The sequence below is a fragment of the Gordonia sp. ABKF26 genome (assembly GCF_041103195.1).
Taxonomy (GTDB): domain Bacteria; phylum Actinomycetota; class Actinomycetes; order Mycobacteriales; family Mycobacteriaceae; genus Gordonia; species Gordonia terrae.
The window spans coordinates 1-55630 of the sequence record NZ_JBGCVZ010000001.1; the positions used below are offsets into that span (position 1 = coordinate 1).

At 66.8% G+C, this 55630-nt stretch carries 66 protein-coding genes (1 of these 66 cut by a window edge); 41 read left to right on the forward strand and 25 right to left on the reverse strand.

Features of this window, described 5'->3' with window-relative positions; genetic code table 11:
* A partial coding sequence (locus AB4Z55_RS00005; RefSeq protein WP_369518811.1) for an ATP-dependent DNA ligase occupies positions 1-875 on the forward strand: 875 nt, incomplete at its 5' end.
* A gap of 30 nt (positions 876-905) precedes the next feature.
* Here AB4Z55_RS00005 and AB4Z55_RS00010 read toward each other — a convergent pair.
* The 16 genes from AB4Z55_RS00010 to AB4Z55_RS00085 form a co-directional block, all read right to left on the reverse strand.
* Entirely contained in the window at positions 906-1115 is a 210-nt protein-coding gene (locus AB4Z55_RS00010; RefSeq protein WP_369518812.1) for a hypothetical protein, read from the reverse strand.
* Between the two features lie 64 nt (positions 1116-1179).
* Positions 1180-1581 carry a WhiB family transcriptional regulator gene (locus AB4Z55_RS00015; RefSeq protein ID WP_369518813.1) on the reverse strand — a complete coding sequence of 134 codons (402 nt, stop codon included), beginning with the start codon at positions 1579-1581 and terminating at the stop codon, positions 1180-1182.
* Positions 1578-3548, reverse strand: a complete 1971-nt coding sequence (locus tag AB4Z55_RS00020; protein WP_369518814.1) for an RNB domain-containing ribonuclease — start codon at positions 3546-3548, stop codon at positions 1578-1580. The genes AB4Z55_RS00015 and AB4Z55_RS00020 overlap by 4 nt, the downstream gene beginning before the upstream one ends.
* A gap of 15 nt (positions 3549-3563) precedes the next feature.
* A complete protein-coding gene (locus AB4Z55_RS00025; RefSeq protein WP_369518815.1) occupies positions 3564-4121 on the reverse strand; it encodes a MerR family transcriptional regulator in 558 nt (185 codons plus the stop codon).
* Positions 4122-4251: 130 nt separating this feature from the next.
* Positions 4252-4506: a hypothetical protein gene (locus AB4Z55_RS00030; protein WP_369518816.1), complete on the reverse strand. Its 255-nt coding sequence runs from the start codon at positions 4504-4506 to the stop codon at positions 4252-4254.
* The gene (locus AB4Z55_RS00035; protein ID WP_369518817.1) at positions 4506-4805 is read right to left on the reverse strand and encodes a hypothetical protein; all 300 of its coding nucleotides are present in this window, start codon (positions 4803-4805) and stop codon (positions 4506-4508) included. Before AB4Z55_RS00035 ends, AB4Z55_RS00030 begins: the two co-directional genes overlap by 1 nt.
* Positions 4802-5017, reverse strand: a complete 216-nt coding sequence (locus AB4Z55_RS00040) for a hypothetical protein (RefSeq protein ID WP_369518818.1) — start codon at positions 5015-5017, stop codon at positions 4802-4804. Before AB4Z55_RS00040 ends, AB4Z55_RS00035 begins: the two co-directional genes overlap by 4 nt.
* Positions 5018-5128: 111 nt before the next feature.
* Positions 5129-5869: a hypothetical protein gene (locus AB4Z55_RS00045; RefSeq protein ID WP_369518819.1), complete on the reverse strand. Its 741-nt coding sequence runs from the start codon at positions 5867-5869 to the stop codon at positions 5129-5131.
* Entirely contained in the window at positions 5866-6891 is a 1026-nt protein-coding gene (locus AB4Z55_RS00050) for a DUF5131 family protein (RefSeq protein WP_369518820.1), read from the reverse strand. Before AB4Z55_RS00050 ends, AB4Z55_RS00045 begins: the two co-directional genes overlap by 4 nt.
* On the reverse strand, positions 6888-7106 hold the full coding sequence (locus tag AB4Z55_RS00055) for a hypothetical protein (protein WP_369518821.1): 219 nt from the start codon (positions 7104-7106) through the stop codon (positions 6888-6890). The genes AB4Z55_RS00050 and AB4Z55_RS00055 overlap by 4 nt, the downstream gene beginning before the upstream one ends.
* A gap of 2 nt (positions 7107-7108) precedes the next feature.
* Positions 7109-7510 (reverse strand): hypothetical protein, encoded by a 402-nt coding sequence (locus AB4Z55_RS00060; RefSeq protein WP_369518822.1) that lies wholly within the window; start codon positions 7508-7510, stop codon positions 7109-7111.
* Positions 7507-7695 carry a hypothetical protein gene (locus tag AB4Z55_RS00065; protein ID WP_369518823.1) on the reverse strand — a complete coding sequence of 63 codons (189 nt, stop codon included), beginning with the start codon at positions 7693-7695 and terminating at the stop codon, positions 7507-7509. The genes AB4Z55_RS00060 and AB4Z55_RS00065 overlap by 4 nt, the downstream gene beginning before the upstream one ends.
* Positions 7696-7704: 9 nt before the next feature.
* Positions 7705-7980, reverse strand: a complete 276-nt coding sequence (locus tag AB4Z55_RS00070; RefSeq protein ID WP_369518824.1) for a hypothetical protein — start codon at positions 7978-7980, stop codon at positions 7705-7707.
* Between the two features lie 29 nt (positions 7981-8009).
* The gene (locus AB4Z55_RS00075) at positions 8010-8846 is read right to left on the reverse strand and encodes a hypothetical protein (protein WP_369518825.1); all 837 of its coding nucleotides are present in this window, start codon (positions 8844-8846) and stop codon (positions 8010-8012) included.
* Positions 8843-9466, reverse strand: a complete 624-nt coding sequence (locus tag AB4Z55_RS00080; protein WP_369518826.1) for a hypothetical protein — start codon at positions 9464-9466, stop codon at positions 8843-8845. The genes AB4Z55_RS00075 and AB4Z55_RS00080 overlap by 4 nt, the downstream gene beginning before the upstream one ends.
* Before the next feature lie 26 nt (positions 9467-9492).
* Positions 9493-9867, reverse strand: coding sequence for a hypothetical protein (locus AB4Z55_RS00085; protein WP_369518827.1), 375 nt, complete (start codon positions 9865-9867; stop codon positions 9493-9495).
* Between the two features lie 133 nt (positions 9868-10000).
* Between AB4Z55_RS00085 and AB4Z55_RS00090 the strand changes: the two genes are divergently transcribed.
* Positions 10001-10183: a hypothetical protein gene (locus AB4Z55_RS00090; protein WP_165631008.1), complete on the forward strand. Its 183-nt coding sequence runs from the start codon at positions 10001-10003 to the stop codon at positions 10181-10183.
* Positions 10184-10239: 56 nt separating this feature from the next.
* On the opposite strand, the gene AB4Z55_RS00095 is transcribed toward AB4Z55_RS00090, so the two are convergent.
* From AB4Z55_RS00095 to AB4Z55_RS00130, 8 genes are all read right to left on the reverse strand, one after another.
* Complete coding sequence (locus tag AB4Z55_RS00095) at positions 10240-10977, reverse strand: hypothetical protein (RefSeq protein WP_369518828.1); 738 nt, start codon at positions 10975-10977, stop codon at positions 10240-10242.
* A 27-nt stretch (positions 10978-11004) separates the two neighbouring features.
* A complete protein-coding gene (locus tag AB4Z55_RS00100) occupies positions 11005-11490 on the reverse strand; it encodes a hypothetical protein (protein ID WP_369518829.1) in 486 nt (161 codons plus the stop codon).
* Entirely contained in the window at positions 11487-11699 is a 213-nt protein-coding gene (locus tag AB4Z55_RS00105; protein ID WP_369518830.1) for a hypothetical protein, read from the reverse strand. Before AB4Z55_RS00105 ends, AB4Z55_RS00100 begins: the two co-directional genes overlap by 4 nt.
* 5 nt (positions 11700-11704) lie before the next feature.
* A complete protein-coding gene (locus AB4Z55_RS00110) occupies positions 11705-12220 on the reverse strand; it encodes a hypothetical protein (protein WP_369518831.1) in 516 nt (171 codons plus the stop codon).
* A 132-nt stretch (positions 12221-12352) separates the two neighbouring features.
* Complete coding sequence (locus tag AB4Z55_RS00115) at positions 12353-13696, reverse strand: hypothetical protein (RefSeq protein ID WP_369518832.1); 1344 nt, start codon at positions 13694-13696, stop codon at positions 12353-12355.
* Between the two features lie 44 nt (positions 13697-13740).
* Entirely contained in the window at positions 13741-15054 is a 1314-nt protein-coding gene (locus AB4Z55_RS00120) for a hypothetical protein (RefSeq protein ID WP_369518833.1), read from the reverse strand.
* A 47-nt stretch (positions 15055-15101) separates the two neighbouring features.
* Complete coding sequence (locus tag AB4Z55_RS00125; RefSeq protein ID WP_165631003.1) at positions 15102-15488, reverse strand: hypothetical protein; 387 nt, start codon at positions 15486-15488, stop codon at positions 15102-15104.
* 57 nt (positions 15489-15545) lie between these two features.
* Complete coding sequence (locus tag AB4Z55_RS00130) at positions 15546-17627, reverse strand: FtsK/SpoIIIE domain-containing protein (protein ID WP_369518834.1); 2082 nt, start codon at positions 17625-17627, stop codon at positions 15546-15548.
* Positions 17628-18015: 388 nt separating this feature from the next.
* Between AB4Z55_RS00130 and AB4Z55_RS00135 the strand changes: the two genes are divergently transcribed.
* From AB4Z55_RS00135 to AB4Z55_RS00195, 13 genes are all read left to right on the forward strand, one after another.
* Complete coding sequence (locus AB4Z55_RS00135) at positions 18016-18360, forward strand: hypothetical protein (RefSeq protein WP_369518835.1); 345 nt, start codon at positions 18016-18018, stop codon at positions 18358-18360.
* Between the two features lie 15 nt (positions 18361-18375).
* Entirely contained in the window at positions 18376-18792 is a 417-nt protein-coding gene (locus AB4Z55_RS00140) for a hypothetical protein (protein ID WP_369518836.1), read from the forward strand.
* Positions 18789-22058, forward strand: a complete 3270-nt coding sequence (locus AB4Z55_RS00145) for an ATP-binding protein (protein WP_369518837.1) — start codon at positions 18789-18791, stop codon at positions 22056-22058. Before AB4Z55_RS00140 ends, AB4Z55_RS00145 begins: the two co-directional genes overlap by 4 nt.
* 389 nt (positions 22059-22447) lie before the next feature.
* Positions 22448-24268 (forward strand): hypothetical protein, encoded by a 1821-nt coding sequence (locus AB4Z55_RS00150; RefSeq protein WP_369518838.1) that lies wholly within the window; start codon positions 22448-22450, stop codon positions 24266-24268.
* Positions 24261-25052, forward strand: a complete 792-nt coding sequence (locus tag AB4Z55_RS00155; RefSeq protein WP_369518839.1) for a hypothetical protein — start codon at positions 24261-24263, stop codon at positions 25050-25052. The genes AB4Z55_RS00150 and AB4Z55_RS00155 overlap by 8 nt, the downstream gene beginning before the upstream one ends.
* 28 nt (positions 25053-25080) lie before the next feature.
* Complete coding sequence (locus tag AB4Z55_RS00160) at positions 25081-25629, forward strand: transglycosylase SLT domain-containing protein (protein WP_369518840.1); 549 nt, start codon at positions 25081-25083, stop codon at positions 25627-25629.
* Positions 25626-26717: an NlpC/P60 family protein gene (locus tag AB4Z55_RS00165; protein ID WP_369518841.1), complete on the forward strand. Its 1092-nt coding sequence runs from the start codon at positions 25626-25628 to the stop codon at positions 26715-26717. Before AB4Z55_RS00160 ends, AB4Z55_RS00165 begins: the two co-directional genes overlap by 4 nt.
* Before the next feature lie 16 nt (positions 26718-26733).
* A complete protein-coding gene (locus tag AB4Z55_RS00170) occupies positions 26734-27357 on the forward strand; it encodes a hypothetical protein (protein WP_369518842.1) in 624 nt (207 codons plus the stop codon).
* A gap of 283 nt (positions 27358-27640) precedes the next feature.
* Positions 27641-28000, forward strand: coding sequence for a hypothetical protein (locus AB4Z55_RS00175; protein ID WP_369518843.1), 360 nt, complete (start codon positions 27641-27643; stop codon positions 27998-28000).
* A 279-nt stretch (positions 28001-28279) separates the two neighbouring features.
* The gene (locus AB4Z55_RS00180) at positions 28280-28678 is read left to right on the forward strand and encodes a hypothetical protein (RefSeq protein WP_280362268.1); all 399 of its coding nucleotides are present in this window, start codon (positions 28280-28282) and stop codon (positions 28676-28678) included.
* Between the two features lie 448 nt (positions 28679-29126).
* Positions 29127-29459 carry a hypothetical protein gene (locus AB4Z55_RS00185; protein WP_369518844.1) on the forward strand — a complete coding sequence of 111 codons (333 nt, stop codon included), beginning with the start codon at positions 29127-29129 and terminating at the stop codon, positions 29457-29459.
* Between the two features lie 123 nt (positions 29460-29582).
* Positions 29583-30338 carry an MBL fold metallo-hydrolase gene (locus AB4Z55_RS00190; protein WP_369518845.1) on the forward strand — a complete coding sequence of 252 codons (756 nt, stop codon included), beginning with the start codon at positions 29583-29585 and terminating at the stop codon, positions 30336-30338.
* An 80-nt stretch (positions 30339-30418) separates the two neighbouring features.
* Complete coding sequence (locus AB4Z55_RS00195; RefSeq protein WP_369518846.1) at positions 30419-31483, forward strand: GAF domain-containing protein; 1065 nt, start codon at positions 30419-30421, stop codon at positions 31481-31483.
* A gap of 345 nt (positions 31484-31828) precedes the next feature.
* Here AB4Z55_RS00195 and AB4Z55_RS00200 read toward each other — a convergent pair whose 3' ends face one another.
* Positions 31829-32278 (reverse strand): helix-turn-helix domain-containing protein, encoded by a 450-nt coding sequence (locus tag AB4Z55_RS00200; RefSeq protein WP_369518847.1) that lies wholly within the window; start codon positions 32276-32278, stop codon positions 31829-31831.
* A gap of 590 nt (positions 32279-32868) precedes the next feature.
* On the opposite strand from AB4Z55_RS00200, the gene AB4Z55_RS00205 reads away from it, so the two are divergent.
* From AB4Z55_RS00205 to AB4Z55_RS00330, 26 genes are all read left to right on the forward strand, one after another.
* Entirely contained in the window at positions 32869-33018 is a 150-nt protein-coding gene (locus AB4Z55_RS00205) for a WhiB family transcriptional regulator (protein WP_369518848.1), read from the forward strand.
* A 149-nt stretch (positions 33019-33167) separates the two neighbouring features.
* Complete coding sequence (gene istA, locus AB4Z55_RS00210; protein ID WP_119699221.1) at positions 33168-34679, forward strand: IS21 family transposase; 1512 nt, start codon at positions 33168-33170, stop codon at positions 34677-34679.
* On the forward strand, positions 34676-35464 hold the full coding sequence (istB, locus tag AB4Z55_RS00215) for an IS21-like element helper ATPase IstB (RefSeq protein ID WP_062394395.1): 789 nt from the start codon (positions 34676-34678) through the stop codon (positions 35462-35464). Before istA ends, istB begins: the two co-directional genes overlap by 4 nt.
* 999 nt (positions 35465-36463) lie before the next feature.
* Positions 36464-36613 (forward strand): hypothetical protein, encoded by a 150-nt coding sequence (locus tag AB4Z55_RS00220; RefSeq protein ID WP_369518849.1) that lies wholly within the window; start codon positions 36464-36466, stop codon positions 36611-36613.
* Positions 36610-37947 carry a hypothetical protein gene (locus AB4Z55_RS00225; RefSeq protein ID WP_369518850.1) on the forward strand — a complete coding sequence of 446 codons (1338 nt, stop codon included), beginning with the start codon at positions 36610-36612 and terminating at the stop codon, positions 37945-37947. Before AB4Z55_RS00220 ends, AB4Z55_RS00225 begins: the two co-directional genes overlap by 4 nt.
* A 62-nt stretch (positions 37948-38009) precedes the next feature.
* Positions 38010-38261 (forward strand): glutaredoxin-like protein NrdH, encoded by a 252-nt coding sequence (gene nrdH, locus AB4Z55_RS00230; protein WP_369518851.1) that lies wholly within the window; start codon positions 38010-38012, stop codon positions 38259-38261.
* Between the two features lie 141 nt (positions 38262-38402).
* A complete protein-coding gene (locus AB4Z55_RS00235; protein ID WP_369518852.1) occupies positions 38403-39089 on the forward strand; it encodes an HAD family hydrolase in 687 nt (228 codons plus the stop codon).
* 568 nt (positions 39090-39657) lie between these two features.
* On the forward strand, positions 39658-40359 hold the full coding sequence (locus tag AB4Z55_RS00240; protein ID WP_369518853.1) for a ParA family protein: 702 nt from the start codon (positions 39658-39660) through the stop codon (positions 40357-40359).
* Positions 40359-41225: a ParB/RepB/Spo0J family partition protein gene (locus AB4Z55_RS00245; RefSeq protein ID WP_369518854.1), complete on the forward strand. Its 867-nt coding sequence runs from the start codon at positions 40359-40361 to the stop codon at positions 41223-41225. The genes AB4Z55_RS00240 and AB4Z55_RS00245 overlap by 1 nt, the downstream gene beginning before the upstream one ends.
* Before the next feature lie 91 nt (positions 41226-41316).
* A complete protein-coding gene (locus AB4Z55_RS00250) occupies positions 41317-43002 on the forward strand; it encodes a hypothetical protein (RefSeq protein WP_369518855.1) in 1686 nt (561 codons plus the stop codon).
* Positions 43002-43778 (forward strand): hypothetical protein, encoded by a 777-nt coding sequence (locus AB4Z55_RS00255; protein WP_369518856.1) that lies wholly within the window; start codon positions 43002-43004, stop codon positions 43776-43778. The genes AB4Z55_RS00250 and AB4Z55_RS00255 overlap by 1 nt, the downstream gene beginning before the upstream one ends.
* Positions 43779-44007: 229 nt before the next feature.
* Positions 44008-45924 carry a cutinase family protein gene (locus tag AB4Z55_RS00260; RefSeq protein WP_369518857.1) on the forward strand — a complete coding sequence of 639 codons (1917 nt, stop codon included), beginning with the start codon at positions 44008-44010 and terminating at the stop codon, positions 45922-45924.
* 19 nt (positions 45925-45943) lie between these two features.
* The gene (locus tag AB4Z55_RS00265; protein ID WP_369518858.1) at positions 45944-46618 is read left to right on the forward strand and encodes a hypothetical protein; all 675 of its coding nucleotides are present in this window, start codon (positions 45944-45946) and stop codon (positions 46616-46618) included.
* A gap of 39 nt (positions 46619-46657) precedes the next feature.
* Entirely contained in the window at positions 46658-47050 is a 393-nt protein-coding gene (locus AB4Z55_RS00270; RefSeq protein ID WP_369518859.1) for a hypothetical protein, read from the forward strand.
* Positions 47047-47841, forward strand: coding sequence for an HNH endonuclease family protein (locus AB4Z55_RS00275; protein ID WP_369518860.1), 795 nt, complete (start codon positions 47047-47049; stop codon positions 47839-47841). The genes AB4Z55_RS00270 and AB4Z55_RS00275 overlap by 4 nt, the downstream gene beginning before the upstream one ends.
* A 43-nt stretch (positions 47842-47884) precedes the next feature.
* Complete coding sequence (locus AB4Z55_RS00280; protein ID WP_369518861.1) at positions 47885-48178, forward strand: hypothetical protein; 294 nt, start codon at positions 47885-47887, stop codon at positions 48176-48178.
* Positions 48179-48410: 232 nt separating this feature from the next.
* Positions 48411-48578 carry a hypothetical protein gene (locus AB4Z55_RS00285; RefSeq protein WP_369518862.1) on the forward strand — a complete coding sequence of 56 codons (168 nt, stop codon included), beginning with the start codon at positions 48411-48413 and terminating at the stop codon, positions 48576-48578.
* On the forward strand, positions 48575-49246 hold the full coding sequence (locus AB4Z55_RS00290) for a hypothetical protein (RefSeq protein ID WP_369518863.1): 672 nt from the start codon (positions 48575-48577) through the stop codon (positions 49244-49246). Before AB4Z55_RS00285 ends, AB4Z55_RS00290 begins: the two co-directional genes overlap by 4 nt.
* On the forward strand, positions 49243-49554 hold the full coding sequence (locus tag AB4Z55_RS00295; protein WP_369518864.1) for a hypothetical protein: 312 nt from the start codon (positions 49243-49245) through the stop codon (positions 49552-49554). Before AB4Z55_RS00290 ends, AB4Z55_RS00295 begins: the two co-directional genes overlap by 4 nt.
* Before the next feature lie 44 nt (positions 49555-49598).
* Positions 49599-50480, forward strand: coding sequence for a hypothetical protein (locus AB4Z55_RS00300; protein WP_369518865.1), 882 nt, complete (start codon positions 49599-49601; stop codon positions 50478-50480).
* Positions 50481-50945: 465 nt separating this feature from the next.
* On the forward strand, positions 50946-51512 hold the full coding sequence (locus AB4Z55_RS00305) for a hypothetical protein (protein WP_369518866.1): 567 nt from the start codon (positions 50946-50948) through the stop codon (positions 51510-51512).
* A 32-nt stretch (positions 51513-51544) separates the two neighbouring features.
* A complete protein-coding gene (locus AB4Z55_RS00310) occupies positions 51545-51958 on the forward strand; it encodes a hypothetical protein (RefSeq protein ID WP_369518878.1) in 414 nt (137 codons plus the stop codon).
* Entirely contained in the window at positions 51958-52821 is an 864-nt protein-coding gene (locus AB4Z55_RS00315) for an RAMP superfamily CRISPR-associated protein (RefSeq protein ID WP_369518867.1), read from the forward strand. Before AB4Z55_RS00310 ends, AB4Z55_RS00315 begins: the two co-directional genes overlap by 1 nt.
* A gap of 94 nt (positions 52822-52915) precedes the next feature.
* Positions 52916-53662 carry a hypothetical protein gene (locus tag AB4Z55_RS00320; protein ID WP_369518868.1) on the forward strand — a complete coding sequence of 249 codons (747 nt, stop codon included), beginning with the start codon at positions 52916-52918 and terminating at the stop codon, positions 53660-53662.
* Positions 53663-53785: 123 nt separating this feature from the next.
* Positions 53786-54847, forward strand: a complete 1062-nt coding sequence (locus AB4Z55_RS00325) for a hypothetical protein (RefSeq protein ID WP_369518869.1) — start codon at positions 53786-53788, stop codon at positions 54845-54847.
* A gap of 80 nt (positions 54848-54927) precedes the next feature.
* A protein-coding gene (locus AB4Z55_RS00330) for a hypothetical protein (protein WP_369518870.1) crosses the window boundary here: on the forward strand, positions 54928-55630 show its 5' portion. The gene runs 32 nt beyond the window's last position; the window shows 703 of its 735 coding nt (coding positions 1-703); its start codon is at positions 54928-54930; its stop codon lies beyond the right edge, outside the window.

Genomic DNA, 55630 nt, shown 5'->3' on the forward strand with positions numbered 1-55630 from the left:
GTGGGCAACGCGGTGTCGCGCGCACTGTTGATGCCGAGGTGCTGATCCTCAGCCGCAACCTCAGTCCGATCAGCTCGACCTACCCCGAGATCGTCGCGGCCCTACGCACCGCGACCGGTGGGCGTGATGTCGTTGTCGACGGCGAGATCGTGGCCCTCGACGGCGGGAGGCCGTCGTTTGCGCGGCTGCAACGGCGCATGCACACCCCGCGGCCCCGACGTCCGTTGTTGGCCGAGGTGCCGGCGGCGTTCTATGTGTTCGATCTGCTCGAGGTCGACGGCCACGACACCGCCGCGCTGACCTACCTCGAGCGGCGGCAGTTACTGGGCGAGGTCGTCAACAGCGCCGGTGCGGTACAGGTGACCCCGTACTGGCCGGGCGCGGACCCGGCGGCGATGGTCGCGATGGCCGCCGAGTTCGGTCTGGAAGGTGTGGTCGCCAAGCGCAGCTCCTCGGTCTACCGGCGGGGCCTACGCTCCCCGTCGTGGATCAAGGTCCCGCTACGGGCCAGCGCGGAGGTCATCGTGTGCGGCTGGACCGGCAGCCCGACCACGGTGCGCTCGCTGCTCCTGGGCGCCCTGAGCCCGTCGGGCGAGCTGGTCTATCTCGGTGATGTCGGCACCGGCTTCACCCAGCGCCAGCGACGCGAGGCGGCGGTGATGCTCACCGAGATCGCGGCCGCCGACCACCCGTTCACCGCCGGCACCACCCCGCACAGGACCGGCAGTGCCCACCTGCGGTGGGTGACACCGATGCTGGTGGGCACCATCGAGTACCGCGAGTTCCATCGCCGTGTGCGCCATCCCTCGTGGAAGGGCTTCCGCAACGACAAGACCCCCGGCGAGGTGGTGTGGCCAGAACTCGACGCCTTGTGATGCTGTCGCACACCCGATTGCGCGCGGCGATCAGCGGGGGAAGGGTCGGCCGTGTTCGTCGAGATGAGGGGTCAGGGTCACCCAGATCATCGGATTGTCGGAGTCTGGTAGCAACGGTGTCGCCACCGCGGTGATGGTGACAAGGTCTGCTCCGCACCGTTCGCAGAGTTGGTGCTCGTCGGAGGCAACGATGACCGCGCAGGTGTGGCAATACCGGGCTGGCACTTCATAGTCGGCCATCTCAGTACCTCCCTCGATTTCTGGCGCGTAGACCGGCCACGAGCCGCGCGAGAGTCGTCATTGCTTACCGGTCGCTGGCCGGGTGGGCGATGGCGCGGAGCTGCTCGATCGCGGCTTCACGGACGGCTTTCTGGCTAGCCGAACCGGGTGGGGAGATGTAGATCCCGGCCCAGATGCCGGTGAGGTGGGCGGTGTCGTCCAGGGCGACGCGTGCGCACGCTTGCCTGATTGGACAGCGCCGGCAGGCGGCCATCTCCGCGTGCCCGGCACCCGCCCGGGCGGTCGACAGCCGATCGGGGAACCAGGCGTCGGGGTTGCGGGCACACGCCGGGATGGCGTCGGCGGGTAGGTGGCGGGCTGGGGACTCGACCAGCGCCCAGGTGGGGCCTTGGGTGGCCGCGCGCCGGTTGCGGCTGGGATACAGCGGCGCAGTGTGGATATCGCCGGGGATGACGGGTGTGCTCATGCCCCGCCATCGTGGTCCGAAGCGGTGGCGGCCACCGCTGGCAGGTTGTCGAACAGGCCGGTGACCGCGGCGTGGGCGGCAGCGGTCTTGGCCGCCTTGATACTTGACGCGGCGGCGGTACCGCGGGCGGGTCCGGCGGTGAGCGTGACGGTGAAGGTTCGTTGATGGGGTGGGCCCTCAGGGTGGGTGTCGACGTGCAGTTCGCCGGCGCCGATGGTGGGCGCGAGGGTGGTCAGCCAGCCGACCGGGTTTTTCAGGGCGTTGGCGCGGCGGCGCGCGCGCCGGGTGTCGTCGTCGCCGCCGAGCGCGGCGTGCAGCGCGAACGCATCCCAGGCCCTTGCTGGCGTGGGGGTCCTCGGGGCCACCGGGGGCGGGGTGTGGTTGGCAGGTGTGCACGCCGGCGCCACCGCCGGTGTCGGCTCGGGCTCGGATGGGGCGGGTGGTGGTGTGGCGGGGTTCGCCGAGGGTGCGTGGCTGCCGATGATATCGAGCAGGTCCCACAGGGCAGCGTGCTCGGTGGCCTTCTTGACCGGTCCGGTGTGCCAGCGGGTGGTCATGTCCTCGAGGTGGGCCCGGGTGGCGAAGGTGCGTTGATGGGGTGGGCCGGTGATGTCGATGTCGAGGGCGGGGGTGACGATCTGTCCGCCGTCGATCTGCTGGAGTGCCGAGATCGCTGACGGCGCCAGGTACGCGTGCTCGGCACGTAGTTGTGCAGTGAGGTTGCCGCGCAGTGTCTTCCAGTCGGGGTGATCGGTGGTGTAGAGCACCGCGAGGTGACCGGCGTGCAACCGCCCAGCTGTGGCCCGTTCGGTCAGTTCGGCGGCCACCGACTCCGGCGGTGCGGCCTGGGTACCCAGGCGCAGCATGCGCAGGAACTCGCGGTCGTTCATGTGCGACAGGTCGCCAGCGGCGATCGCCGCTTCGTTCGCTCGGCGGGTACGGGCTTTCTGCGCTGCCTCAGACTCGGCGTTACGTTCGGCGGTGATCGCGGCCAGGGCGTGGGCGATGGTGGCCAATTGCTCCGCGGTGTAGGGCAACCCGGTGCCGTCGAGGTGGGCCAGGAGTTGGCGTTGGGTGACCAGGTCGGCGTAGCGCCGCAACGGCGAGGTCGCGTGCGTGTAGGCCGGGACCTGCAACCCGATGTGCCCGCGGACGGTCGCGCCGTAGGTGGCTTTGGAGATCGCGGTGTTGAGCTGTCCTTGCAACGCGGCCAGCTCGGCGGTGGTGGTGACCGTGGACAGCGCAGCGGCCAAATCAGCGAGCCGGTCGACGTCAGCGGGCGCGACGGGGTTGCGCAGGTGGTTGCGGAACAGGATCGGTAGCTCAGCGTCGATGGTGTACTGCGCCACAACAGAATTCGCCGCGATCATCATCTCCTGGACGATCACATACGCCGCAGCGTTGTGCCCCTCGGGCAGTGCCAGCAGGCGGCCGTCTTCACCCGAGACCAACCCGCGGGTGAGGTCGTAGACCACAAACGCCCCGGCTGCGCGCCGCCGGCCGGTCAACACCTGCGCCAACTGCGCGGCCGCCGACAACTGAGCGTGATGGGCGTGGTCCGGGTCCTCGAGGACCGCGGTGACTTGATCGTGGGTGATCGCCACACACGACCCCGCCGGCAACACTTCACGGTCGAGGCCGGCCAGAGCCACGTCGCCGGCAGCGCTCACCCGGAGGCGGATGGCCAGGGCCTCCCGATCCTGGGTGGCCGACAGGGTCGCGGCCTGCTCGAGCTGCGCCCCGAGCATCGGCACCGTGCCTGTGGTGCGGTAGCGGGTTTCCACCCGGGTCGCTGCCGTGCGATCGGCTGACGACCCGGCAGGTACCAGATCGGCGACGTTGGCCACGAACACCGCGACGTCCCATCCCGTGGTGGTGGGGGTGATAGTCAGCGCGTCATCACGGTCCCGGGTGGTGGACGCGTCGATCATCAACGCGGACTGCGTCACCGGTCGATCAGCGGCCATCTCGGGCGGGCGTCCTCAGGCGCTGCGACGCGCACGTCGCTGCGCGAGGTCGTCGGCGGCCGCCGCTGCGGTGGGGGTGGCGTCTTCGGCGGGGAACTGGTGCACGGCGCCGGCCAGGTCGGTCAGGGTGTGGCCGACGGCGATGGCGAACACGCCTTGCCCGCCGTGGAGCAGGTCGATGATCTCGGCATCGGAGGTCGCTTCGTAGACGGTGGTGCCGTCGCTGACCAAGGTCGTTTGCGCGAGGTCGGTGGTGCCGCGTTCAGCGAGGAACTCGACCGCAGTGCGGATGTTGCGCAACGAGATCCCGGCGTCGAGGAGTCGTTTGACGATCTTGAGCGCGAGGATGTCGCGGAAGCTGTAGAGGCGCTGCGACCCCGACCCGGCGGCGGCTTGCACGCTGGGTTCGACCAGTCCGGTGCGCGCCCAGTAGTCGAGCTGGCGGTAGGTGACGCCGACGATCTCCAGCACCGCCGGCACCCGGTAGCCGGTCGTGGGGGTGTCGACCGTGGCCACGGTGAACAGCTCGGGGGCCAGCTCGTCGAACGAGCCCTGGCCTGCATCGTGTGCCATCGGCTGGTGTCCCTTCGGTGTGGTGATCGTGGATCTCGGGTTGATGTCAGCGTATCGGGCCTCAGACAGCCGCGGCGGCTCCGCGGGCTCAGTTGCCCGACCGCGTCCTGTTCGGCTGCCTGTGTCCCGTTCAGGGCGCGGGAGCGGCGCGGTGGGTGCGGAAGCGTGCCGCGAGGTCAGGGTTGGTGGTGGCCAGGATCGCGCAGAACCGGTCGACGTCGACACCGAGGGTGTAGCTGGCGGTGGGCAGGCTCAATGAGCCGGCGGCGTGGAAGGCGGCTTTGACCGCGGAGGACTCCCCGATCGCCAGGGCCTCGCCCCGGGCGTGTTCGACCCGGTCGACAAGCTCCACGAGGCCGTCGAGGTTCAACAGATCAGCGGTCATCAGTCGGGGAGCTCCCCGACGTCGAAGAACTGCGGCCACTGGAAGAACCCGCCCGATGGGGAGGGCTCCCACGTGTAGGCCTGCGACAGCCGGTAAGTCCACACCCGGTCCTGGTGGGTGATGTCGATGTAGGTGACGCCGTCGACGGTGCGCCGGCGGATGTGTCCGTCGTCGGTGCGCCACTTGGAGAACGCCGCCAACCGCGGCGGAGCCTCGTCGGCTTCCATCGTCAGCGGAAAGTCGGTGAACACGCCCTTCTCACACTCGTAGTGGCCGAGGTCGTGGACGGTGACGTTCACGTGTCGCTCCCAGACAGCCCCTCGTACGACGTGGATGCTTCGTCGAGCGCGCGAGTGGCTTCGCGGTCCCATCCGCTGCCGAAGCCGAGTTCGATGCGGTAGCGCATCTGGTTCACCCACGCTTGACGTTCTGCCGGAGCCAGGCGACGAAGCTGCCACATCACGTAGCCGTATCCCGATCGTGGCCCGACATCCAATGGCGCATTCACCATCCGGTGATCTCCGTTCTTTGCTGATGCCCATTCTGAACCCGTCCTGCCGACCCGCGTTACGTGCCTCGGAGGCCAGGCAGCACAGGCGTAGGTTCTCGGCGGGCCCGCCGTTCACTGTATTTCGGCGAACAGGTCGAGTTGTTGCCCGGCGTATCCGTAGGTGTGGCAGGCGCATTCGCACATGTAGTGGTCGGCAGGGGCGACGATGCGGGCTGAGGTGTTCTCGGTGTAGCGCGACCATCCCGGCCGGAAGGTGGCGACGTATCCGCGGGGACCGTGGCGCCGTCGGGAGGCGTCGTGGCGGACGCTGACGTAGCTCGGCCGAGCGCGGCCGTGCCAGCAGCCCACGTGGCCGGCCTCGGCGCAGTGCGGTGAGAGTGCCGGCGGTTGGGTGCAGGGCAGGGTAGTGAACCATTCGGCGCGGGCGGCCTCGAGTTCGGCCTGGGTGTGCAGGTCGATGGCTTCCAGCGCGATCGCGGTGAGGGCGGTCAGGTTGCGGCTGCGGGTGGCCCAGGCGTGGTGTGCGCGCTCGCGTAGCTCGGCGGGTAGCGCCTCGGCCCACCGGCGCAGACGCGCCAGGGTGATCGACACTTCGCGGTGCGGTGGCTCGAACCGCAGGCGTGAGGGTTGTCCGGCGTGGGGGCCGGTGGTGAATCGGTCGGTCACCTCGTAGTGCGCCCAGGTGCCGGTGAACCGTTGGCCGGTCACCTCGTAGTTGCGGCCGAACCCTCCCCCGCTTCTGCGTGACTCGCGGAGCCGGCGGCACTCCTCACCCGGGTTGGTGATGACCGGGGCGATGATGTGGACCCACTCGCGCAACAGGTCTCGTTCATCGGCTGAGAGGGCAGTCATCGAGTACTCCTGGCCGCTGCTGGTCGGGGGTGAAGGGCCGCCGCGGGGTATTGGTCCCAGAGACGGCCGTCGAGCTCGCGGCCGGCGGCCTTCTTTCCGACGCGGAAGGTGGTGTGCAGGTGCGCGCGGTTGTGCCCGGCGCGCAGCGCTTCGCCGTAGCGGGGCCCGTCGGGGTAGGCCAGATCCCCGGGAGCGTAGAGGGTGCCGTCGTCGGCGATCGTGTGGGCGTTGCGGTAGTCGGCTCGGCCGGCGGCGTCGAGGGGCGCTGCTGGTGACCACTGCCCGTGTTGTTTGAACAGGAACGGCACCCCGGCGGCGACGCACTGGTCGCGCAGTCCGCGCGCCCAGTTCAGGTGCATCGGCCGCGCCCTCGGTCCGGACTCGCCGCCGACGATCACCCAGTCGAGGTGCGCGTGGTCGGCGTGCAGCGGGCAGCCACGATTATCCAACCCTGTGCAGGCACAGAGGTTGATCCCGCCGAGAAGTGGTTCGGCGCTGATGAATCTGACGGCGGCGGGGGTGTCGAGGAGTGCGGGGATGCGGATGCCGGCCCACTGGTGGTTCTCGGTTGAGACGCCGAGCCAGACGTTCGGCAGCGGCCATGCCGCGGTGGGAACGTCTGGATACTTGACGATCCCGATTCGTTCCCACAGCTCGGAGGAGAAGCCTGGGTCGGACAGCAGTGATCGCATCCGGCCGTGGCGTTTGGTGAGGACTTGGAAGGTGTGCCGGCGAGCCATCGCCATGACGGCGAACACGTCGATGATGTAGTCGTCCGGGACGTCGTGGTGGAACAGGTCGCTCATGCTGTTGACGAACACCATCCGGGGGCGTGTCCACCGCAGCGGCTGTTCGAGGCGTTCGGGGCGCAGGGTGACCTTGAATCCGTCGGGGTAGGCCGTGGTGCCGGCGAAGCGGTGGGCGATCGTCTCGGCATAGCAGTGGTCACAGCCTGGTGAGACTTTGCTGCACCCGGACAACGGATTCCACGTCTCGTCGGTCCATTCGATGGAGGTGCTCACCGGTGGACCCCGCTGGTAGGGGTGGTGGCCTGTGGATCGTCGTCACTGATCGCGGCGGCCGGGTTGATCGCGGTGTCGGCGTCGAAGCCAGACACGGTGCGGTCGTGGTCTTTCCCGGCCGGGCAGGTGGCCATGTGCAGACGTCGGCCGGTGTCGGGCAGGACACGGTCGACGAAGCATCGGTGGTCGCAGTAGCGGCAGTAGGCACCGGGCATGGTCAGTCACTCCTTGTGGTGGGTGTCGGGCCTGTGGTCGGTTCCCAGGAGCCGGCGTCTTGGTAGTCGCTGTCGTCGAGGTCCCACCATTGGCCGGTGTGGGGGTCGAAGACGGTGTCGTGGCGGCAGTCCGGGCAGCGGTGCACGACCAGCCGGGCGTGAATGTGGCGGTCGTGTAGGCGGCCCCGGCCGATGGGGATGACGTTGGGGCCGTATGCGATGGTGCGGGTGCCGTGGCAGGTGAGCGGCCTGGTCGCCGAACCACAGTTGTCGCATCCCTGTGTGCGTGGTGGCGGACAGAGGGTCACGGCGGGCATCGGTTGCCAGGGTGACCAGTCGACCGGGTCGCCGTCCCAGCGTGGCGGCAAGTCGTGAGCGCGCAGGTTCAGGCTCAACTGGGTCACCGTCGATCACCGCCCCGCACCGTGTGGCTGTGGCGGCTCAGCTCGAGGTAGTAGGCGCAGTCCTCGCAGAACCCGGTGTCGGGGTCGAGGCAGCAGCGTTCGCAGTGCTGGTTCTCCTGGTGGCAGTCGCAGTCGCAATCGGCGCGTATTCCTGTTGTCGCAGTGTCGGTTAGGGCCGTGCTCATGACCTCTCCCTACTCGTGGACGGAGGTGTCGTCGTCGGTGTGGGGGTCGGGTCCGAAAGCCAGCCAGAAGCCCAGTATCAGGGTGAGGACGGCGACGACGACCGCGGTGAGCGAGGCCCACACCGTATCCAGGAGCATCGCGCACACGTAGGCGATCACAACCGCGATCACCGATTGGAAGTAGCTTGTCAGCCGGTCGCGCAGGCGCCAGATGTCGTAGAGGAATGCCATCTGCAGGACGACGGCGCCGGGCGCGAGGATGACGATGTAGGTGTAGTAGTCCATCTCGGCTGCTCCTGAGGTTGGTGGTCGGGTTATCCGCGGGGGTGGTAGGTGAAGTCGGCCAGGGCGGGGTCGGCCATGTTGACGACGCCGACGCATGCGAGGTCGGGCAGGACGAGGGTGCCCGCGGTGGTGGTGACCTGAATTTGGGCGGTGGCCCCGAGGCGGGCGACTTGGATGACGCGGGCGGCGCGGTCATGGGTGATTGCCGCGGCCACCGGCTGGGCATGAGGGCCGGACCACAGGTGATCGCCGGTCGGTGCAGGGGGTCGCACGATCCAGTCCCCGGCCAGCAGGTAACTGACCAGGGTGATCCTTGGCGCACCGGTGATGAGCGTGAATCGGCGGTGGTGGCGGGCTCGGACCCGGTCGTGGGTGAGGGCGCCGGCCACAGCGGCGGCGCACAGGGCAGCCAGGGCGGGCACGATCATCGGTCCGACCGGCAGAAGCCCGACGAAGTAGCCGACGATGACCAGTGCGGCGAAAGCTGCACCGAAACTGGCCACTTGCGCCGAGCGCGGATCGGCGTTGCGTTCGTGCACGGCGACGGTGCCGGTGGTGTGGTCGGTGCCCGGGGTGGTCGGGAGTGCGAACAGGCGGGTGTCGGGGCGTAGCTGCGCGGTCTGGGCGGCGGTGGTGAAGGTCTGGGTGGCGCCGAGGGTCATACGGGCTTCATCGTCGAGCACCGGTGTGACGTAGCCGCATTCGGTGCAGATCCACATCGGGTGTCCGGCGGATTCGTGGGTGCCGGCGACCATGGGTTCCGGGGTGCGGTGAAGTGGGCAGCTCACCGGGTGTGTTTGGGCGACGTTCCACCGTGACAGTTCGATGAAGGTCAGCGGGTAGGAGTCACCGGTCGGAGTGGTCACTGCACGGCCTCCTGCGGATCGAGGACGAGTGTGGGTGCGACGGCGCCGGTCAGCAGCAGCCGCGCGCCGTAGAGGTGGCCGCGGATCGCGGGGTGGGCGGTGGCGCGGATCTGCTGGTTGATCGAGGCGGCGATGAGGTCGCGGACCTCGACGTCGGGCAGCCCGTCGACGCCGCCGTAGTTGCGGGGGTCGCAGTAGTTGAGGTGGCGGGCGACCGCGGCGTGCACGGTGCGCTGTTCGGCGTCGACGTCGCGATTGGATGCCAGGACGCGCCGCTGGTGTTGGGCGATGAGCATGCGCAGCTCGGCCCGTGCGGTAGGCACGTACTCGAAGTCGTCTTCGCTGGGGTGCGTGTCGACGGCGAGCTCGCGGGAACCGACCTCTCGCGCGGCGGTGGCGGCCAGGTGGCGGATCGCGGCGGCGAAAAGCCCGCAGGGTGCTGGGATCTGGTTGACGGCGGCGATTTCGTCGCAGGCCAGGGAGAACTCGATCGACTCGAACACCCGCGGGTTCAAGTGCCCGAGGACGGTGAAGGTGGTGCGCACTGCTGGGTGCTCGGCGAGCTGAGCCACCGTCCAGGTGGCCGGGTCGCCGGCGGGGTGTGCGGAGTGAGTGCTCATCGGCTCGTCCTCAAGGTGGTGGGGGGTTATCCGGCGGTGCGGTAGCCGGTGTAGATCTCGGCGATGATGCGGTTCAGGGCGGCGCAGTCGTGTGGGGAGAGTGCGGCGAGGATGCCCGAGTCGGTGTGCGCGGTGAGAACCGCGGTGCCGATCACCGCCCGCGGTTTGCCGACTCCGGCTGTGGCGATCTGGGTGGCCACATCGTTGTAACCGATTCCACCGACAGTCACCGTGGATAGGGGTTCGAACAGTGTCCACAGGTCCAGGTGATCCGCGAGGTGGGTCAGCGGCAGCGGATTGAGCGGCCCGCCAACGACTTCGCGCAATGCCTGCTCGGGATCGTTCGCCGGAAGCTCGACGTACTCGGTGTCACCGCGATCGGTGAGAACCAGCGCTTTCATCCTTGCCTACCTTCCGTGGTGTCGATCGCCGTCGTCGGCGAAATTACCGCAACAGGTGAACCGAACTGTACATGCACCGTTTTGTACATACAAGAGGGTTTCTGTACCGGAGGGGACATGTACACTCCGGTACATGTCTGTCGATCGTGAGGCCGCCGAGGAGGCGTTGCGTGAGTGGAAGCGGGCCGTCGACGTCCGCGATCGACTGATTCGTGACGCGTTGGCGGCCGGGGTGACGATCAACCGGATCCACACCCTGACCGGAATCAGTCGCACCACGATCTACCGGCTGCTCGATGGCGTTGAGGATCGCTGAGTATCCAGTCGGCGCAGCCTTATTCACACCCGCGATTGCGGGCACTCCTCCGGCGATCATGCGATGTCCAGCCGCGGCGCCGAGACGATCCCCGTGCCGGCGTGGTGGGTGCGGGCGTGTGTTTCGCCGGCGACGTTTTCGCTGATGTGCCACCGCGCGCGGGGTCCTATCGCGCGGGTGGCGGTTTGGGCGTGCCGTGTGAGGGTGCGTTCATCGGTGTGGGTGGTGACCTCGATCGCGCCGTCGTCGGGGTCGATGACGACGAGCACCCACACCGCGGTGTCGGTATGGGCGCGGCCCAGGCGGGCGTTGACCTCGACCGGTCCGCCGGGGGTGGCGCCGAGATGGTCGGCGGCCTCGACGACGCCCTGGGCCAGGCCGAGGGCGATCAGGCGGTTGACGACTTGCTGTTCGGTCGCGCCGACCAGCGAGCCGAGTTGGGCCAGGGTGGGCCAGCCCGCCGCCCAGGCGGCGCGGAGCTTTTGATCGGCGCGGTTGTCCCACAGGGGGATTCCCTCACTGTGGCAGTAGGTGTGTACCGCGGCGCGGAACTGCTCGACGCTCAGGCGTTTGGTTTTGCGCATCCCGGGCAGACCGCCGCCGGCAAAGCAGCTGCCGACGGCGGTCACCTCCCGGGCCCGTTTGCGCACCGCCTTGACTGATCGGCCTAGACGCTCGGCGAGTTGTTCGTCGGTGGTCTTGGTCGCTCCAGTACCCCAGAGGGCCTGCCACATCGGAAGGTAGTCGCCTTCCCATGTCCAGGTGCCGTGACTACGAGTGCCGGGCTCAGTCATGGTGCGCTCTCTGCTCGTGTGTGGGTTCTAGGGGACGAGGAGGTAGTAGGACACCGGTTTGTGGGGGAAGGCGGTGCCGAAGCCCATGCCCTGCAACCCCGATCCGGTGCGCAGGACCTGGGTGACGGCTTTGCCGCCGCGGGGTCCGGCGACGATCCGCGCGAAGGGGCGCAGGGTGGCGGGGAAGGTCCAGTTCGCGCGGACTCGCATGGTGCACACCGGGTTGCGGTGCCATCCGGGGCCGTCGCCGGTGAATCGTCCGGGCCGGTAGGTGATGAACACGGTGCCGGGCTGGCGGGGGTCGGTCTTGGCGCTGACGCGGATGGGGCCGCGGCAGTTGTCGTGGTTGCCCACGGTCCAGATGTCGTCGCCGGCGATCGCCAGGCGCGGCGCTTCGGCCGGGCGCGCTGATGCGGTGCCGGCGCCGAGTCCGGCGGCAGCGGCGAGCACGGCCAGCAGTAGTGCAGTGGCCGCCAGTACGGGGCGGGCCAGGGGGCGTGTGGTGGTTGTCATGATGTGCCTTTCCTCGGTGGGTGTTGTGCTGGTGTGCTTGAACATTCGGTGTTGTCGTCGGGTGCGCGGATGGTGTCGGCGAGGTGATCGGTGACGTAGTCGAGGCTTCCGGTCCATTCCATCCACCACTGCCCGTCGAGATAGACCGACGCGCGGTGCTGCACACCCAGGCGGGGGTCGCGGTAGGTGGTCAGGGTGTGGGTGAACATGGGGCTCAGGCGCAGTCGATGTGTGCCGACAGGTGGAATTGCTGTCCGGGCCCGTAGGGCGAGGTCCAGGTGTCGGGGACGATGGCGTGGGCGGCGATGTCGACCTGGTTGGGTTGGGACCAGTCGATTTGTGGTGTGGGGGTGGGGATCTTCGCTGCGTCGAGGTCGGCTTCAAGACCGCGGTCGGCGTTTTCCACGCGCATCTGCTGAGAACCGTGGGCCAGCAGGATCTTCCAGCCGTTGGTGTCGGTGATCTTGACTTTGAGTTGGTCGTCGCGGCCGGTGCAGGTCACCTCGAGGTCGTCGGGTGCGGGATGGGTGATCTCGTTCGGGTCGAGTCTCTGGCCCCAGCCGAGCACGATTGCGTCCAGATCGGCCTCGGCCGAGGGCACTGTCGACGGACTGATCGCCTTGGCGCTGCGGCTGTCTGGCGCGTCGTCGCCGCATCCAGCGACCAGCACCATCGCCGCGGCGGCCGCTGCTGTGATGATGGCGGCAGGTAGTCGCCTCTTGGTTGGCACGTCGTGGTCCTTTCGGTGGGCACACCCTCTGGGATGTGCGGTCTTTCGTTTGGGGAACGCATGGATGCCGGGGCCCGGGCCGCACGGTGGCGGCTCGGTTCCCCGGCATCCGTGGTGCGCCCGCACCCCTCGTTATCGGCGGGCGTGTCTGGGGCCGGGGTTGGCCGGCTGCTTCTTCTCCTGGGGCCAGGCGACGTCGATGCCGGGCACGACCTGCTTGAGCTGGTCGCTGGCCTGGCGGGTCCACTGGTTGACCGTCTTTTCGGCCTGGTCCTTCGCCGCACCGAGCGCGGCATACGGGGCGCGGGCCTGCTCACCGCTCCAGTTCGCTTCCAGGTTGCGGCCGCCGACGTTGACCTGCGCGTTGACATCTCCGCGCATGTTGACCTGGTAGTGCACGGCCGGCAGACCGGCCTTGGCCGCCTGGTCGGCGGGTAGGTGCACCTCGAACTGGTTGGCGCCGGGGTTGTCGATCACGACCTGCTGCTGCGGCTTGCGCGGCTGCGGGCGGACCGGTTCGGGTTCCCCGGGCAGCCGGGGGCGGTCCGGGCGTGCGCCGGGGTCACCAGCGCCCAGGGCGTGAGCGATCGCGCCACCGGCGACACCTCCGACCACGCCACCGGCGATCGCTGCGGGGATGCCCAACAGCGCGGCACCGGCCGCGGCGCCGATACCGGCACCGACCGCGGTGGTGTAGCCGGTCTGCGGACCGGGCACCGGGAAGGACCCGACACCGAAACCGATGCCGGCGCCGATCGCCGCACCGCCGAGACCGCCGACGACCGCAGCCGGGATGCCCGCAGCTGCCGCACCGGCGGTACCGCCGAGGGCAACGCCGATGATGGTGGCTGCGGCCTGGCGGGAGGCCTCGTCCTCGGGCACACCCACGCTGATGAGGCCCTGGGCGATCTTGGCTTCGCCGTAGGCAGACCACTCGTTGATCGAGTTGCGCTGGCGGTCGGTCAGCCACGGTGCGTCGCGCTTGAGCTGGTCTTCCTCGACGACGAAGTTGCCCACGCGCAGCGTCTTGGGCGGCGGGGCGATCGGGCGGACCGGCGCGACCGGGCGCGGCAGGGTGTAGGCCCGCGGCGGGGCCGGGTTGTAGGCCTGGTCATAGGTCGGCTCGTTGTAGACCTGCGGCTCGACGTAGGGCTGGTACGGCGCTTCCTGCGGGGGTGCGGGGATCACACCCGGCCCCGGGTCGTAGCTGGGCGGGGCTTGCGGCGGAGCCACCGGGGGCGGTGCGACCGGCGGCGCTTCGGGGGTGACCCCACCCTGATCGGGGGTGGATTCCGGGATCACGCCGCCCTGTTCGGGATCGGCCAGCGCCGGCGCGGCCGAAAGCACCGCACCGGCCAGCGATGCGGCGACTGCGGTCGAAGCGATCGTGGCGCGCAGTGCCCGTCGCGCGGCCCGCGGCGGGGGTGCTGCGTGGGCGCGCGCCGCGGCGCGGTCCTCGGTCAGGGTGTTCATCATCGGTGGGGTTCCTTTCGCGGAAGTGGTGTGTCTGCGGGGTGGTTTCAGGGCTTGGGGGTGTCTTTTTCGATGGCGGCGATCCAGTACTTGCCGCCGATCTCGGTGGTGGTGATCTTCTGGTTGATCACCCGTGGCTCCCCGATGGGCGGGATTTCGGTGAGTTCGACGCCGTAGACACCGCGGCCGCGGTCGGTGATGGACAGGCAGTAGCGCAGGTCCTGGTCGAGGACGTCGATCGCGGACTGGATCTGGATGGCGGGGGCGACTTTGCCGTTGGAGGACACCATTGCTCGTGCGGCGGTGCCCGAGCGCCAGGTGTAGTAGGCGTAGTCGAAGGCCTTGATGACGTTGGCCCCGGAGGTTTGATCGCCGGGGTCGCGGCCGGTGGTGGTGGCGCCCTCGGTGCGGGTGGGGCATTCCACGGCATCGGAGGTGGGGTCGGGGGTGGCCATCGCCTCGACCGGATCGGCCGGGCCCTGGGAGTCGCCGCCGGAGAACAGGCCACCAGCCAGTAGCCCTGCGGCCACGGCGAGAGCGATCACCGCGCCGGTGATCACCAGGATCGGTCGGCGGTGGTTGGCCCACACCTGACCCAGCCGGCCGCCAGGCTGCTCGCCGACGTCGTGTGCGGCGGGGGTGGGTCGGGGCGGGCGGGGTACGTGCGGGCCCACCCCGCGCTTACCGGTGGGCATGGGGCGCGCCGGTCGGGGGGCCCGTGTGGGTTCGGGACGGGCCTGCGGCGCGTCGAGCCCGTGCCCGCCGGGAGCCTCTGCGGCGCCGCCGGTGGGCACCTGTACCGGCCCGGTTGGGGCGGCGGTGGGCCGGGGGCGTGGCGGCGTCGGAGGAGCCGGCGGCGGTGCGACCGGCTCTGCGGCAATGGGTTGGGTGGGGATGGGCTCGGTGGGTGCGGGGTCGTTCACGGTGAAGTCGGCAGTCTGGGTGACCTCGTCGTGGGCAACCTCGTTGTCGATGGCGTCGCTGTGAGTGGCGTCGTCGACCACGTCCTCGAGCAGCGTTTCGACGTCGTCGACGACCGGTTCTCCGGTCTCGGTCACGAAGCCGTCCTCGCGCAGGTTGGTGGCCGGCACGGCGGTGCCGTCGTCGGCGAGGACCATCTCGGTGGCTTGCCGGTCGCCATCGACGAGCAGCAGACTGCCGGCCGCGCCGTCGCCGCGGCTGGTACGCACCAACACAGGCGTCTCGAACAGACGCGCTTGCTCGGCGACGTAATCACCGACCGCTGCGCCGAGATCGCCGTCGGTGGTGACGGTCAACTTCTTCACCACGCGGCCTTGCGGAGTAAGCACATCGGCGCTCAGATCGTCGCGGATGACGACATCGATCGTGGGGGTGGTCATCGCCTACGTGCCTCCTTTCCGTGGTCGTTGTCTGTGCCAGGCGCCGGTCAGACGGTGACGCCGTTGTGCTGGTGGTGTTCGCCGGCCTGGTGCGCACCGCGCTCGCCGGGGCCGAAGTTCAACTCCGCGAGGAGCTTCTTGGCGGCGTCGGCGGCCTCGGTCGCCGCGGCGTGGGCCTTGTTGCGGTGCTCCCCTTCGGGCAGATGGTCGAGGGTGTCGGCCTTGGCCTCGGCGGCGTCGATGATCTCCTGGAGGCGGTCGGCGGCGATCCCGCCACCGTCGCGGGCTTTGCCGATCCAGGCCGGACCCGCGTAGAGCACCTCGCGTAGCTCGGAGATCAGCGGGTCTTTGGCGCCCTGGCGGCGGAACGGGGTCTCCATGGCCTCCCACTCCTGCTCGGTGGGGTTGATGGTGAGGTTCAGACGCTCAGACATTCACGTGCCTTTCTCTAGGGGTATTGGTTGGACGGAAAGCGGTGGATAGCTCGGCAGCTATGCGGGGACGGTGGTGGTGGTGTCGGCGGCGGCGAGGAACGCGGGTTCGTGTGGGCGGTAGCGTTCGGTCACGGTCTGGCGGGTGCCGGCGATCTGGGCGCGGATTTCGGTGGCGCCGTTGTCGGTGGTGGCCACGGTCAGCACGGTGGCTTCGGTGAGCTGGCCATCGATGTCGACGAGGATCGCGGTTCCCTCGGTGAGCTGGTTGGCCGGTAGCGCATCGGGCAGATCGTCGGGCGTGGTGTCCAGCGAGCGGCCGCCGATCAGCATCGGTTCCGGTGCGAACTCTTTCTGCATCGACATCTGTTGCTCGTCGCGCAGCAGTTCGGCGAGTTCGCTGGAGTAGCAGGTGACCGAGGGGCCTTCGTCGGGGGTGAGGCTGGTGATGAGCGCCTGGTCTTTCGCGCTCATGCGGTTCCACTTGTTGGGGTGGCGGTCAAGGTTGGGCGTCCACCACACCTGCGCGTCCATCGGGTTGCCGTCGAGTTTTGTGGCGGTCGCTCGACCGGGAACCGAGGCGTCGACGTTGCGGCCGATCTGCGCGTCGCCCCACAGCATCATCGCGCCGTCTTGGGACAGCGAAGCCAACGAGGCGCGGGTCTTGAAGTTGTCGCGCACCGAACCGGAGTTGGCGCCGAAGATCTGGGCGTCGGGACGCTGCACCCCGACGAGCATGCGGATACCCGAGGAGCGTGAAAGTGCACCCAGTTCGGCGATCGCCCCCAGCGGGTCGAGGCTCTTGAGGAGGTCTTTGGTGTCCTCGTCGCCGGACTTAAGCATCCGTTGCCAGGCTGCGGACAGGATGAAGAACTCGTCGAGGACCACCACGAGCATCGGTAGCTCTTTGGCTTCCATCTTGTTGATGCGCACGTAGTCCATGCGTGCGTGCATCTCGGTGCACAACGCCCGCACCAGCATCGCCGCCCGGACCGGGTTGATGATGACCGCGGCGACGCCGGGATGGTCATGGATGCCGTCGAGTTCGATCTTCTTCGGATCGACCCCGATGACGGGCACGTTGCGGCGGACGAGTTCGGTGATGACCGACAGGATCAGGGTGGTCTTACCGCCACCGGTCGGGCCGATGACGAGCATGTGCGGGGCCGAGGACGAGGTGGAGATGTTCCACACCGCCAGCTGGCCGGCTTCACCGGTGGCGTAGGGCACGTGCAGCCGCTCATCGTCGGCGATGTCGAGGGGATGATCCACCCGGGTGGGCAGCGGCGCCTTGAGTCCGAGGTCGACATAGCCGCGGTCGACCCGCCACGTCACATCCCACAGATGCCCGGACTCGTGGTCACCTGCAAGCTTCACTAGCGCGTCGGCGACTGTATTCTGGTAGGACTCGTTGCCCGTCTTGAGGTTCGGAGTGAACCCGATCCGATACCCACTCTCGTGGCCGGCCTCGTCGTGGCCCAGGACGGTGACCGCGGCATCGGGCAGGATCGAGTTCGCGTCCAACGCCGCCTGCAAAGTGCGATGTCGCTGCGACCGGGTATCGGGCACCACCGGCGTACGCGTGATGAACAACCGATCGCCGCGATGGGTGACGGTGTACTCCCACCGATGGTTCTCGTAGCGGTGTTTGACCGCGGCGGTGAGCCTGCCCATCGGGGCGTCGTCGATCACCGAACCGGCGACCAGCTTGATCCGCGCCGACACCAAGCGACCCGGACGCACCCACCACGGCACCCGCACCCACACCGGCTGCTGACGAGTGGCCTGCCACACCATGCGGCGCAACGCGCGGCGATGGCGGAACGCGTTGAACCGCAACCCATCAATGATGGCTACCGCAACGAGCGCAGCGATCACCAACGGCTGATGAGCAAGCACCCACACCACCACCGGATGGGCGAGAACGCTCGCCAGCACGGGGATCGGGGCGCTGATTCCAGCGGTGAACCGAAGGAGCACGAACACGACCGCCGGAATCGCTGAGATCGGGATGAAGCGTGCGCTCTCGACGCCGTTTTGGCTGTCGTTTCCAGCGTTCTTCGGAGCCTTCGACGACGATGGGCCAGCCGAGAACATGTCGCGCACAGTCGCTTCCAACTCACGCGACAACGGATCGGTCACACCCACTCCTCAATCGATCGGTCTAGTGAGTCGAACGTAACCCCGATTTCGCGCCGCGCAACGCACGACTACGGACCAATTTGAGAGCTCCAGGTGCGGCATTCGCAGGCCCCTGCATAGCGCTGCGCAGGAGGCTGTTTGAGCACCACAACTGGCACCTGGATCAAAGATGGTTGAGCCGCGGATTTCTACTAGACGCAGGCCCGCCCCCCTACGGGGGGCGGGCCTGATCCCCGAAGGGGTTGTGCCTCAGAGCGTTCCGCGAAGCGGCTTTTCCGGCTTGTTCGCAGTCGTGCGTTGCATCGGTGAAAACTGGCAGTAGCGTCCAACTCAAGGCAGCGATGTTGGATCGCCCTCTTCACTGAGACCACACTCTGATTGGACCGAGATGATCGAAACGCTCCCCGATGCAATGCTTTTGCTCGCTGCTGCCCACACCCCTTCCGGTGGTGGCGGCAACATGGCGGTACACAGCACCGACTCACTCCTCTTGGCGGCCGAGGGCGATGTCGGAACGCAGACGCTGACGTCGTGGATCAAAGACAACGTATTCGCCGTAATCATCTTGGCCATTGCCTGCGTCGCCGGCATGGGTGCCATGCGGCAGAACGCATCGAAGGTGATCACCGTCGCCGCGTTGAGCGTGGTGGTGCTGATGCTCGTCGGTATCGCCGGTAGTGCCGCGACCCAGCAGACGGTCCAGCAGTGGGCGCTGAGCCTGATCGGGCTCTGAGGACGGCGCTGCACGATGTATCACACCGATGACCTGCTGCACCGGGTCGATCGCATCTACCTTGGCCCGCCCGGTAAGACCGCGCCGGTCAAGATTCGCTACACCGCCTACGGTGTCGGTGCTTTGGTGTTCGTGACGACCACCGTTGTCCTGCGCGGGCTGCTGTCGATTCCGTGGTCGTCGAGTTCGACGCTGATCCTGTTCGGAATCACGATCTTCATCACCGGGCGGTTGATGCGCTTCATCACCGGTGATGTGACGGTGCGGTCGGTGCTGACCGCCGCCTTCAACGACCTTGTAGCGCCGCGGCCACCCAAGACCGGAGCACCGGTGAGTGTGGCGTCGCTGCCCGAACACCGTATGCGCCACAACACCCCAGCCGCCGGCACGCTGGCCGACCTGTCCGACGACCCTTGGAGCGATGCCGCATGAGTGACGACTTCGCTGATCTCTTCGACCCCGCGCGCCGGCGGCCGGCGCCACCGAGTGGTCTGCCGCCTCGAGAGCTGGCGGTCACGCTTCCGCCGTCGTGGCGCGATGCTGAGAAGCGCAAGCGCGCCCAGGAGCGCGAGCAAGAGCGTGCGGCGGCCATGCAGCCGCCGGCCGCGTCTGCGGCGCCGCGGCATTCGGCAGACGAACAGGTCGAGCAGCAACCGGTGGCCGTCGTCGGGGAGTGGGTGACCGCCGGCCAAGATGGCTCCGAGGACGTGTACGGCGGTGACGACGTCGACATGTACGACGAGATGCTCGACGGTGACGCCGACGAGGCGTCGCCCCGCCGGCGCCGGTGGGGCCGCCGAAGCGGGTTGGGTCACGGTGGGAAGAAGTCGTCGGGAGCGGTACGCAAACGCCGCAAGACCGATGTCGAGGCGGCCAGTGACTACCAGGTGGCCTCGGGCCGTCGGGCGTTGAAGCCGCGGATGACCGGAACGGTCGGGCACGTCACGTTCTCCAAGACCGAGGCGATCGCCTGGTTCGTCCAACCCCCGGGGGCGTGGACGATGCGCGCGAACGACAAGCAACGCAAAATGATCGACACCGAAGCGCGGGTGATGGCGCGCCTAGCCGATCTCGGCGTCGAGCAGTTGCATCGCCGGACGGTGCGTACCACCTGGCCGGTGCAGCAATGGGCTCGTCAGCACAACAACTGGGCTCACGGTCGCGACCCGCATACCGATGAGGTCGAGGGCACCGGCACCCAAACACCGCTACCCGACGTCGCTGGCGCCCTGTCGTGGGATGAGTACCTCGCCGGTCAGCAGACCGCCCTGCTGTATGAACACCCCACGGTCAAGCTGCGGTTCTGGGGGATCTACCTCCCCACTCGACCGGCGACGTCGCGGATAGTCGAACAGGCCGCCGCGGCGACCGGTCAGCGGCACGGTTTCGGGGCGTTCGCCTGGCTTCGCCGTTTCGCTGACAACGTCACCGACACCGAGTTGCAGTCCCGGCGCGAATACCTCGCCGAGATCGAGCGAGTGATGGCCACGACCGGGTTCGGTGCACGTCCCGCCCAACCCGGTCAGCTCGACTATCTGCTGCGGCGCTCGGCGAGTCTCGGGCTGCCCTTGGAAGCGCCGCCGAGCCGGTCGGCTGGCACCGCCGGGGATTGGTCGGTCAACGATGTCGCTGCGCTCGCTGATCTCGCCGACCTTGCGGTCGTGCCCGGTGACGACTACGTGCAGGTCAGCGGAACGGTCAACGGCCGCCGCCACACCGGGTTTGTCATCGTGGTCACCGTCGGCCGCATGGGTGCGCTGCCCATCCCTGAACGCATGCTGCCTTGGCAGGTCCTCGGCGATGGTGTCGACGCCACCCTGGAATGGTCCGAGCGGGTGCGGCTGCTCGACGCTGGTGAGGCGCGAAAGGTCATGCAGCGCCAGGCCGACAAGATCAAAGCCCAATTCGATCACTACACCGTCGAACACGACGAAGACCCCCCGCAAGCGTTGCGGGAGCAGTACCAGATGAGCAAGCAAGTCATCGAGGAGGCCGATCACGATCACACCGGGTTCGTCACCCGGGTACACGGCTGGTGGCGCATCGCCGTTGTGGGTTCCTCCCCGGAAGAGGTGCGCAACAAGGTTGCCCGCCTGCGGGAGGTGTACGAACCGACGATCGAGCTGCACGTCGAGCACGGCCAGGTGCAGCTGCTGCGTGAGTTCTTGCCGTGCGAGCCGCAAGCCAACACCGCCCACCAGCGCCGCATGCCGGTACGCACCGCCGCCTCCGGGATGGCCGCCGTGGGTGACCGGGTCGGTGACCGCACTGGCATCATTCTCGGCCGCACCGCGTCGATCGCCGCACGGCCGGTCGCCTGGAACTCGTTCGCCGCGATGGAAGATCCGCTCATCCAGAAGTCCGGGCTGACCCCGATCGTCGGCGGTCTCGGTTCGGGTAAGACGTTCATGGCCGCGCTCTGCGTCTACCAGATGGTTCGGGCCGGCGCCCACGGTGTCATCCTCGACCCCTCCGGGCCGCTCTCGCGGCTCAAACTCATCCCCGAACTGACACCGTTCACCCGCGTCTACGAACTCACCGGCGCCCGCTCGCAACCCGGCGCGCTCAACGCCTACCACGTCATTCGCGACCCCGACCCCGAGGACTGGGACTACAACCCCGATAACGACGAGAACTTCGGCACCGAACCCGACTGGGACTCGCGCGTCGCCGCTGCCCGCAACCGCCTGGCCGCCGACCGTCACGCCGCTGAATCCGAACGGATCTCCACCGTGGTGACGGTGTTCCGGATGATGCTCACCCCCCAAACCCGGGGACTGCGTACCACCAACCAGGTGCTGCAACGCGCCGCGACCGAGGTCGGCGGCGACATCAACCACTCCATGCTCGACCCGCTCAAGTTGATCGAGCGTTACGCCCACTCCGACACTGATGCCCGCCACAGCGCCGAGTTCCGTGAGGCCGCGCAGGCGATCTTCGACGAGCTCGATGCGATGCGCCAGCTCCCCTCAGCTCGTGTGTTGTTCCCGCCGGCGGGCTCGACCGGCCGGGTCCCCCATGCTGATCAATCGGACCGGTTGACCATCCTGACGATGCCGGGTTTGCAGCTGCCGTCGGACCGCATCCCCGAGGAGCAGTGGTCGCCCGAGCAGCGCATGGCGGGGCCGTTGATGCATCTGGCGGCGTGGCTGGCCAACCGGATGATTTACGACATGCCGCGCTGGGTGCGCAAAGTGCTGTTCCTCGATGAGAACAAGTACCTCAAAGAGACTGGCGCCGGGGCCACCCTCAACCAGCGCATCAACCGCGACACCCGCAAGTTCAACGTCCGCGCGTTCGTCGGTTCCCAGCTCGCCGATGACTTCCTCGGCCTCACCGACGGCGGCGACGACCAATCCGCCTTGGCCTACGAGGTGTTCGTCGGCGACGTCGGCTCCAGCAAAACCGCGATCGACGGTGCACTTAAGCTCCTCGGTCTGCCGACCGAGGAAGGGTACGAAGGTGTGCTGGCCGCGATCGGTGGCAGTGAAGACGAGACCCTGGACGAGGATGTGCGGGCCGCGCGCCGTCAAGACAACCGGCCACGCCAGTTCGTGGTGAAGATGGGCGATGACATCGAGTTGATCACCGCGGACTGGTCCAACTTCACCCACCTCGCCCACGTATTCGACATCCTGCGCTCGGACCCCACAGCGTCGCGCACTGCACGACCCACCACCGCGCGGGGAGTTGCCTGATGCCACGCCGCCAGGTCCGGCTCCACCTCACCCACGTCCCCGGCCGCCTACATCGTCCAATGCCTGTGGGGCAACGGATGTCGCGATGGGTGCGGCTGGCGCTGGTGGCCGGGATTCTGGCGTTGGCGGTGTTCGGTCCCCAGGCTTCGGCGAATGCGGTCCCGAATCCGCTCGATGCGTTGAAGTCGGGGTATGAGTGCAAAGAAGCGCCGCGGCCGCAGATGCCGCGCGAACCCAATGAGGCATGGTTCGACGAACAATCCAAGTCGCGCAACGACTCCGGCAACGGCGACCCGGCCCATCCCTACGAGGTGTACGGGTGGGCCGGGCTGAGCTGGCACACCTACGACCTCGGATGCGGCCCCGATCCCACCCGTGCACCGGACGCCGTGGCCGACACCAAGGTTGGTAACGCGTTCCTGTCGATCGGTAAGCATCTGATGGCGATGGCGTTCTGGCTCGACGACCAGGCCGCCACCCCCGCCGAGGCGCAGGCCCGCGGGATTACTCCGATGTGGAAGAACTTCGACAACATCGTCACCGCCGTGGCCACCACGTTGAAGGACCGGGTGTTCACGCCGTGGGTGGGGGTCGCATTCATGGTCGCTGCGTGTGTCGCCGGATACCGTGCCCTGCAACAGAACACCGCAGCGGTGATGAAAGTCGTCATGCTGTGCGGGGCGACGATGCTACTCGGCGGGCTCATGATCGGCGCACCCCAGAAAGCCATCGGTGTCGCCGATGACACCTTCGCATCGCTGATCACCGATACCCAATCCACGATCTTGCAGGTCGGGGGCGGCATCACCGCCGAGGACCCCCGCAACGTGATGATCGAAAACGTCTTACTCCCCGACTACTACAAGGGCTGGTTCGGCCCCAACCACGACCCCTCCTCGCCCGAAGGCAAAGACATCGACTCCAAGCTGCGAGCGTCGCTGGCGTTCAGCTACGACGAGCAGCGCGCAGTGCTGAAACCGGGCACCAACTCCATCGATGGCGAGAAAGCCAACGAGAAAGCCAACGAGAAGGCCGACGATTTCACTGAGCTTGCAGGGAACCTTGGAAAGTCTGACTCGGGTGCGTATCGGCAGTTTCAGGGCAAGGAGTCCGGTCGAACGAGTACCGGGTTTATGGCGATGGTCAAGACCGGCATGCCGTCGCTGGTGTGGGCGGGTGGGTCGCTGCTAAAGATCCTGGGCCTGCTGGTGATCCGGTTCGCGGTCCTGTTTGCCCCGATCTGGGTGCCCTGGGTGGCGATGTCGGGCGGGCTGCTCGAGCGGGCGTTCCGCATCATCATGGGCGCCTGGCTGTGGGCGATCGCCGCCGCGGGCATCCTCGGTATCTACCTGGTCGCGCTGGTGCGCCTGTATTCCGGGGTCACCCCGGGTATCGACGGCGCATGGCGGCTGTGGTTCTTGCTGATCATGACCGTCATCGCCTGGTCGATCATGCGGCCGTTCAAGCGGATCTCCACCGTCGCCCGCAGCGACGCCACCACGATCACCCAGAAGACGTTGCGCCGCGGCCGCGGCGCCGGCAACAAGCTATGGAAGGGCGCTCAGTGGGCCGGCGGGCCCATCCAGGGTGCCGCCGAAGGCCTCGGCAACGCGATCGGCGACGAAGTCGGTAACGCCCGCCAGGGGTTCAAGGTCATGGGCGGCTACCAGCCCTCGGCCCCGTCGACGTGGCGGCCCGAAGGCCAGTTCGATCGGATGCGCCTGGCCCAGGGCGAAACGAACCAGGGCTACGTCAACTCGGTCAACAACCCCGACTCGGTGTGGAACAAGACCGGGCGTAGTGGTCCGCGTATCGATGACCCGGTCATCGTCGACGGCGAAGTGCTCTCCTCGCATCTCGGCGGATCAGGGGCGATGTCGGCCGACGAGCATGCCGGCGGGTTCACCAACACTGCTGTGCCCCACCGCGACCGCATCGACACCCACACACCGGCACCTGTGCGGGCACCGGATGTGTGGGACGGCGGCAATGACTCTCCCATCGCTCCGATGCGTCTCTACCGGCCCTCCCAGGACCAGCTGCAACTCCCGGCCGGCAGCTCAGGCCCGTCGGGCGCCAGCTCGTCGGCGACGCCGCAGCGGTCGCTGCCTACCCTCTCCATCAACCGCTCTGCACGGGAGGCTTCGGCCCCCCGCCCGCACGTCTGGGACAACTCGTCGCTGACCGATCGAGGACGCCTCGATGGGTAGCAGCCGCCGCACCCACAGCGGCTCACAGGCACTCTGGACGCCGATCCGGCGCTGGGTGCTCTACTCCCCCGCCCGCCTGATCGGTCTCGTCGCCGGCCTGATCGGCGTGTGCATTCTCATCGGCCAGCTCATGCCCGACCCGGCTCCCGGTGCATTCAGCGGCGACACCGCAGCCGGCGGGGCGGCCACCAGTACGACCGCCACCCGCCAGGTCCTCAAGGCCGGTGATGAGGTGACCCGCGACGATGCGGCCGCCGTCACCGACGACGCTCAGGCACGCAAGAGCCCCCAGATCGTGGCGATGAAGTACGCGATCGCCTACACCGACCTCGACGCCACCACCGGCGAATGGATCACCGCCCTGTCGGCGTTCGCGGCCCCGGGCGCGGTGGCCGGGGAGGTCGTCGCCGCACGACCCGTCGTCCCGATCGCCATCTCCGGACCCACCTCGAGCAGCTCCCGCGGCGAACTGGTCATCGTGCCCACCAGTGCCGGACAGCTCACCGTCAACCTCGAATCCACCCCCGCCGGTTGGCAAGTCACCACCCCACTGCCCCAACTCGACCTCCCCGAGTACACCCCGACCACCACCGAGGACGCCGTCCCCGAGACCACCGAGGCGCCCACCACCACCTCCTCGGCCGAACCGTCGCCCTCGACACCGGCCACCACACCGCCGTCGGCGGTCACGTCCACCGCGCCGGCCCGCCCGGCTGATCCCACACCGCAGAGCGGGCCCATCCCCATCCCGCAGCTCGAAGGCCCATTGCCCGGGCGCCGCTGACCCCACTCCGTCGAGACAAGGAGCCGACATGGCCACCACCTCCACCACATCCCCGGCCCGGCGCCTGCCGCGGTGGGTCTACGCTGCGGCCTCCGCGGTACTAATCCTCGCTGCCCTCGCGGCCGCGCTGGTTCTGACGACCACGAAGAGTCCCGCCGACGCTGAGCCACCATTCGATGTCCCGGCCGCGTTCGCCGCACCACTGACCGAGTACGGAACACTCTGTGACGGTGTTGATCCGGCGCTCCTGGGCGCCCAAGTGCACATCGAGAGCAAGTTCGAGAAAGGTCACGTGTCGGCGGCCGGCGCCACGGGTTACGCGCAGATGCTGCCGCGGGACTGGGCACGGTACGGCCACGGCGGTGACCCCAACAACCCCCGTGATGCCGTCCGGGCAGTCGCCGAGCTGGACTGCTCGCTACTGGCCGACGCCCACGGCCGCGGATGCCACGGCGAGGACGCCGTCCGGGTGATGCTGGCCATGTACAACGCCGGTGAAGCCGCGGTACGCGGCTGCACGGTCCCGGCCAACGGTGAAACCGACCGCTACGTCGCCCGGGTGCTGGCGCTGCGATGACCCACCTGTCTCGGCCCTCGCGCGCCACCCGACTGGCGCAACTGCTCGCCGCGCTGTGTGCGGTGCTGATCCTGGCCGGCTGCACCAGCGGTGTGGTCGTCATCCGGGACAATGCCGAGGGCAACGGTGGCGGTGGTGCTGGCGGGCTGAACACCGCGGCGGTGCCGGCCGAGTTCGTCGGACCGCTGACCGAGTTCGGTTCCATGTGCGAGGGCATCAGCCCTCCGCTGCTGGCCGCGCAGATCAAAGCCGAGTCCAATTTCCAGAAGGGCGCCGTATCCCCGGCTGGAGCAATGGGATACACGCAGTTCATGCCGGGCACGTGGGCGGCCTACGGCGACGGTGGGGATCCGAACAACCCTCGCGATGCGGTGAAGGCCCAGGCAAAATACGACTGCGCCATGCTCAAGATCGCCGCCGACCGCGGCTGCACCGGTGAGGACGCGGTCAAGGTCATGCTCGCCATGTACAACGCCGGCCCAGGCGGTGTCTCCGGCTGCGAAGTGCCGGCCAACGGCGAAACCGAGATTTATGTACCCCGCATCCTGGCCTACGTCGAGGAGTTCACCGCGGCCGATGGTGGACTCACCGGCAACGCCGAAACCGGCAGTCCGCGTGGCCCATTCCGTTACGACGAATCGAAAACGCCGGGGCAGAATGTGGTTTTGGCCGCCATGTCCCAGATCGGGTTGCCCTACGCCTGGGGTGGCGGCTCACTGACCGGACCGTCGAAAGGGATCACCGACGGCGGCACCGCCGACAGTCACGGCGACTACAACAAGATCGGGTTCGATTGCTCGGGACTGAGTCGCTATGCCATCTACCAGGGTTCACGTGGGAAGGTCACCATCGGGCGACACACCAGCGCCCAAGAGGCCGGCGGCACTCCCGTGCCGCTCGACCAGCTCCAAGCCGGCGACCTCATCCTCTGGCCCGGGCACGTCGCGATCGCCCGCGGCGACGGAAAGACCATGGTCGAAGCCCAACAATCCGGGACGCTCATCAAGGTCTCCCCCCTGCGTCCCGGCGGCGTCGGCCGCCGCTACGTCGGCACCGGCACCAACGCCGGACACCAAGACGCCGCCTGAACGAAAGGACCCCCTCATGACCCGCACCAAGACCACCCAGCGCCTGACTCAGACAATCGCCATCGCGGCGGCATCGGCCGCACTACTGGCCGGCTGCGGCAGCAACACAGACGACACCGATCAGTACCCCTCGGTGGTCACCTCCACCCAGGTGCAGGTCGAGGGCAGTGTCGCGCCCTCCGCAGGACCGAAACCCTCAGCCGCGAAACCCGAATCGTGCGCGAAACTGCCCGAACCATTCACCGATGTCGACGCCTGCGACGAAAAGGCCGTCGCGCTGACAGCGCTGCGCACCATGTACTCGACCAACCCCACCCGCGACGCCTCCAGCCAGGACGCCATGCTGCGCGCGGTGCCGCTGCTCTCCTCAGCGATGATCGGCCGAATCGTCGCCCCCACCAAGGGCGCCCAGAACACCGAATGGGCCAACTTGAAGGCCTCCCGCAAACGAGTCGTGGCCACCGTTACGATCCAGACCGAGAACCAGTCGACCTACTACCAAATCAGCAGGAAGGCGGTGCCCGTTGGAGCAGACAATGACGCACCCGGAACCACCCTCGACACCATCGCCGTCTCAGCGACCCTCACCGTGGTCGACGGCATGGGCTACCGCCTCGACACCCTCACACCCATCACCTAGACCCGTGCGCGCCATCTGGGCGGCCACAGCGACCGCCACCTTCGCTCTCGTCCTCACCGGATGCGGGAGCTCTAACTCAGATGGAGGAATCGGCGGAAACAGCGGGAACAGGGACAGCTATGCCGGGGTCGTAACCTCCTCGGAAGCTGGACCCGTCGGCGACGGCCAGGTTCTAGTCGGCGTCGGCGACGACAGCCACCTCCCCCCGCCATACCTGACCATCGCCGCAGGAAGTCAAGTCGCCGCTGAATGCCACGGACCTAAGGGCCAGCCTCCCCAGACGGTGACCGTCACCACCGCAGACGGATGGAAAGTCCAGTTGACTCACGGCTCACAAACCATCACCGCCGAGAACGCTCAGATCCCGGCACCTACCGGACAGCTCTCTACTCCACAAACTTGGATCGATTCAGACCTCGAGCAGAACGCCGACGATCTTGCGACGCTCGGATACTCCAGCATCTACACCGACGGGATCACTTGGGACAAGCCCTCCCCCGGCCACATTGAAGTCCAGATCAACCAGGAAAACGTCCCCGCCGAATGGGCCCGCCTGCCGGAGTTCAAGATGTACATGCACATCAATTGCGGGGGCGACCAAACAACAGCATCCTCATCCACGACCACCCGTGCTCCGAGATAGTCGGCAGCCAAATGTCTCACGGGTTTGCCGGGCTTGCTGATCGGACCGCACCACCTCAAGAAAGATCCTTGCCGCCAATTCAAACGCGGGCCTTTGTGGTGCGTCTTCTATACTGCGCTCTCGACGGAAGCGTGTGAGACGCAGCGTGTGGGGCAGCACACACAACGACGTTAGGGGGTCAGCGTGATTGTGAAGTGGCTGCGCGACTTTGCGGAGTCCAGAACGCACGTACCCGGCAGGGAAGATGTGCGTTCCGCCGAGCGAGCAAGGTGTGAGCGGGTGATCGCGGAAGCCAGTCGCGTGGATGTAACGGAGCCACCGCCTGAGGTCAACTTCACATCTGAGATCGACTACATGTTGGAGCCGATGCTCGACGATCGTCAGCGGTCGTGGGCACTGGCTCAAACCGTGCATGCGGTGTGGCGCCCGGTACTCACCTCAGTCGGGGTGGGTGTTCGTGCGGACGAGTTTTTCGAGGCGACCCGGGTCGACCCCGAGGTGTTCGTGGCGATCGTGACTGGCGCCCGTAAGAGCCGAAAGACCTGGCGGCGAGCCGATCTCGAACAAATGTCCTCTTCTACCGGCATTCCGGCCGCGACGATCGCCGCGCTCAACCGACACATGTCCGCCCGTTGGGAGGACGTAGTGAACGGGCGTGAATTGGACCGACTCACCTGAATAAACCGAATCTGGCGGCCGGGACGTCCAGCACATATCACGGATGCTTGCGCGTGTTATCGTGGGTTCTTCTCCGGGCCTTGATGCGGTATTCGGCACTGGATGACGATCACGATGTCGCGTGCATCTGACCTCACATCAGTGAGGGCTCATGCCGCGGCTGTCTACCCGTCTCGTCATCAAGGTGGTTGCCATGTCGAATGTTGCGCAGAGCGTCCGTAGCGAGGACCTCACCGAATCGGTCCGCTCCGATGTCGCTGCTCTCGAGGCTCGATGGTCCGACGGCTTGCTGGCCGCGATGCCGCCCCACCACGCAGCGAGGATTGTGGCAGCTGCTCTCGGTACCCATGCCTCCGACCCGTCGGTGTGCAAGGAGTGGCGCAACGCCTCGCGCGGAAGTTGGCTGCCAACCATCGATCCCCAACGCGCTCTGCGCTGTTGGGCCGTCATGGAGATTGCCGGAGAGGTAGCCGAGCAGTTCGACGACTTGGATGCATTCTCGACAACTGCCGAGCGCGATCAGGTTCGTCGTGACCTCGATGCCATGCTGGGCGAGATCGGCACGATCTTGCTGCGCAGCGCACGCAGGGTCGTCAACATCCTCGGCACACCTGTCCCCAGAAGAGGGGATGAGGTTGACGACCAGATCGTGCGTATCGCCGCGCTTCGCGGCTACCTCACCCAGGCCGCATCGGGTGATCAGCCCGCCGGCGGGCTCGCTGACCTGATGCCAGGCTCTCGACCTTCGACCTCCGGTGGTCAGAGCAGTCACAGCAGGTAGATCGCCGGGCCGGTTGCCCTTGGGGTTGTCCATGTCGTCTTGAAGGATGGGTTTTCGGCGGTGCTCCCACAAATCGGATCGATTCGTCATGTTCACCACCTCAACTGCGGAACCTTTACGCCTGTGGGCATTCCTGAGTTGGTCACCCACATCCTGGCCCTCGAGTTCGATCACGGCCTGGTCCTCGTCGACGTCGGCCTCGGACAGCAAGACGTCGCCCACCCCATCCGGGGTATGGGGCAGGCGCTGCGGGCGGTACGGCCCCGCCTGAGGGGTGCCGATACCGCCATCCAGCAACTCACCGGCCTCGGCTTTACGGCCGACGATGTCGCGGGAATCATCGCCACTCACCTGGACTACGACCACATCAGCGGCGCCCTCGACTTTCCCGCCGCTCCTGTCCATCTCACCGTGACTGAGTTGTTCGCTGCCGCACGCCGTCCAGGCATCCGTGGCCGCATCCGCTACCGCCCGCACCACCTCACGTCAATCACCAGCCGTGCACACACCTACGCCCCGGATGACGCAACCCCGATCATGAACTTTCACGGCCACCCGCTCACCGAGACCGGCGATCTGTTCTTGATCCCGCTGCCCGGCCACACAGCCGGACACGCCGCCGTCGCGATACGAGACCCGCACTCGAGTGACCGGTGGCTCATCCACGCAGGAGATGCTTTTCTGCACCACACCGCGCTGACGTCAGCGTCTGACGCTTCCATAGACAGGGTGGAGAGAATGCTCGCGATGGACCCCAGTAACCTCGCGCACAACCACGCGGCGCTCCGCGTCGCAGCCAACCAGGGGCATCTCGTCATCTGTTCGCACGATCGCGGACAGTACGAGCACCTGGCGGCCGCCGGTAACCCGCGACGGTGAACGCAGGAACGTGGAGTAAATTCGTAATTCAGGATCATGCATAGAGCCGCTAAGACGCAGTGAGCTCGGGGGGTTGTTTGATGTCACACTGGATTGTTGTTGAGACGATGGGAATCGGCGCCCGGGGCGAGGTTGAGCCCTCAGTGGTCTTCAAAGAAGGCCGGCGTTCCCAGTACACCTCCGTACAAAGGTTGCGACAGGAGGTGCCCAACGGCGATTACGCCGTCTACGCACGCGTCCTCGAGGTGCTTGGCAAAGCCGCCACGACAGGGCACCCTCAGTCGGTAGTGGTCTCGCAGGTTCAGATCCTCGCCGAACCGGTCTTCGGGCCCAGCCAGGTGGTCTTCGCGGTACAGCTGTGGATCGGCGACGCCTACACCACTCCCCCTCCGCGACGCCTCGTCGGGGCTTTCGAGTTCATCTACGACGAGGCCCGCGATGTCGCGCACATCCACGACGGCCCGAACATCGAACGCGACATCCTCGGCATGGACGACTCTCCGGGAGAGGTCATCCGCGTCGCGCCCGAGGTCTTCCAGTACTTCTACGACTTCCCCCGAGAATCGGACATCGGCCCATTCGTCCGCGACATGAACACCGGACGCCTGGACAACGGAGCAACCTTCGACTCCCCACTCACCGTTCGGCATGCGCGCGACAGCGACGACCAGCTGCGCTACCGCTGCTACATGACGATGAGAGCTGTGCACTTGTCCTCGCGATGGGCCCTGCGCGGTGTCGTGCACGACATCAACGACGTCGAACCAGCCGAGTTCATTGCTTTCAACCGCCACACCGCCCGTGTGATCGCCAACCTCGAGGAGCGCGAGTCCGGGTTGGGGCGAATCGACTTCGCCACAGGATTGGTGACCGACTGGCTGCGGACACCACCCCCACCACTGGACTCGTGGCTCACCGACAGCCCGATCTTCCACGAGGACGACCGAGAAGAGATCGCAGCCGCACAGCTCGCACTGCTCACCCGTCGTCAAGAGCGAGCGACCTATCGCGCACGGGTCAGATTCGCCGGCAGCCCGCCTGACCTGTGGCACATGGCTCAGATCACGATCACACCCGACAAACAGGGCGAAGACGGCCTGGGTTTCCTGACGGTCGAACCACTGCCAGAAGTCATGGCCTCTTAACCCCCTGGCCGCGGCGACACCACGAGGCTCACGAACTAGTGCAGTCCTTCGGTCTGGTGTTATGCTCCGACCTACAACGCGCACCCTCACCGGTGGAAATTCCCAGACCCTGACGAACCTTTCGGGTCTGGTCGCGAACACAGAGTGCAGTTCTATCTCGGCAACCGGGCAATGCCCGTGGGCTTTCTTACTGACTCGTTCGCAGATTTCCAGTCAACCGGGGAGGGTTTTCGTGTTTTCATCACCACCACTCGCACAGACCCGCGCTGTCGCAGTCAACCTGCGAGATGGCCGATGGCGTGCAGACCGATGCGCACGACGTGTCGTGCCAGCAACGCGGTCGCGCTATGCCGGGGCCCCGGGAGGTCGGCGTCGCGCTCGTTCGTGGGCTCTCTGCACTTCACTCACTTCCAGTTCCAATGCGTCGGCGAGGCGCTCGGCACGCTCAGTCGTGAGTGTCCCCAGCCCCGACTCGAGTTGCTGCAACAGGCTTGTAGACATGTTCGCGGTAGACGCAAGCTGGGGCTGGGTCAGTAGTCGCAGGTGGCGCCAGTCCGCTAGGGATCGCGTGTCTGGCTGGGTGATGATGACCTCGTCCGCAGGGATTGCTAGAGCGCGTATCGCGCCGGCGAGGATATCCACCTGCGGGGATGCCAGCCCCAGTTCCCATCTGCGGATCGTCTCGGCGGTTTTGATCCCAGACAGTCGAGCCAGGTCACTGCGGCTCATGCCGGCGCGCTCACGGGCCAGACGGAACTCCGCAGGCGCGAATCCCCGGAGGACGCTGCGGCTCATTCGATCGGAAAGTCTCGGCTCATCGCTAGACACTCTGGCACCTCCGCCGTACGATTCGGACTTGAGAGTATTTTATAAGAGGAATATAGAAGCGCTCTCACCGCTTGTTGCCAGCCGTTCAGACTCAGGAGAGGAGGCGTGCTGTCGCAGCGAAATGACTCGAACATGAGGAATCTCGCGGCCCGGGGAAGTTGATTTGGCGATCCACACCCCGGGACCGCGAGCCCGATAAGTCCGACCGGCCCTTGAGCAAAGGCACGAACCGACGGACGTGCGTGACTTTACGCGCTCCCACAGGTCAGTGGCCACGACAAGCGGCCTGTCGACACCGAAACGTATTCGTTCATCGTCGACCCTTGGGGGCAAAAGTGAACCATCCGCAATCCGCCGAGCCTGGTTCTGGCGGTAACCGCGACACGCTCGTCGCGTCTACTCCACCGCGCGTGAGGTCCCTGAGCGACCTTCACGCTCCCCCTGCCGCTGCTACCCCTCGCGGTCGGAAAGCGCCCACCAGCACCGCTAACCAGGCAGCAGCGAACATCCTCAGCGAAGAGCCCTGCACTCGAGATCCGTACGGCTGGGACCTCGACGTGGTCCTTCATGACGTCGCTGCTATCAACCGGGCAGTCGCCCTATGCGAGCGATGCCCCGTCTTCACTGCCTGCCGGGAGGGCGCCCTGCGCCGTGGCGAGCGCGACAGCACTGCTCCTCGATCAGTCATCTGGTGTCCATGGCCATGAGAAAGTCCCCATTGGTGGCCAGGTCGAGGTCCCCGCTGGTGGCCAGATAAAAGTCCCCACCCTGTGTTCGTCGTGTCGACCCGGAACTGAGGGCCCAGGCGATGACGGTGAAGGTGCCAACCGATCACCATCACCGCCTGGGAGTTCCATTGAAGTCTGCGAAGGACCGTATGGACATCATTTCTGCTTACCGAGAACTCGGAAGCTATCGCGCCGCAGCCGAGGTGTGCGGCACCACCCACAAGACCGTCAAGCGTGTGGTCGACCGGTTCGAGGCCGACGATCAACCACCCGACCGCAAGGAACGGGCCCGCAACTACGATGCGGTCGCCGAGTTGGTCGCTGAGCGAGTCGAGCGGTCACACGGCCGGATCACCGCCAAGCGACTGCTGCCGGTAGCACGTGCCGCGGGCTATGAGGGCTCGGCCCGCAACTTCCGTCGTCTCGTCGCCCAGGAGAAAACACAGTGGCGCCGTGATCATCATCGTGGCCGCCGCCCGGCGGTGTGGGCTCCGGGTGACTACCTGGTCATCGATTGGGCCGTAATCGGCGGGCTGCACATGTTCTGCGCGGTGTTGGCGTTCTCGCGGTGGCGGTTCGTTCGGTTCGCCACCAACGAAACATCCACCACCACACTCGGATTCATCGCCGAGGCGTTGGAAGAGATCGGTGGAGTGCCCAACAAGGTACTCGCTGATCGGATGGGTTGCCTCAAAGGTGGAGTCGTCGCCAACGTCGTCGTACCCACCCCCACGTATGTGCGGTTTGCCACCCACTACGGGTTTTCCCCGGACTTCTGTCACGGCGCCGATCCGGAATCGAAAGGGATCGTGGAGAACCTCTGCGGGTACGCGCAGTCGGATCTGGCGCAGCCGTTGTGGACCGAAGCCAAGATCGCTGCTGGTCGTGACGACGTGCAGCTGGATGTGCACGCAGCGAACCGGGCCGCGCGGGACTGGTGTGTCGAGGTCAACACCCGCCGTCACAGCGACACACTGTGCGTGCCTGCTGACCAACTCACGATCGAACGAGACACATTGAGCCCGTTGCCGTCTCTGCGGGCCCAGGTCGGTCCACCGCCGGTCACCCGTAAGGTCGATCGCCTCTCGTGTATCCGGTACGCCTCGGCCCGCTACTCGGTACCCAACCGGCTCATCGGCACCACCGTGACCCTCATCCAGGACGGTGAGCGGCTCCTGATCGCCGAACCTGCCTCCGGTGAGGTGGTCGCCGATCATCTGTTGGCCGCACCTGGTGAGGTCGTCCTCAACGATGATCACTACGGGGGGCCACGCACCCCGCCCAGTCGTGCACCACGGCCCAAAACTGCGGTAGAGAAACAGTTCTGCGATCTCGGTGAGGTTGCTGAGCAGTTCCTGGTCGGTGCCGCGGCCATCGGGAACACCCGCCTGGGCGGTGAACTCGATGACATCCTCGGGCTCGTCACCTCCCACGGCCGCGAACAGGTGCTCACCGCTCTGACCAGGGCGGTGGCGTTCCGGAGGTTCAAGGCCGCCGATGTGCGCTCGATCCTCGATGCCGGAGCCGGCACCCCCAACCCGCGACCGGCCGGCACAGCACTGTTGGGTCACCTGCCTACCGCGCCCACCCGCTCGCTGGATGCCTACAAGCTGGGCGCCGGCGACAAGGAGGTGTCATGACCACCACAACATCGACACCCGTTGCACCTCAGACAGTGCCGCCGCTACCGGCCGACCTCGATCACGCGCTACGCCGATTGAAACTGGCCTCGATCCGCCGCAGCGCACCCGAGGTCCTGCTCACCGCGAAAACCCAGCGGTGGACACCCGAAGAAGTACTGCGAACCCTGGTGGAAACCGAGATCGCCGCTCGTGATGCCTCCAACATCCGCAACCGACTAAAAGCTGCCGGGTTCCCGGTCACCAAAACCTTGGAATCGTTCGACGTGGCCGCATCCTCTATTCCGGCCAATACCTTCGAATACCTGTCTTCACTGGAATGGGTTCGGGCGCAACATAATGTCGCCCTGATCGGCCCTGCCGGGACGGGTAAGAGTCACACCCTGATCGGGTTGGGGATCGCCGCAGTGCACGCCGGACACAAAGTGCGGTACTTCACCGCCGCCGACCTCGTGGAGACCCTGTATCGCGGGCTGGCCGACAACACCGTCGGCAGAACCATCGACACCCTGCTGCGCCAAGATCTGCTCATCCTTGACGAGATCGGATTCGCCCCGCTCGACGACACCGGCACCCAACTGCTGTTCCGGCTCGTCGCCGGCGCCTACGAACGCCGATCTCTCGCGATCGCCAGCCACTGGCCCTTCGAACAATGGGGACGATTCCTGCCCGAACACACCACCGCCGCCAGCATCCTCGACCGGCTCCTGCACCACGCCACCATCGTCATCACCGACGGCGACTCCTACCGCATGACACACCGAACGGAGGTGCCACCGACCTAGAACATCCCGCACAGGGTGGGGACTTTTACCTGGCCACCAGCGGGGACATCAAACTGGCCGTTGACATCTGGGGTGGTCTGGTGTGGGGACAGCGCGGCGAGCCCTGGACTACCGACGTCGCGCACTCTGCACGACTTGCTCACGCCGCCCGCAATCGCGAACAGCGCCGGCTACTCCAACCGAGTCCCGGCCGCCCCGCCGCAGAATCTCCGCAGACGGCCGTCGCATCATGACCGAACGCTTGCGGCACCTGCGCCTTTTCCGATCTCCACCGGAGGGCGGCGCGCCTCCGATGGGGCAGGTAACGAACGTGAAACGATCACGCTTGGACCCATGTCTACACCACCCGAGGAGGCCTCTGTCATGTAGCAGACAGCGCGCGAAAGTCTTGCGCCGCAGTCGTTTTGCCCGTACCGGGGCGGAACGGAAGCCGCCGTAGGACGCCAGCGACGAAATAACTACACAGCGATGGAGACACCGGTCCCCCCGAAGGGGAGTACACGGATTTTCGAGTGGGGAGCGAAGTTAGCCGCTTCGCTTCACCCCGAGAACTGGTTCGGAATCTAGTTACCAGCTAGACCCCGGAAGCCTCCCAAACAGGAAGGAATTGCCGCTCCAGGCACTTCTGATGGTAAAGCACACCCTCGACACGGGCAACTATCGCCGCCGTGTCGCGCCATTCACACCTCCCGTAGAGACATCACCGCAGGTCGCACCCGTTGATAGGGCGATCGGTGAGGTCGTTACGGGAACGCCCCGACCACCGTTGCGGTGACTGTCGGGGCGAACGCCCCTACCAGCGTTGTCTTCGACACCCCCCACAGAGCCGCACCGGCGACGTGCGGGAGTAACCGTTCAGTTCGGCTGGACGGGGGCGCACACACCACACCTCGCGCGGCGATCGCCCGCGCCGAGCGCGTCATTGCCGAGATCCTCGCGCGGTGCTGCACGCTGAGCCTGGCTCAGCTGATCGCGGCTGTTGACGCACCACCCTCGGTGGTGATCGACGCCGTACTCGGGCTTGCCGAGGCCGGCTCAGCCGATCTGTGGAGCCATCACGTCGACACCCACCTGGTCGTCGGCCTCCTGGACGACCACGGCGATCGCGCCGGATCTGGTGCCGCACAGGCTGGGGCGGTGATCCCGTGACCGCCCCAGCACTGCTTCCGTCCGACCAACACCCGCCGGGGACGTTCACCGGGGCCATCGCTGCGCTACTGGAGCCGTTGTGCCTGACCGCCCGGGTGTCGCTTGCGTTCGCGGTCACCTGCCGATTACTCGACGCGGTAGAAACACAGCAGCGCAACGAGATTGAGGACCTCAACGCCGAGCAACGAGGCCGCCGCACGTGGCAACGACCTACCCCCGAACGCACGACGGACGGTCGGGCCCCGGCGCAGGTGCCGTGCTGGACGAGCAGGGATGACTGGCTCAACGCTGTAGCGGTCCTCCTTGCAACAGCCGAGGGTGTAGCTGCTCGCCGGCGCCATCACCGCGTGGCCGCGGCGACCGTTATGGCCACGGCGAAAGTGCACGCCTACTACGCCGAAACCCGCACTGGTCGGCACATGACGGCCTCGTTGAGGACCCTCGCCGGTAAGGCGGGGCTCAGCCTCGACCAGATCAAGGACGGCCGGCGTGTACTGCGCACCCTTGGCCTGCTCGTCGACGTGGCTTATGGGCAGCGACTCACCTCGATCGAGATCATGGCCGCTCGCGCCCACCACGGCGGCACGCAGCTGCGTGTGGCCTCACAGATCTCCCTCACCATGCCCAAGGACGCCGTCGCAGCTGTAGCTGACGCCGAGCCGACACCCGCACCCGCGCCCACACCCACGCTCGACCAGGCATCACAGACGACGGGCCAGGGCCGCCGCCAGCAGCCGAAGGGTTGCCCACCCCTATCCCGTCAGGGGTCAAGTAGAGCTTTTTCTCTTTCTAAAAGTTCTACTTCTTCAAAAGAAAAACGGACAATTCCGTCGAAGAACCCCGCGCAGGGTCGATCGTTGCCGATCCAGAAACTCGCAGCGGGGATCGTGGCCCGTTGCCGCGGGCTCGACCCCGATACCGACGCACTCGCCTCACCCCGCGGGGTCGTACCGCAGTCGTGGCGTCGCCCGGACTTCCAGCGCAAACACCACCTCGGCCGGATCTGCGACGTCCTCACCGACGCCGGCATTGACCCGTCCACCTGGACACCGGCCGCGGTAGTCGCACGACTCAACGACCACGGCCGCAACGCCAACCTGAGCTGGCCAAACACCATCGACAACCCCGCGGCCTACCTGCGGTGGCGCCTCGGACAGATCGACTGGGCCACACCGAGTCCTGCCCCCGCCCAGAACCCACGAGCTGACGGAAACGGTCACCGGCCCCCTGTCGCCCACCGACCCGCAGCCAACAGCGCACTACGCGCCCGTGCCTACGAGATCGCGGCCGCCGCCTGCGGATGGAACAAACCCGCGGGAGGCGCCAACGACTAGCCGCGACTCCCCCACGCCAACGCACAAATCCCGATCGACAGCGCCAACATAAGGAGCATCAAATGACCATCACCGTCTACACCAAACCAGCCTGCGTCCAGTGCAACGCCACCTACAAAGCCCTCGACAAGCAAGGCCTCACCTACAAGGTCATCGACATCACCGAAGACGCCCAGGCGCGAGACTTCGTGGTGCAACTGGGCTACCAACAAGCCCCGGTCGTCGTGGCCGGCAGTGACCACTGGTCCGGGTTCCGCCCTGACCGGATCAAAGCGTTGCGCAAAGAGGCATCGTTGTCATCTGTTGCGTCATAAGCACGGTTCGGCAATGACGATTTCCGCAGTTCAAGCCATAGGGGAAGGCCGGACAGTTCACTTGCCCGGCGTCTGCCAGCGCCCCAACCGAGATGCATCAATGATGCATCTGGCACAACCACGATCGAGAAGGCCGTAGAGATGACACCAATCCCCCACCCTTGCCCACTACCCGCGCACGTCAGCGCGGTCGTGTTCGACTGCGACGGCCTGCTCCTCGATACCGAAACGTGTTGGAGCAGAGCCGAGGCAGCACTGTTCGCCGAGTACGGCTTCGGATTCGGCCCCGCGGAGAAGGACCTACTGATCGGCCGCACTCTGTCAGCAGCCTGCGCGGACATGGCCGCCTACTTCGGAATGCCCAGAGCGGCAGGCGTGGAGCTCGAAGGAAAGCTACTGACCCGCGTGGAACAGGAACTATCCGAAGGCGTCGACCCCATGCCCGGGGCACTCGACATCCTCAACCACCTCGGCGACCGAGTGAAGCTCGGGATTGCAACGAACAGCCCCCGCGTCCTGCTTGCGGCCGCACTGCGCCGCGCCGGCATAGCTGATCGCTTTGACGTCTCGATCGCCGCCGACGAAATCGCCAATCCCAAACCCGCCCCGGACATCTACCTCGAAGCGTTTGACAAGCTCAACGCTGCCCCTCAGACAGGTGTCGCACTCGAAGACTCTTCGACCGGCGTGCGCTCCGCACAGGCCGCTGGAGTGTTCCTCGTGACAATCCCATCGCAACCAGGCAAGCACCTCCCCGGCGACTACGTCTGCGACAGCCTCAACGACGAACGCCTCACCGCCTGGTCACGCACGGTGGTGACTGGGTGACCACCGAGCCGATTAATACACACCAGAACATGGACCGTCCACCAGTTCACGACCTGTTCGCGGTTTCTGCATGAGCACCTTCCGGCCTCACGCGCAGATAGACTGCACGGGTCATGGAACGGTATCTATCTCTGAGCGAGTTCGCAGCGAGGGCAAACCTGTCTGTGAACACGCTCAAGAGTTACGACCGCAAGAGAATGCTTCCCGCCTACGACGCACTCACCGGCTCGACGAGAGGTTGGAAGGAAGCGACCGTGAACGAGTGGATACGCGACCGACAGCCGGTTCCGGACGGCGAGTCTTTACCGCGGTAAAGACTTGCCGTCCCGGCCTGTCGCCTTGGCGAGGACACCTCCTCCGGTGGAATATAGCCGTGGGCCCCATGCGGGCGCGCTTCGAGAAATCCCCTTCACATCTCACCGGTAGGAACTCGCTACCTGTATTGAAATACACCTGAGAGGGTGTATCCTCTACCCCGAGGCGCTACGGTCTTTACCGCGGTAAAGACCGAACCGCCCTCGCCCACCGAAGTAGTCAATCGACGAAGCACACGGAGGCTCAACCCCGAATGACCGTCTACACCTTCATCAACCAGAAAGGTGGCGTGGGAAAGTCCACCGCCACAGTCAACTGCGCCGCAGTCACCGCCGATGTAATCAACGACCCCACATCAACATCCCAAGAAGAGGACTCCCCCGTCCTCGCTGTCTCCACGGACCCTCAAGGTTCGGCTGTGTGGTGGGCAGACAGGGTCGACGACCTCCCCTTCCGTATCACCCAGGTCGATGGCAATCCCGAGCTGCTGCGTTCACTTGGCGACTTGTCCGGCGTCGAGCACGTGTTCGTGGACACCCCAGGCTGGCTAGGCGATGACCCTGGGACGACCGAGAACGGAAACACGGGGCTGGTCCTGGATGCTTTACTCTCGGCTACAGACCTTGCGGTAGTGCCGCTCACTCCAGAAGTGCTTGCATTCGATCCCACAGCTCGAACGATCGAGAAGGTGCTCAAGCCTCGCGGGGTGGCTTTCAAAGTCGTGATCAACAACTGGGATCCACGAGATGGCCGAGCAGACCTAGAGGAAACGCAGCAGTTTGCGCGATCGATGGGCTGGCCGTTGGCGAACACTGTCATACGCCGGTATAAGCTCCACACTCGCGCCGCCGCGGACGGCAAGGTCGTGACTGAGTACCCGACGAACAGGGTGGCACTACAGGCCAGAGAAGACTTCCAGCGACTGTGCCTCGAACTCAATGTGGGGGCCCGCTGATGGCGCGCAAGAATGGCGGACGAGTTGATCTGAGTTCGCTCGCATCCTCAGTAGGCGTCAACTCGACTGTGGACCCCACCGCTGCGGTCGACGGCATCTATCGCTCGAACGTCCGCCTTGACGAATTAGCGCCAAACCCTCGTAACCCGCGGTCCGATCTGGGGGATCTCGCCGATTTGGAGAGTATTCGCGATCGCCAGCTCCAGCCGGCGACCGCGATCTCTCGATCCGCCTGGCTCAGGTTGTATCCGGAAGATCAGAGCGCGATCAGCGACGCGCAGTACGTGATCGTCAATGGGTGCCGTCGTCTCGCCGCGGCTCGACAGTTCGGGCGCGAAGGCCTCGACATGGTGATTCGTGACGGGCTGGCAGCGGATAAGGCGACGCTGCTGTGGGCCGCGATTGCTGAGAACCTGGAACGCCAGGACTTCGACGTCATCGAAGAAGCGAACGCGGTGGAGGCGATGGTCGCCGAGCTGGGAAGCGCCAAAGCGGCTGCCGAGCGTCTCAACCGCACGGAGGGGTGGGTGTCGCAGCGCCGCACCCTCCTCCAGCTGGACCCGGAACTCCAAGCGAAGCTACGGAGTGGAGAACTCGCGGTGCGGCATGCACGCACTCTCGCGAAGGTCCCGATGGAGGAGCAGGTCGCCGCCTGGCAGGCGGCAAGCGAGAAGCGTGAAAAGTCAACAGACGCAGGGGAGGAGGGCGGTAAGCAGGCCCGAACGCCGGAACACTCCTCTGCTGCAATGAAGCGTGCTTTGAAGAGGTTCAAGGCCGAGCCAAGCACCGTAGCGATTGCAATCCGCGAGGTCTGGCCGCCTGAAGATATCGACGCACTCATCGAACAGCTCCAAAACCGTAGCTGAGGCGTTCTTTACCGCGGTAAAGCGACCAAGTCGGTTTACCGCGGTAAAGAGGGCTAAGCAGGAGCGACTATGCGAACGCAGAGGTGACCCCTTGAGTGGCAAAACGGCCGACGATCACGCGATGATCGTCACCTCCACAAAGGTTCTGTCCCCGTCGGGGATCGTGTTGGTAGACAAGCCCGTTGATTCGGTCGACAAGCTCCTCAAGGTGTTGGAGTGGCGCCAGCGCAGGCAGCCGCTGTCCCCGGCGGGGTTGCCGGCGCAGGTGTGGGTGATCGACGCCGCGTGCGCACAGCTCGGCTGGGGCCCGGACGATATCGACCCGGGTGACGAGGCTGACTACTCCGATGAGGAGCTGCGTGAGGGTCGAATGAAGACCGACGTGATTGCTCGTCTTGATGACGCCACCCGCGAGCTACTCGGCCCCTTCCTGACCCCGCAGGGTGAGGACGGGTGGCATCTGTACCAGCCGGGGGAGGAGATCGGCTACCGCCTCCACCTGTCTCACACATTTGGGAACCGCAAGCTGATGGTCGACGTGATCCTCGAGGGCTGGGCGTGGACTGCACGCATCAACCACGACCGCATGGGCATCTTGGGCTCGGAAACCGCAGGCACCCTCATTGATTTCGAGGATGAGATGGACACCGCCCGCGAGTTGGCCCGCCGATTGTGCTGGCATGTCGACAATCTCGGAGTCCTGCCTGGGATCACCCCGGCACGTACCGGGGCGGTGATCCTCGACCGGATCTTCCGGGATCGCCGCAAAACCGGTCGCGGCATCATCGTCGATGCGCCAGTTCCGTTGCCGCCCATCGACATCACCGACGCCGACGAACTCGAACCGGTCATCGTGTGGTCGCGCGGCTGGATCGACACCGAGGAACTCGACGCCGCCGATGAGCTGGTGACCATCGACCAACGCGCCTCGTATCTGGCCAGTGCCGGCATGATCAACCTGGGCTACGGAGAACTGGTTCACCACAGCACCGGCGCCGAGGAACTCGCCCACACCAGCACCCCTCTGCCGTTCGGGGTGTGGCAGATCACGCTGCCGGCCGCCGACACCCTCGCTCTGCCGGACAAACTGCCCTTGCCGCATCCGCGGATGCGCACCGACCGGCCCGTGACGACGTGGGTGACCACCGAGACGATCATCAGCCTGACCGCACCCATCCCGGATGGGGGAGCAGGCCTCGACATCGCCGACCTGGCGATCACGGAGGCCTGGACCACCACCGACCAGGGCCAGGTGCTCAAGCGGTGGAAGGAGCTGATTGCTGCCGCCCGCAAAGCTGCTGTGGAGGCCGATGACCCGGTCCTCAAGTCGATGGTCACCGACATCTACAAGGGCTACCTCGGTCGCATCGCTGGTGACCGCAACTGGGATTCCCACATGCGCCACCACTACCAGCCGATCTGGGCTGCGGCCATCAAGGCTCACGCCCGCCACCGCTCCCGCGCCAAAGCTATGAAACTCGCACGCGAACACAACATTTGGCCCATCAAAGGTCTCACTGACGCCTGGACCTACCTCGCACCCGCGGGTGCCGATCTCGCCGACGAACTGACCTACCTCGGCAAGTTCGTGATCGAGAAGCGGCGCCCGCTCGACGACGACGTCATCCTTGCTCTGCTCTCAGCAGCTACACCCACCGAGGTTCGCAAGGCGATCAACACCGCCTACACTGCCTCCGGCCAACCAGACGACGACTCCGCCACAACCGATCTCACACCCGAGAATGACACGGCCACCACCGCGGAGGTGGTGAGCTGATGGCCCAGTTCCGGCCGCGCCGTCGCGAGCGCCGCGACGAGCCCACCGCCACCACCACCGCGGCCGCCGGCCGGCAGGTCTCCGTCGCAGCCGGGACCGCGGCTGATCTCGCGCGCGCCGATGCGGGTCTGGTGGGGGAGCGCACCCCTACCGATCACCTCGGCACTATCGGCTACGACGCCGCCTGTAAAGCCGCTCAGGACGCCGGCCGCCGCCCACCCTCGCGGCGCACCTTCCGCCGCTGGAAACAGCAGGGGCGCATCCCTGATGACCGCACCGCCGACCTCGTCGCTCGCCGCGCCGAGATCACCCGCATGGGCGGTGTTGACGGAGCCGCACGACAGCTCGGCCGCTCACCGAGTGCCGTCTACGACTGGCGGGCCGGGCGCACCAAGAGCTTGCGCCCCGACGCTGAGGGTCGCCTCGTCGACGCACAGGTCGCGCAACGCCTCGTCGACAGCGGCGTCGACGTCTCCCGGATGCGACCGGCCATTCACTTCACCGCCGACGTCCACGCCCGCACAGACGGCGGCAACTACGACTACCGCATGGCCAAATCCTTCGACTTCGGCGGCCCCCAGGGCCTCGACCACACCCAGATGAGCCGCCAACAGATCGCCGCCCTCGGCGACGCGTTGGCTCGTGACGACCACGCCCGCGTCGCGGCCATCCTCGAAGAACACGCCTCGGTCAACTTCGCCGCCTTCGACGACTTCGACGACGACACCGGATTCCACTTCGACGGCGTCCGCGACTTCCGCATCGAGTGGAATTGACCCCTAGTCGTGCGTTGAATACCGAAAAATCCGAGTGACACTCGCTGTATAGGGCGATCGGCGCGTTACGTGCCGATCCGGACAGCGAGGGGTCACGAGGGTGGGAGTCATTCTCCGGCAACGGTTCACAGAGATTGTCTCGGCGGGTGCTGTTATCGCGGCGGTCGCGGGTTCATCTCTGGTGATGGTGCCGGCAGCGTCTGCGGCTCCGGCGGCTGGGTGTGCGCCGGTGACGATCGTGATGATGGCCGGTACCGGGGAGACCCACGCCGCGGCGAACCCGAACCAGCCGGTGGGGATGCTCAAAGGCGTCACCGATCGTGTGAAAGCCTCTGTGGGCGAGAACGTGTCGGTGATCTTCCCGGCCTACTCGGCGTCGGCATTCAACAAGGGACTCAACTACGTTCAGTCCAAACAGACCGGCATCGATTCACTCAAACACACCCTGACCAGCCAGGTCAGTCAGTGCCCCAACACCCAGATCGTGCTCGGCGGATACAGCCAGGGCGCTGATGCCGCCGGTGACGTGGCCTCGGACATCGGCAACAACCGCGGCCCGATCCCGGCCGACAAAGTCCTCGCGGTCGCGCTGTTGGCTGATCCCGGCCGCGGCACGCCCGGTGAAGCGCTCGTGGGCCCCAACGCCAATCGTGGTGTGGGAATGGGCGGTAACCGTCCCGGCGGGATGGGCTCACTGTCCGGTCGGGTCGCGACAATCTGTGACACCGGCACGAAGACCACGCCCGGTGACATGTACTGCAACCTCGACCGGCAGAAGTACCCGTTGGTCTCGAGCATCTCGCAGATGCTGGCCACCACGCCCGCCGAAGCCGGGGTCAAACAGCAGACCGAACGACAGATGGCCGGTCTGCCCGGCGCCACGGGTGTGTCGCCGACCGGGCAGCAGTCGCCGTCGCAGCTGACCTCGGCGATGACCACCGACTGGTCGAGCGCGGATCTGGGGCAGCTCGGCTCGAATGTGTCCACCCTGGCCCAATCGCTGGCCAACACCCCCAGTGGGGGACGGGCTGTCGACCTGGGCCAGATCGCCACCACCGCATCCTCGGTCAGCAACACCCTGCAACCGTTGCAGCAGCTCATCGGCTCGGGAACCGTGGACCCGACCACCACCAAAGACCTGTCCGCGGCGCCGCCGGGCTCACCCGATCGCGCCGCGCTCACTGTCCTGAACAACGCGACTAAGGCCGACCTGTCCGGAGCGGTGACGACGTCTGAGCAGCTCGCCACGACTGCGGGGACCCTGGCCCAGCAGTCCGGGTCGGGCAGCCTCGATCCCGCCCAGGCCCAACAGCTGTTGTCGCTGTCGAACCAGCTGGGTCAACAGACCGCCCCGTTGACCGCCACCCCCGCAACGACCATGGCCACCGCCTCCAACGTCTTGAGCGTCTTGGCGCCGCAGAAGGTGATCGAACAAGTCCTCAACGTCGTTGTGGGACTGGGGTCGACGAACTGGATCGGCATGGTCAACGGGCTGAGCATGACCGTGCAACGCGCGGTCGCTCTCGACGTCCCGGGTGTGCGTAAGAGTGCACAGGAGATCAACGAAGCGATCGCACCGTTGGTGAAGATGGCTGCCCAGGTCGATTTCAAGTGGATCGCCAGCATCCTGCGGATGATTCCCGACCCGTCGGGGTACACCCAGATCGCCGCCACGGTCCTGGATTTCGTCGGCAACCTCGACATCATCCGGCTGGTCAACAATGTCCAGCGCATCGAGGGCATCGCCTTCGACGTCCTCGAGCAACGCAACCTCGTACGGCTCGCTGATCTCGTGCCGGTCGGTCTCGATCTGGCGACCGTTGCCTCCGGAGTCCTCACCGGCGGCACCAAAACCCCCGCCTCGGGGTATCAGCCCAACCTCGTCGCCGGTACAACTCTGTCCAACCAGGTCGCGGGCGCGGACTTCCTGGGCCTGACCAACTCCATGATCCAACTCGTGTCGTCTGAAGACGCCAACAACCTCGCCGGGCTCGTCGACGCCGGTGTCGAGGTGTCGCAGTTCGTCGGCGGCGCCACCCGCAACCACGTCGCCTACAACGACTACAAGGTCGACAACTCCGGGCGCTCAGCCATCGAATGGCTCGCCGAGTGGATCACCCTCAAAGTCCAACGCGTACAAGCCTGAACAGCGAAACGAGACCCCGATGTCTGTCGAACGCGCCACCCGTGACGACCACGAAGCCGACTTCTACGACCACCCCACCCCCACCCAGTCCTGGCGCCGCCGCATCGGCGTAGGTGCCACGGCAGTGGTGCTCGGTGGATTGGTCGTGGCCACCACAGTCGGCCTGGCACACGCCGACGAGACCACCACTCCGAGCACCAGCGCCAGCAACTCGACGACCGCCGACGTCTCGACGGTGATCGCCGAGGCCTCCACCGACAAGATCGGCCTGGTCTCCATCTCCCAGATCAACGCCACCGGTGGGCTGGTGCCCCACGCAGTCATCCACATCGAGCGTCGAGACGACAACGCCGCACCGGCCCCGTCCGCGAGTAGCGAACAGTCGACCTCGAGCGAGCAGACCACCACGCCCGCGCAACTTCCCACACCCACCGACCACGATGGGGGAGCAGGCAACACGCTCGCCTTCCCCGTCGGCGCCAGCCTCGATGTCATCACCGCGAATGCTCCGATCGCCCTCGCGCTGCCTGAGGGCGTCTACACCCTCACCCACCTCGGCACCGCCGGCACCGATGAGGGCGGGCCGTCGGCGGCACCGGTCACGGTGCGCGTCGCCGCCGGCGCCCACGCCGCCGGTGCGCTTCGCGAACAACCCACCAGCAGCACACCGCCCACGCCTGCACCCGGTAACTGACCCCGCCACCACACCACCTGAACTGAAACGGAGTTCGTGATGACTACCGACCTGGACAGCCCCGACCGGCACACCCTCGCCGGTCTGTCTGGGCGGCTCGATGCCGCGATTGCTGTGGTCGTCACCGCTGCCGGGCTGGTCGGGTTCGCCGCGGTGTCGTGGACCCAGCCCTTGGACAGCGCCATCGCGTTGGTGCTGATCGGTGTCGGCGCAGCGGTGGCGGCGCTGTTCGTCGTTGCTGTGGGCTGGAATAGGCACCAGCTACTGCGCCCGTCCACGGTGTGGCTGGTCACCCTTGCGGTGTGGGCCAACGCCCTCGTGGTGGTGTCGCCGGCGCTCTACATCGGCACCGTCGTCGTGATGTGCGCCCTGGCCGCCACACAGGCCGTGCTGCGACACCAACTCCTGCGACCGGTGGTGGTGGCGCGATGATGATCGTGCGCCGTCTGGTGGCGCTCCTCGTGGGCGCGGTCGTCGTTGTAGGTCTCGGGGTGGCCGGCGGGATGATCCGTACAGAGTCCACCGACGCCGCCAAACAGACGATCACCTCGTGGATCGATGACACGACCGGATTGCATGCCACACCCCTCACGGTCCAACCGGTCACCGGCACACCCCGGGGCACAGTTGACGGCGCCGCTGATGAGGTGAGGAAACTCCTGGCCCGCGTGCAGGTGGTGTCGGGGCTTCCCGAACGGCCCGGGTACGAAAGGTCCTGCCGCAGAGGCAAAGCGTGCGTGTTCGGCCCGGCCTGGACTGACGATTCGGATGCGGCGATGTCGCACAACGGATGTGACACCCGTAACGACATTCTGCGGACCCAACTCGACGCCGTGCAGCTCGACCCGAAAACCCGCGGCTGCACAGTCCTCTCCGGTGTCCTGGACCCCGACCCCTACACCGGCGCAGTCCTCCAGTTCCGTAAAGGAACCACCAGCAGCGACATCGAGATCGACCACGTGTTCCCGCTCGAGGCGGCCTGGCATGCCGGTGCCCACGACTGGCCGCTGGCCAAGCGGGTCAGCTTCGCCAACGACCCCGCCAACCTCCTCGCCGCCGATGGCTCGGCCAACAGCGCCAAAGGCTCGAAGAGCATCGCCGAGTGGCTGCCACCCAACCGCGCCTACGCCTGCACCTACATCGCCACCTACCTGCGTGTCGCCGAGGACTACCAGCTGCCCATCACCACCGCCGACCAAGCTGTCGCGGACCGAACCTGTTGACCCCCAGCAGGACAGACGAAATTCACGACACTGAGGAGACCCCATGAACACCACCCTCACCCCGTTGCGGCGCGCCGCGGCCGCAGCGCTGCTGGCCGGTTCGATCGCCACCGGCCTCGGCGTCGCCGCCGCACCCGCGTCGGCTGCGGTCACCCCGATCGGCACCGTCGACGGTCACCGCGCGTTCGGGATCGGACCACATTCGAGCGCCGAGCAGTGCGCCCCGACCGCCAACCGGTTGACCAGCTTCGGCGCCAAGAAGTTCGGTCCCCGGTTCGGGACCTGCTACCGCGCCGGCAACGGCCAATGGTGGGCCATCAGCCCCTGGTCGGCATAACCCCACAGAAACCCCTCCGGTCCGCGACAAGGTCTGCCCCCAAACCAGGTCGACGCGGAACGGAGACGAGGAAGCTCGGGTGGCTCCCGCGCCGCCCTGACATCGACGTCAGAACGGGCCCGTCCGCCAACCGGACCCACACTGTGCACCCGTCGCAGGACGAGCGGCGGGAGCCACCCGAGCCCCACAACCCCACACCACACCGGCGACCCCATGGGAGGGCGACAACCAAATGACCACCACTGATCGCAGTGTGCTGGCTGAACTGCTCGACCTGCCCGCCGGGCACGAAGTCGACCTCGACGGCCTGGCCCGCGAACTCGAGGCTGCCGGCATCGACATCACGAACCCGGACAACACCGACCGCATCCTCACCCTCGTGGAGGTTCACCAGCGATGACCACCTCACCCCGCGAACCCAGTCCCGGGTCTCGGCCGGTCGCCTACTCCGCACTCCCACAACAGGACCCGACCACCCGACATCAGCCGCCGACCGCTGCGTTCGACGAACCCGCCCCATACCCGGCCAGCGCCTCCCCGGCGACCCCGCCATGGCTCACCCACGAGCCGGAACCAGAACCGCCGGTACGGCCCGGTCTGTTCGTCGGCCACCCGGCCAGCTTCGCCGCCGGCGTCGCGGTCACCGCGGTAGCGGTCGCGCTCACCGTCTGGCTCACGGTGTACTGCGCCAACTCCGTACTCGCCCAGATCGACCCCGCCAGCGTCTGGTCCCGTCTACCGCTACCCATTGGTGAAGCGATCGGCTGGTCGGTGGCCGGGGTCGTCGCCGCGGCCGGTCTACTCCTGGGCTTGATGGCCACTGTCGAACCACCGCGCACCTACTACCGGTGGATGGTGGTACTACTCACCGGCGTCGCGATGGCAACGGTGTACACCGCCACCGGTGCCGTGCACTGGCAGCATGCGATCGCACCCCTGGTCGTGGTGCTCGTCGCGGCAATCGCCATCTCCGTCGGCATCGGATTGGTCGGCTCCGACCGCGCTCTGCGGTCGGTCAACCAGCGCACGACCCTCACGCCCACACCGCGCTGGCAGGATCACCGATGACTACCGCGGCGTCACTGGACGCACTGGAGTGCCGCGCCGACGAACTGACCGTCGGCGACATTCTCCTCGACGGCCCGCAGCCGGCACACGTCACCGCGATCTGCACACTCACCGACACCGCCACCGGCGCGGGATACGTACGCATCACCGCCCGCCACTACGACGTGTACGGCGAGACCGACGCATTCACCTTCACCCAGCGCACCAACACCGTGCATCTGATCGCTCTCCACGACGACGGCAGCGACGTCGACCCTGACACCGACGGCTACCTCGACATCGAGTCCTCCGGCATCACCGTCACCTGAATGACCGCACATCCAACGACGAACATGACGAAAGCCCAACCACGATGACCACAGCCACAGCCACAGCAGCAGGCGCGTACTCGCCTGCGGACACACCACACGCGCGGAAACGGCTCGCCCTCACCATCGTTGCGGTCGCGGTTGGCGCGCTCAGTGTGTTCGTCTATGTCTCCTTCGGGGCCGAGAGGTCTCCCGTCGGGACCGGTCTTATCGCCGCGGCGGTCGCCGTCGCCGTGTATCTCTGGCGCAGCGGCGAACCGCGCATCGCCGCCAAGCGAGAAGAACTCCTGGTGGCCGAGCGTGAGCGGCGCGCCGTGGCACGAGGGAAGACGGTGATACTGATCGACCCCGCCCGCCGCGGCCGGGCGGTCAACGCCTACGCGAAAGCAACACGATGCGCCGAGGTGCTGATGGGGGTGCCGCTGGCACTGCTGGGTGTTCCGCTGCTGGCTGGGGTGATCGTGAACGGGTGGCTGATCATCACCACCGGCGACGTGCCCCTCAGAAGAGGCACTTTGCCCCCGGACTCCGCGGTCATGACCTACCTGAACTGCCTGACAGTGATGTTGTGCGCGACCGGAGCCGGGGTTGCTCTGTCTGCGATCGCCTCTGTGCCGCTGGGGCGCCGAGGTGTCTACACCACGGCGTTGACCGCCGCTGAGCTGGCCTCCTACCCGGCGGCGACTGCGGAGGCGATCACCACGGCCGTCGACCACATGCACCGCACCTGCTCGCCACGCAATCAGGCTTGCAGTGACAGGACGCGTACACGATGGGAACGCATCGCCGCCCATCCCGAACTGGCACCCGCACACCAGCAGTGCTGGGACCTGATCCTCGCCGCACGCGCCGAGGACGAGACATCACGTGCACATCAGAGTGCCTGCGGCTCCAACAGTGATCAGCGGGGCACCAGTCATGGGTGATATCGCCCATGGCTGACGTTGTCGACCTCACCGCCCGCCGGGCGGCCACCCACGCCACTCGGAGTTCCGGCGGGCCCCTGAGGTGCGCTACCTGTGGGGGTGAGTGGTTCGAGTTGGATCCCCGCGACGCCGGTCTTGACCGCGATACTGGCGCGGTCACCTTGTCCGCGGACGGGACAGTGACCGGGTGGTGCGGCACCCCACGATGCCTGGACTGCGGCGAGTTAGTTGCTGCGCTACGCATCTCGCCTCACTAGAATGGCCGGTACTTCTCACATATCAGGTTCGCCCGCAGTATCGCGTTCCCGACAGGCCCGGCAGCCGAGAAGTTCCCAGACCCGCTCGGCTGCCGGGTCTCCCGCGTTCACGGCCTGGATTACCGCCGGCCGACCGACCCCACCCACCGTCGAGCTGCCCGGCCCGGGGCGATGGTGCTGCTGCTGCGGGGCCTCCGACCTACCGCTGGTGGCCGCTCTGACGGTGGTCTCCCGCAAGTTCACCGACGCCGAATCCTGGGTGTACGGCGGGGACTCGCTGTGCGCGGCGTGCGGATGGGCCTACAGCACAGCCGAATTACGCCGCACCGTCTACCTCGTCGACCAGCACCGCGCCACCCGCACCGTCGTTGAGCGCATCGAGCTGGGGGAGTTGCTGGCCGCCGGCCCACTACCGGTCGACCGGATGGCAGTGGTGCCGGTGCGCGGGCGCCGCCACATCCTTCCAACCGCACGGTGGGGGCATGTCTGCACCGACGACACGGCCATCCGGTGGGATGATGCCGCGGTGGCGCTGTTGACCGACCTGCGATGGCTACGCACCCTGCCCGGGGTGCGCGCGGCCATGCTCACCGACCCCGTCCCACCGATGACGCTGATACGCGCCCTGCCGGCCGACCAGTGGCCCCAGCTGCTTACCGCCTGGGACGCGCTGACGGTGTGGCGCACCCACCCCGGTGCATGGTGGGACGCCGCGATCGCCCTGTCCACACCGAGCGGTACGGCGCCGGCCACGGCGACGAGGCGGGCAGGGTGAGCACCACCGACGAGGGGTCGAGGCCGCCGTCCATGCGATGGCGGGCCGCGGTCCCGGAACTGCCGGCGCTGACCGAGCCGGCCGCGATCTGCGCCGAACGGTTGCTGCTGCTGGTGCATTACGACCTGGATTGGGACTCCTGGATCGGCGATCACCGTCACCGGTATTGGGACGAGCTGCTCCCGGCGCGGGTGCGGGCGGCGACCTACCGCGCCGACAGCCTGGCCACCTGGTGGTCTCTGCTGGCACAGGCACTACCCATCACGGTCACCGACCGGGCGCGGCGCCTCGAGGTTGCCCAGCTACTTACCGAGCCGTCGGCGCCGGTTCTCACCCTGCTCCGCGACCAGCTACCCGCCCTGATCCTGCGGGTCCGAATCATCGCCGAAACCGTCGCAGACAATCGCCGCGCAGCCGCCGAATCCGCACGGGCAGGGGAGAAGTGATGGGGGAGCCGTTGATCAGCGCGGTGTTCGATGTCGACATCACCGCCACGACGTCGATCGTGCACCGCGACGACACCCGCAACGCCACCTCGATCCAGAGCCTGTTCCGGCGCGAGAAAGTCCTGACCCCGACGGGGGAGGTGGCGGTGGTGCCGATCATCTCCGGCAACGCCTGGCGCGGCATCCTGCGTCGCACCGGCGAAACGCTGCTCGCCGAAGTTCTCGACTATGAGGGCCAGCTAACCCCGGCGGCCGCGCACCTGCTGCGTAACGGCGGGTTCCTGCGCAAATCGACCCGTGAGATGACCCCCGAACAAGAGCGCGAGTTGAAGACGCTGGTGCCGTTGATCGGGTTGTTCGGCGGTGCGGCGAACGCGCGGGTCATGTCCGGGAAACTGGTGGTGTCCAAGGTCGTTCCGGTCACCGCTGACACCCTGCACCTACTCCCTACCGCACCACCGGATGCTCCGATACCGGCGTCGGTGCACACCGTCCTCGGCCAGGAATCCACCAGCCACAGCAACGACCTGTCCGACACCGGCCCCACCGTCGACGGGGAGACCGGCGAGGGGTTCAGCCCGATCCGCCTCGACACCGAAACTCTCATCGCCGGCACCCGCCTGTCCGGGCAGATCCGCCTCACCCACGCCACACCGGTGGAATACGCACTGCTGGCCGACATCCTCGAGCACTTCGCCGCCCACGGCCACCTCGGCGGCCGCACCGCCGCCGGCCACGGCCGCATCCACGCCACCCTCACCCCAACCATCACCGCCGGGACAGCTCCTAACGACGTCGAATGGCGGGCCATCGTCGCCGCCGGCCGTGATGCCTCGATCGCCGCCCTCAACACCCTCACCTGATGCCGATGCCCGCACACGCACTCTTCAACCCCAATCGGCGTCTACGTGCCAACGTGACCAACTCTCGGCCCGCCGCTCCCGGCCCCCCGGGCACATGACCACCACGAGTGAGACCGGAATGGTGCCGCTACGGGTGACCGCCGACCTGCCGCACGGGGTGTGTTTCGGCACCCCGTGGGGCATCAGCCTCGACGGCCTGCTGGCCTCGGTGCTCTGGCACCGCCGCAAAGCCGCGGCCGCCGCGCGTGGTGTGCTACTCACCTACGACCCCCTGGGCGTGCCGGAGGACCTGGAGCTGCCCCTAGCGCGCTGCGAGGCAGGGCAGCCATGGCACTGGATGTGCACCTTCGCCCACACCACCCCGGCCACGCCACAACCGGAGCCACGTATGAGGTCGAGCCGCACCGATCACGCTGATCTGCAACGCCTCTCGCCCTTGGTGCCCTCCACGGTCTCCGATACGCGGGGGCACTACCGCAAACGCCTGATCCCCGCTGTCGCTACCGTGACACCGACGGCGACCTGGCGGGCGGTCGGCGACCCCGAGAAGATCGCCGAGCTGCTCGCCGAGGTCACCGAGATCGGTAAGTACCGCACCAGCGGCGAAGGCCGCGTCAGCTCGTGGACTGTCGAGGCCACATCGGGCGACGACGTCTGGTCGGCCGGCCACGAACACCACCCCGGCGTCCTGGGCCGCAGCGTGCCGATGCCGTGCGTCGCCGACCACCCCGACATCGCCCACGGTGGCCGTTCCCGGACCGCGGTCCGCGCCCCGTACGCTCACCCCAGCCGCCACGCGATCGCGGCGTACCTACCGGTACCCGACGAGGCGCAGCGGTGATGTGTCGGGGGGCGAGCGCATCATCTGAGGTGGGCCGAGAGTCCATGCGGCACGAGGACATGATGTGGTCCGATAACACAGACCAGGCCTGCTGATCGACTCAGCATAGGAGGGGGAGAGCGCGTGGCCGATACCGGACAAGCTGGTGATCCGAAACGAGATGGTTCTCGAAAGTGGTGGTACTACGGCATCATTTTTGCGATCGTCGTGGCGTTCGTCGCGGCCCCGTTCGTCCTGTATGGCTTGCGGAGTAACACTTTTCCGAGTTGGCAGTCATCGTTGTCGAGCTTGCTGATCGGTGCGGGCACAACGCTGGGGCTTGCACTGTTCGTGCCCGTCGTAGAGCGAGAGATCGCCCGCAGAACAGGCGAGATCGCCCGGCAGAGCGCGGAAACAGCTGCGCAAACGGTCGCCAAACAGGTGCACACCGACGTTGCCGAGGTCGCCGACCGTGTCACCAAGATGGAACAACGCCTCGACGATCAGCTGACCGAAGCGCTTGCCGATCACGATGCCGAACGCACCCAGGCGTTAGACAATCTGGCCAACGCGTCTGAGTTGGGGACTGTGGGGTTTCAAGACGTGGCGAGCGCACTCGACACGCTCACCGAAACAGGACTTGTCCCCTCGCAGAGGCTCACGGTCCCATTGAACTCCCCGACGCGCGCGGAGCGTGTCACGTTCGATTGGGGTTCTGGTGAGGCCGGGGTCGGCTTAATCGGCCTGACGGTCCTTGGTCGCGGTGTCTCGAGTGGCAGCCTCGCCGAGACGCAGCGGGTCGAATGGGAGGGTCAGGCGACCGCAGACATACTCGCAGATCTCGTCCGGGCGATGCGGACAGCGGGGCTGGCGGCCGAGGTCGTGGGTGAGCCGATGTTCGTCAACGTGGAGACGGCGTTACGGCAGCTCAGGCGGTCCTGGACCGGCGAGGAGACGTGGTTCGAAGGGCCCGTGTGGGAATGGCTCAACGACGATTGGGTCATCACTCAACAAGGGCTGGTGAGAAGAGGACACGGCCTGTGGCTGCGGTACGCCGCCCAGGCCACATTCGGCGTCGAGGTCATCGGCGGGCCAAGAGAACAGTTCCCGATACCAACGGGGTGCGACGAGGACTTCTGGGCTATCGCAGTAGACCGGACCTATGCCCATCTGGGGCGAATGCGAAAGCTGGTTCCCGCGCGGTGACCAGCAGGCTACAGTGGCGGTGAGGGCGAGACAGCAGGTCTGCCCCGACGATTCTGAGGAGATGCGCGAGGATGGCGCTGATGACAATTCACGATGTTGATGCCGCACAAGTGCGGTGTGTCCGACTGTCGGTCGGGGTGCGCGAGATCGAGGTCGAACGGCTGCTGGACCTCGATGCCGGCGCAGTGGCCGCCTGGGAGGAACGGCGGGCCCCGATCGCTGCCGGCGTCGCCGAGCTGCTCGAGGAGCTCACCGCGGCCGCGGCCGCGGAAACGGTCCGACTGATCGAGCACGCCTCCCAGACAGGCCAGATCGAGACGTTCGCCGGGGACCTCGACGTCGTCGCCGCGACTGCGGGACGGATGAGTTTGGCCAGTGTGCACCGGGTGTGCGCCGGCCGCGCGGCGATCGCTGTCCCCGACACCCGTGTGGTGGTACGAGAGGCCGACGGCGAGGCCCGTGATGGCTGGACGGTGTGTGTGACGGCCGCCTGCGGTATGGGACTTGGCCAGGTGCACAAGTGGTTCGACGTGCCCCGGCGCTTGGCCCAGTACTGGCTGAGCGGCGCCCGGCCAACACCTCCGGGGGTGCTGGCCGAGCTGCGTGAGATCACCGAAGCTGTGAGAGCGCACATCGACGAACTCGCCGACGACGTCGACGTCGACGACCCGATCGTGTGGGTATGCGCGACCGAGGAGCAGATGGAGAGGCAGTGGCCGGCGCGTGAGCAGCTACCGTTGCCCACCCACCAGGTGTGCGCGGCACGCGCCGCTGCTGCGGTTG

Excerpts from the sequence above, each read along its gene's own strand:
- AB4Z55_RS00010 (WP_369518812.1), bottom strand. The coding sequence starts at position 1,115 with ATGGCCGACTATGAAGTGCCAGCCCGGTATTGCCACACCTGCGCGGTC.
- AB4Z55_RS00015 (WP_369518813.1), bottom strand. The coding sequence starts at position 1,581 with ATGAGCACACCCGTCATCCCCGGCGATATCCACACTGCGCCGCTGTAT.
- AB4Z55_RS00020 (WP_369518814.1), bottom strand. The coding sequence starts at position 3,548 with ATGGCCGCTGATCGACCGGTGACGCAGTCCGCGTTGATGATCGACGCG.
- AB4Z55_RS00025 (WP_369518815.1), bottom strand. The coding sequence starts at position 4,121 with ATGGCACACGATGCAGGCCAGGGCTCGTTCGACGAGCTGGCCCCCGAG.
- AB4Z55_RS00030 (WP_369518816.1), bottom strand. The coding sequence starts at position 4,506 with ATGACCGCTGATCTGTTGAACCTCGACGGCCTCGTGGAGCTTGTCGAC.
- AB4Z55_RS00040 (WP_369518818.1), bottom strand. The coding sequence starts at position 5,017 with ATGGTGAATGCGCCATTGGATGTCGGGCCACGATCGGGATACGGCTAC.
- AB4Z55_RS00045 (WP_369518819.1), bottom strand. The coding sequence starts at position 5,869 with ATGACTGCCCTCTCAGCCGATGAACGAGACCTGTTGCGCGAGTGGGTC.
- AB4Z55_RS00055 (WP_369518821.1), bottom strand. The coding sequence starts at position 7,106 with ATGCCCGGTGCCTACTGCCGCTACTGCGACCACCGATGCTTCGTCGAC.
- AB4Z55_RS00065 (WP_369518823.1), bottom strand. The coding sequence starts at position 7,695 with ATGAGCACGGCCCTAACCGACACTGCGACAACAGGAATACGCGCCGAT.
- AB4Z55_RS00070 (WP_369518824.1), bottom strand. The coding sequence starts at position 7,980 with ATGGACTACTACACCTACATCGTCATCCTCGCGCCCGGCGCCGTCGTC.
- AB4Z55_RS00080 (WP_369518826.1), bottom strand. The coding sequence starts at position 9,466 with ATGAGCACTCACTCCGCACACCCCGCCGGCGACCCGGCCACCTGGACG.
- AB4Z55_RS00085 (WP_369518827.1), bottom strand. The coding sequence starts at position 9,867 with ATGAAAGCGCTGGTTCTCACCGATCGCGGTGACACCGAGTACGTCGAG.
- AB4Z55_RS00090 (WP_165631008.1), top strand. The coding sequence starts at position 10,001 with ATGTCTGTCGATCGTGAGGCCGCCGAGGAGGCGTTGCGTGAGTGGAAG.
- AB4Z55_RS00095 (WP_369518828.1), bottom strand. The coding sequence starts at position 10,977 with ATGACTGAGCCCGGCACTCGTAGTCACGGCACCTGGACATGGGAAGGC.
- AB4Z55_RS00100 (WP_369518829.1), bottom strand. The coding sequence starts at position 11,490 with ATGACAACCACCACACGCCCCCTGGCCCGCCCCGTACTGGCGGCCACT.
- AB4Z55_RS00105 (WP_369518830.1), bottom strand. The coding sequence starts at position 11,699 with ATGTTCACCCACACCCTGACCACCTACCGCGACCCCCGCCTGGGTGTG.
- AB4Z55_RS00115 (WP_369518832.1), bottom strand. The coding sequence starts at position 13,696 with ATGATGAACACCCTGACCGAGGACCGCGCCGCGGCGCGCGCCCACGCA.
- AB4Z55_RS00120 (WP_369518833.1), bottom strand. The coding sequence starts at position 15,054 with ATGACCACCCCCACGATCGATGTCGTCATCCGCGACGATCTGAGCGCC.
- AB4Z55_RS00125 (WP_165631003.1), bottom strand. The coding sequence starts at position 15,488 with ATGTCTGAGCGTCTGAACCTCACCATCAACCCCACCGAGCAGGAGTGG.
- AB4Z55_RS00135 (WP_369518835.1), top strand. The coding sequence starts at position 18,016 with ATGATCGAAACGCTCCCCGATGCAATGCTTTTGCTCGCTGCTGCCCAC.
- AB4Z55_RS00140 (WP_369518836.1), top strand. The coding sequence starts at position 18,376 with ATGTATCACACCGATGACCTGCTGCACCGGGTCGATCGCATCTACCTT.
- AB4Z55_RS00145 (WP_369518837.1), top strand. The coding sequence starts at position 18,789 with ATGAGTGACGACTTCGCTGATCTCTTCGACCCCGCGCGCCGGCGGCCG.
- AB4Z55_RS00155 (WP_369518839.1), top strand. The coding sequence starts at position 24,261 with ATGGGTAGCAGCCGCCGCACCCACAGCGGCTCACAGGCACTCTGGACG.
- AB4Z55_RS00160 (WP_369518840.1), top strand. The coding sequence starts at position 25,081 with ATGGCCACCACCTCCACCACATCCCCGGCCCGGCGCCTGCCGCGGTGG.
- AB4Z55_RS00165 (WP_369518841.1), top strand. The coding sequence starts at position 25,626 with ATGACCCACCTGTCTCGGCCCTCGCGCGCCACCCGACTGGCGCAACTG.
- AB4Z55_RS00170 (WP_369518842.1), top strand. The coding sequence starts at position 26,734 with ATGACCCGCACCAAGACCACCCAGCGCCTGACTCAGACAATCGCCATC.
- AB4Z55_RS00185 (WP_369518844.1), top strand. The coding sequence starts at position 29,127 with ATGGAGATTGCCGGAGAGGTAGCCGAGCAGTTCGACGACTTGGATGCA.
- AB4Z55_RS00195 (WP_369518846.1), top strand. The coding sequence starts at position 30,419 with ATGTCACACTGGATTGTTGTTGAGACGATGGGAATCGGCGCCCGGGGC.
- AB4Z55_RS00200 (WP_369518847.1), bottom strand. The coding sequence starts at position 32,278 with ATGAGCCGCAGCGTCCTCCGGGGATTCGCGCCTGCGGAGTTCCGTCTG.
- istB (WP_062394395.1), top strand. The coding sequence starts at position 34,676 with ATGACCACCACAACATCGACACCCGTTGCACCTCAGACAGTGCCGCCG.
- nrdH (WP_369518851.1), top strand. The coding sequence starts at position 38,010 with ATGACCATCACCGTCTACACCAAACCAGCCTGCGTCCAGTGCAACGCC.
- AB4Z55_RS00235 (WP_369518852.1), top strand. The coding sequence starts at position 38,403 with ATGACACCAATCCCCCACCCTTGCCCACTACCCGCGCACGTCAGCGCG.
- AB4Z55_RS00240 (WP_369518853.1), top strand. The coding sequence starts at position 39,658 with ATGACCGTCTACACCTTCATCAACCAGAAAGGTGGCGTGGGAAAGTCC.
- AB4Z55_RS00245 (WP_369518854.1), top strand. The coding sequence starts at position 40,359 with ATGGCGCGCAAGAATGGCGGACGAGTTGATCTGAGTTCGCTCGCATCC.
- AB4Z55_RS00255 (WP_369518856.1), top strand. The coding sequence starts at position 43,002 with ATGGCCCAGTTCCGGCCGCGCCGTCGCGAGCGCCGCGACGAGCCCACC.
- AB4Z55_RS00265 (WP_369518858.1), top strand. The coding sequence starts at position 45,944 with ATGTCTGTCGAACGCGCCACCCGTGACGACCACGAAGCCGACTTCTAC.
- AB4Z55_RS00270 (WP_369518859.1), top strand. The coding sequence starts at position 46,658 with ATGACTACCGACCTGGACAGCCCCGACCGGCACACCCTCGCCGGTCTG.
- AB4Z55_RS00275 (WP_369518860.1), top strand. The coding sequence starts at position 47,047 with ATGATGATCGTGCGCCGTCTGGTGGCGCTCCTCGTGGGCGCGGTCGTC.
- AB4Z55_RS00280 (WP_369518861.1), top strand. The coding sequence starts at position 47,885 with ATGAACACCACCCTCACCCCGTTGCGGCGCGCCGCGGCCGCAGCGCTG.
- AB4Z55_RS00285 (WP_369518862.1), top strand. The coding sequence starts at position 48,411 with ATGACCACCACTGATCGCAGTGTGCTGGCTGAACTGCTCGACCTGCCC.
- AB4Z55_RS00290 (WP_369518863.1), top strand. The coding sequence starts at position 48,575 with ATGACCACCTCACCCCGCGAACCCAGTCCCGGGTCTCGGCCGGTCGCC.
- AB4Z55_RS00295 (WP_369518864.1), top strand. The coding sequence starts at position 49,243 with ATGACTACCGCGGCGTCACTGGACGCACTGGAGTGCCGCGCCGACGAA.
- AB4Z55_RS00300 (WP_369518865.1), top strand. The coding sequence starts at position 49,599 with ATGACCACAGCCACAGCCACAGCAGCAGGCGCGTACTCGCCTGCGGAC.
- AB4Z55_RS00310 (WP_369518878.1), top strand. The coding sequence starts at position 51,545 with ATGCGATGGCGGGCCGCGGTCCCGGAACTGCCGGCGCTGACCGAGCCG.
- AB4Z55_RS00315 (WP_369518867.1), top strand. The coding sequence starts at position 51,958 with ATGGGGGAGCCGTTGATCAGCGCGGTGTTCGATGTCGACATCACCGCC.
- AB4Z55_RS00320 (WP_369518868.1), top strand. The coding sequence starts at position 52,916 with ATGACCACCACGAGTGAGACCGGAATGGTGCCGCTACGGGTGACCGCC.